We start from the raw sequence: 57671 nt of genomic DNA on the forward strand, positions 1-57671 counted from the left end.
TTTGGAATTACGATATCGAAAGAAATCCATTGACCAATTATACCATCGGAATCGACAGTATCGAAAAAATGGTCGCTAAAATGAAGGAACTACCCTGGCCTATCTATAAAATAAAATTAGGTACCAGCGAAGACATTGCCATTGTAAAAGCACTTCGGGAACATACCGATGCTATTTTCAGAATTGATGCCAATTGTGGTTGGGAAATCGAAGAAACACTCAATAATGCCATCGAATTAAAAAAACTGGGCGTAGAATTCCTTGAACAACCGCTAAAAGCAGACGATTGGAAAGGTCATGAAATTGTTTTTAAACATTCGGTTTTACCTATCATTGCTGACGAAAGCTGTATTATTGAACAGGATGTTGCCAAATGTTACAATCATTTTCATGGTGTGAACATCAAATTAGTAAAATGTGGTGGTTTGACTCCCGCCCGAAGAATGATTCAACAAGCCAAAAAACTGGGACTAAAAACCATGGTCGGTTGTATGACGGAATCTTCTGTTGGGATTTCAGCAATCGCACATCTTTTACCACAATTGGATTATGTAGATATGGATGGTGCCTTGCTTTTATCAGAAGACATTGCCAGCGGAGTTCTAATTGAAAAAGGAAAAATTGGCTATTCTAATTTGAATGGCACGGGAGTCGTTTTAAAATAATAATTAATGAAAGTAACCGAATTCCCAGACAGGGTCTTAAAAATCGATGGAGACAACTATTTATATTTTGGCGGGACAGCATATTTAGGCTTACCGCCAAATAAAAAATTTCAAAAAATACTCTTTAAAAACATTGCCCGTTGGGGAACGGCTTATGGAAGTTCCAGAAATGCGAATATCAAATTAACAGCTTACGAAAAAGGAGAAACTTTTTTAGCCAATTTTATCAAAGCCGAAGCTGCCGTCAGCGTTTCCTCAGGAATGTTGGCTGGTCAAATTACACTTGATACCTTAGCATCGGAAACCGATACTTTTTTCCATTTCCCGGACACTCATATTGCTATTTCAAAAACAGAAAGTCTTCCGTTTTTTATAGATAACCAGTTAAATCCTCGTTTACTGGATAAAAAACCGGAAAAAATCACCATCCTGACCGATGCCGTTGCCACTAATACCGTGACAGCAGTTGAACTTTCTTTGCTAGAACAAATTCCAAAACATAAAGAAATTACCTTAGTCATCGACGAATCACACTCGTTGGGAATATTAGGAACTAATGGCTGTGGTATATTTTCGAATATAAATTATCCCAATATCAAACGTAAAATTATGGTTTCTTCGCTGGGAAAAGCCATGGGGTTATCTGGCGGAATCATTGCTGCTGATAGTCATTTTATTCAGAAAATTAGAGAAAACAACACTTTTACAGCCAGCGCCGGAATGAATCCAGCTTTTGTTAAGACCCTGGCTGATTCAGAATCTTTATACCTGAAGCAACACAAAAAATTAAAGAAAAACTTAGCCTATATCCATTTGAAATTAGTTCCAAATAACAATATTCTTTTCGACTCGAATTATCCTGTCATTTATCCAAAAATAGAGAACATCAACGCTGTTTTAGCTTTGCATAAAATAATCATCACCATTTTCAAATACACTTCAGAAAACGATTATTTGAACCGGATTATTATTACTGCCAATCATAAAAAAAAGGATTTGGATAAAATAATTGAAATCCTCAATCAATACCAAAGCAAAGTTGAGTAGCCAATGCTATAATAATGTACCTTTGTAAAAAATATTATAATGACAAACAACGATATCTTTAAAAAACTACGCGTGGCTTTAATGCTGCGTGATGACCAAATTGTAGAAATATTAGAATTGGTCGATTTTAGAATTTCTAAATCAGAGTTAGGTGCTTTTTTCCGTGACGAAAAACACCCAAATTATGTAGAATGTGGTGACCAGGTGTTGCGTAATTTCTTAAATGGATTAGTCATTCATTTACGCGGAACAAAAGAAAACCCTAAAAACCCTAAAGATGTCTTAGCGAAGCATAAAGCTGAAATCCCTGCAAAAGCAAAGGAAGCTCCAAAAACAGATGCAAAAGCAACGAAAACAGGTTTCAAGAAAAAACCTAATTTTAAAAAAGCTGCTCCAAAAATTCAGGTTGTAGAGAAAGTGAAATTCAACAACGGGAAAAACAAAAAATCTTAGATTGTATTTTCTTTTCACAAAATCCAATAAAAAATCCCATCTTGTTTATAAAAACCGGATGGGATTTTACATTTCTGCCCATTGGATTACTTAGTAAACTTAACTAAAAAAATAAGTCCTTTTCCTTCGCCTAATTCTACCGCTGACAACTTTTGATAATTCAAAGTATTTTTGATATAATAATTCAGATTTTCATCAGTAGTATTGGTGCTCATTACCACAATTTCATTATTCTCATTAATTGCAATTCGTACTTTTACCACTACATCCTGATCTAAACCACTAAATGAAGGGGAACTATTAAGTAATTTAGCAATCTCTTTGTAGGTTGCCTCCAGAGTTCCGGTTTCACTATTAGGCGTTTTCTTTGCAGCAAATGCTGTTGTTAAAAATAAAGTAACAACAACTGATAACATTAATTTTCTCATGATTTCTTCGTTTTTAATTAGAATTAAATTGTATCCGATTTCATTGTAAAAGTAAAAAAAGCAAACGTTCAAAAAACAAATAATCCACTGACAACGTGCGATTTACGATTTAAGAAAATTATAACAACAAAAAATAGTCGCACTGTAAAAAAAACACACTATATTTTCACTATTCACACAAAAAACAGGAATTCGAAGAAAAAAAATCAGCAAAACAGACCAAATTAACAGAATAACTAAACATAATTCAATACAAAATACAACTAAAAACAAAAAATCCCAGGCAATAACCCGGGATTTTATCTCTTTTTTAATTTTAAACCTACTTAGCAAACTTGATTAAAAAAACAAGTCCTCTTCCTGCCTGCAACTCTTCACTGAACAACTTTTGATAGTTTAAAGTATTTTTAATATAGTAGTTCAAATCATCATTAGTAGTATCAGTACTCATAACTACAATTTCATGTTTTTCATTAATTGCAATTCTTACCTTTACCACAACGTCATGGTCTAATCCTCCAAAATTAGGATAGGTATTTAACATTTTAGTCAATTCCTTATAAGTCTCATCAAAATTTTCTGCTGTATTTGGAGACTTATCCGCAGCAAACACTGTACTCATAAATAAAGTAACAATAACAGATAAAAATAATTTTTTCATGATTTCTTTGTTTTTAATTACAGTTCAAAATTACTACAGAACCCCAACATAAAAACCACAAAAACAATTACTTAACCCAATAATAAAGAAGCACATTTTTTAATTATTATCAGCTATAAAAACTATCCGGATAAAAAACAACAGCTTCACAAAAAACATTCTTCAAAATTACATTAATCGCATAAAAAGAGATAAATCACTAAAAAAAGATGATAATCGACTCGGTAATACTAAGTTAATATTAATGATTAATACCTAAAAAACCAGCTTTTCAATAATCATAATATTAAGTACAAAACAAATCTAAACTGTAGAAAGCAAAAAAAATCCTGTTCATAACGAACAGGATTTTAAATATATAACCAGCTTCTTAATTAAGAAAGAGCAGCTTGTACTTGGTCAGCAGCTTCCTGAAATTGTACTGCTGATAAAATTGGCATTCCAGAATTATCGATTAATTCTTTTGCAATTTCAGCATTTGTACCTTGCAAACGAACAATAATCGGCACTTTAATAGCGTCACCCATGTTTTTGTAAGCGTCAACAACACCCTGAGCAACACGGTCACAACGAACGATTCCTCCAAAAATGTTAATCAGAATAGCTTTTACGTTTGGATCTTTAAGGATAATACGGAAAGCTGTTTCAACACGTTTTGCATCAGCAGTCCCTCCTACATCAAGGAAGTTAGCCGGTTCAAAACCTGCATATTTAATTAAATCCATAGTTGCCATTGCAAGACCTGCACCGTTTACCATACAACCTACAGTACCGTCAAGATCTACATAGTTCAAACCAACTTCTTTCGCTTCAACTTCAATTGGATTTTCTTCACGAACATCACGCATATCAGCATACACTTTTTGTCTGTACAATGCGTTATCGTCAATATTTACTTTAGCATCTACCGCTAAAATTTTATTATCAGATGTTTTCAAAACAGGATTGATTTCAAACATAGAAGCATCTGAACCAATATAAGCTTTGTATAAAGCATCGATGAATTTCACCATTTCTTTGAATGCGTTTCCTGTAACACCTAAGTTAAAAGCAATTCTTCTTGCCTGGAAACCTTGCAATCCAACAGCCGGATCAATTTCTTCTGTAAAAATTAAATGTGGAGTATGCTCAGCTACTTCTTCGATATCCATTCCACCTTCAGTAGAATACATAATCATATTACGTCCTGTAGCTCTGTTCAATAAAACAGAAACATAAAACTCTGAAGTTTCAGATTCTCCAGGATAATAAACATCCTCAGCAATTAAAACTTTGTGAACTGTTTTCCCCTCAGCAGAAGTTTGAGGAGTAACTAATTGCATTCCGATAATTTCGCTTGCAACTCCTTCTACTTTGTCAATTCCTTTGGCAAGTTTCACACCACCACCTTTTCCACGTCCACCAGCGTGAATTTGGGCTTTTACAACATACCAACTCGTTCCCGTTTCGGTAGTTAATTGTTTTGCAGCAGCAACTGCTTCAACTGGGCTATTAGCAACGATTCCGCGTTGAACGCGAACTCCATAGCTAGCTAAAATCTCTTTTCCTTGATATTCGTGTATGTTCATAATATAGAATTTGTCTGAATCTGATTTTATTTCAGAAAATAAGTGTGACAAAAGTATTAAAAACGAACTTAAAACTGAAATCTTTTTAGTGATTTAAAATATCTTATAAATAAAGTTAAAAAAAGACGTTTTCACAACTTTTTTTCTATCAAAAAAAAGATTTTACAGCAAAAAAATGACTGAGCAGACGTTTTTGCCTTTAATTTTATAATATTGAATTTAAAAAAATCAGAAATAATTGTCAAAATAACTCCCTAAAAACGAAGTTCTATTAACGATTTATTAATACTTAGCTCAAATAATGCAATTATTATTATTATTAACACATTTTTCTATTATTCCTGTAAAAGTAACCCCTAATGCTCTCAATCGATGGATTATATTTAATGAAATATCTATTTTTGTAAAAAAAATTATCAAGCATGAAAGTTAAAGAACAAGGCCTTTATTTGCCAGAATTCGAGCATGAAAACTGTGGAGCTGGTTTTATCTGCAACCTTAAAGGTGAGAAAACAAATCAAATTATCCATGACGCACTAGAAATTCTAGTAAAACTAGAGCACCGTGGAGGTGTAAGTGCTGACGGAAAAACGGGAGATGGAGCTGGACTTTTGATTGACATTCCTCACGAATACTTCAATAGAGTTTGTGATTTCAAATTACCTGCACCACGCGAATATGCTGTTGGAATGGTATTTTTACCTAAAATCCAAAATCAATACGTTTTTTGTAAAGACATATTTGAAAAAGAAATTAAAGCACAAGGACTTACTGTTCTTGGATGGAGAGAAGTTCCTGTTGACTCTACACAATTAGGAGAAATCGCTGCTGCTTCTGAACCTACTATTGAACAAATCTTTGTGGGCAAAAATGAAGCAATTGACGAAACTACTTTCAAAGCGAAATTATATGCTGCACGTAAAATTACAGAACATGCAATTGCTAACTCTAAGGTATCGCAAAGTTCTTATTTTTATGTTCCTAGTTTATCTACTACTACCTTAATATATAAAGGTATCATCATGCCTGAAGATATCGGGCCATATTATACTGACTTACAACAAACAGACTTAGTGACTCGTTTGGCATTAGTTCACCAACGTTTCTCTACTAATACAATGCCTACATGGGAATTGTCTCAACCTTTTAGATACATGTGTCAAAATGGTGAGATTAACACTTTAAGAGGTAACGTAAGTAGAATGCGTGTTCGTGAAGAAATCATGAAAAGTGATGTCTTTGGACCACAAATCGAAAAATTATTCCCAATCATTCTTCCAGGAAAATCAGATTCTGCTTCTATGGATATGGTTGTTGAATTATTAACACACACAGGTCGTTCATTACCGGAAGTAATGATGATGATGATTCCTGAGGCTTGGGAAAAACACAAAACCATGTCTGAGGAAAGAAAAGCATTCTACGAATACAATGCTTGCATCATGGAACCATGGGATGGTCCTGCTTCTGTACCTTTCTCTGACGGTGATTACGTAGGAGCTTTATTAGACCGTAACGGTTTAAGACCTTCTCGTTATACTGTAACTAAGAGTGGTAAATTAATTATGGCATCAGAAATTGGTGTTGTAACTGTTGATCCGGAAGATGTAGAAAGTCACGGTAGATTAGAGCCAGGAAAAATGTTCTTAGTTGACATGAACGAAGGACGTATCATCAATGACGAGGAAATCAAAAGCAAAATTGTTTCTGAAAGACCTTATCAGGAGTGGTTGAAACAATACCGTTTGAACTTAAAAGACGTTCCTACTACAACTAAGGCTTGTCCTATCGAAACTATCGATTTAAAAACAAGAGAGCGTTTATTCAACTATACATTAGAGGACATTCAGGATATGATTACTCCTATGGCTCAGGCTGGAAAAGAAGCTTTGGGTTCTATGGGTATCGATACTCCTCTTGCTGTATTGTCTGACAGACCACAATTAATCCCTAACTATTTCAAACAATTATTTGCACAGGTTACTAACCCACCTTTGGATGGTATCCGTGAAGAAATTGTAACTGATATCAGTTTAGCATTAGGTCAGGACAGAAATATTTTTGATATTTCTAGCAAACAATGTAGAAAATTAAGAATTCAAAATCCGGTTATTTCTAACGACGACTTAGAAAAAATCAGAAACATCGATATCGATCATTTCAAAGCTGAAACTATTGAAATCTTATACAAAAAAGAAAAAGGTTTAAATGGTTTAGAAAATGCTTTAGAAGATATTATCACTCAAATCAGCAAAGCGGTTGACAGAGGAACTAATATCATTATCTTATCTGATAGAGGTGTAAATAAAGAATTCGCTCCAATTCCTGCTTTATTAGCTTGTTCTTATGTTCACCACCAAATGAACCGTTTACGCAAGCGTTCTTACTTCGATATTATTATCGAATCAGCTGAACCACGTGAACCACACCATTTTGCAACTTTATTTGGATACGGTGCAAGTGCAATTAACCCTTATATGGTTAACGAAATCATTCGTGTACAAGTACAAGAAGGATTTATCACTGGAATTAGCGAACAAAAAGCGGTTGACAACTTCAACAAAGCAATTGGTTCAGGTTTATTAAAAATCATGAACAAAATTGGAATCTCTACTTTACACTCATACAGAGGTTCTCAAATTTTCGAAATTGTTGGTTTCAATTCTAAATTTGTTGAAAAATACTTCCCTTACACTGCTTCAAGAATTGAAGGTATCGGATTGTACGAAATTGAAAAAGAAATCAGCGAAAGATATAACTATGCTTACCCGGATGTATTAATTCCTAACCGTTTAGGATTAAACATTGGAGGTGAATACAGATGGAGACGTAACGGGGAAAGACACATGTTCAACCCTACTACTATTGCTAAATTGCAACAGGCAGTACGTTTAAGCGATCAGGCTAGTTATGATGTATATGCTAAAACTGTAAACGATCAGGCTAAGAGTTTAATGACCATCCGTGGTTTATTTGAATTCGACAACTTAGATCCAATTCCATTAGACGAAGTAGAACCATGGACTGATATCGTAAAACGTTTCAAAACCGGAGCGATGTCTTACGGATCTATCTCTAGAGAAGCACACGAGAACTTGGCTATCGCTATGAACCGTATTGGAGGAAAATCTAATTCAGGTGAAGGTGGAGAAGACAGAACCCGTTTCCAACCAGACGTAAATGGTGACAGCCGTAACTCGGCTATCAAGCAAGTAGCTTCCGGACGTTTTGGAGTAACTTCTCACTACTTATCTAGTGCAAAAGAGATTCAAATCAAAATGGCTCAGGGTGCAAAACCAGGAGAAGGTGGACAATTACCAGGTGAAAAAGTATTGCCTTGGATTGCATCGGCTCGTAACTCAACTCCTTTCGTAGGATTGATTTCGCCTCCGCCACACCACGATATTTACTCAATTGAGGATTTAGCACAATTAATCTTCGACTTGAAAAACGCTAACAGAGAAGCTCGTATCAACGTAAAATTAGTTTCTGAAGTTGGTGTGGGAACAATTGCAGCGGGTGTTGCTAAAGCAAAAGCTGACGTTGTATTAATAGCAGGTTATGATGGTGGAACAGGAGCTTCTCCATTAACATCATTGAAACACGCGGGTCTTCCTTGGGAACTTGGATTGGCTGAAGCACAACAAACTTTAGTATTAAACAACTTAAGAAGCCGTATTGTTGTAGAATGTGACGGACAATTAAAAACAGGACGTGACGTAGCTATTGCTGCTTTACTTGGTGCTGAAGAATTTGGTTTCGCTACTGCTCCATTGGTTGCTTCTGGTTGTATCATGATGCGTAAATGTCACTTGAATACTTGCCCTGTAGGTATTGCTACTCAGGATAAAGAATTACGTAAAAACTTCAAAGGAACTCCTGAGCACGTAATTAACTTCTTCTACTATGTTGCAGAAGAGTTAAGAGGTATTATGGCTTCTTTAGGTTTCAGAACTTTAGAAGAAATGATTGGTCAAACACACAAAATCAATTCTAATAAAGCGATAACTCACTATAAAGCAAAAGGTTTAGATCTATCTTCTATCTTACACAGACCGGATTCATACAAATACATGACGGTTCGTAACACTGAGAAACAAGACCACGGATTGGACAACGTAATGGACTTCCAAATCTTAAAAGATTCTCACCGTGCTTTATACAGAAAAGAGAAAATGACTTTAGATTATCCTATTAAAAATACCGACCGTTCAGTGGGAGCTATTGTTAGTAACGAGATTTCTAAAATATATGGTCACTTAGGTCTACCGGAAGACACCTTAAATATCAATTTCACAGGTTCTGCAGGACAAAGTTTAGGAGCATTTAGTGCACACGGATTGACTTTTACTGTTGAAGGAAATACAAATGACTATTTAGGAAAAGGATTATCTGGAGCTAAATTAATCATCAAGAAACCAGCTAAAGCAACTTTTGTTGCCTCTGAAAATATCATTGTAGGTAACGTTTGCTTATTTGGAGCAATCGAAGGAGAAGCATTCATCAACGGTATTGCAGGAGAGCGTTTCGCAGTTCGTAACTCAGGTGCTACAGCAGTAGTTGAAGGTGTAGGAGATCACGGTTGCGAGTACATGACTGGAGGACGAGTAGTTGTTTTGGGTAAAACCGGAAGAAACTTCGCTGCAGGTATGAGTGGTGGTATCGCTTATATCTACGATCCTGAGCACAAATTCAAAAATGGTTTATGTAATACTGAAACCATCGAATTTGAAACAGTTGAAGGAAATGAAGCTGATGAATTGAAAACTTTAATAGAAAGACACGTTCAGTACACTGATAGTACAAAAGGTATCGAATTATTAAATGATTGGAATACAAGCTTAGAAAATTTTGTAAAAGTAATGCCTACAGAATACAAAAAAGCATTAAAGCGTTTGGAAACTGAGGTACAAATGGTAGAAGAATTAACAGCATAACACAATGGGAAAAGTAACAGGTTTTAAAGAATTCGAAAGACAAGATGAATCATACACAGCAGTACAAGAGCGTGTAGGACATTATAAAGAATTTACAGTTCCTTTGAGTGAAGCTGAAATTACTAAACAAGGATCTCGTTGTATGGATTGTGGTATTCCATTTTGCCACAGTGGATGTCCATTAGGGAATTTAATCCCTGATTTCAACCACATGGTACACCAGGGAGAATGGCAAAAAGCCTCTTGGATACTACATTCAACAAATAACTTCCCTGAGTTTACAGGACGTTTATGTCCTGCTCCATGTGAAAAAGCATGCGTACTAGGGATTATTGCTGAGCCAATTTCTATTGAAAACATAGAAAAAAATATCGTGGAGCGTGCCTTCCAGGAAGGATGGATTAAACCACAACCACCAAAAACAAGAACAGGAAAAACTGTTGCTGTTGTTGGTTCAGGACCTGCCGGTTTAGCAGCCGCACAACAATTAAACAGAGCAGGACACACTGTTACTGTTTTTGAAAGAGACAATGCAATTGGTGGATTATTACGTTACGGAATTCCTAATTTCAAATTAGAAAAAGAAATTATCGACCGTCGTGTTGCTATCCTTGAAGCTGAAGGAATTACTTTCAAAGTAAACACTAATGTTGGTGTAAACTATGACATCAACGATTTGAAAGCTTTTGATTCTATCGTGCTTTGTGGTGGTGCTACTCAAAGAAGAAGCTTACCAACTCCTGGTGCTGATGCCGATGGTGTAGTTCAGGCAATGGATTTCTTAACACAACAAACTAAAGTTGTTTTTGGAGAAAAAATCGAAAACCAAGTTATGGCTACCGGAAAAGATGTAATCGTTATTGGTGGTGGAGATACAGGTTCTGACTGTGTAGGTACATCAAACCGTCACGGTGCAAAATCAGTAACTAACTTTGAGATTATGCCAAAACCACCAGTTGGAAGAAGCGAATCTACTCCATGGCCTTACTGGCCGTTACAGTTAAAAACTTCTTCTTCTCACAAAGAAGGTGTTGAAAGAAACTGGTTAATCAATACTAAAGAATTCATCAAAGATGCTAATGGTAAATTAACAGCTCTTAAAACTGTAAACGTAGAGTGGAAAATGGTTCCGGGACAAGCTCCTCAATTGATCGAAATTGAAGGTTCTGAAAAAATCTGGCCATGTGACTTAGCTTTATTAGCTTTAGGATTTACAGGTCCTGAGAAAACTTTGGCAGAGCAATTAGGTCTTGAAACTGATTTCAGAAGCAATTATAAAGCTAACAATTACCAAACTAATGTTCCAAACGTATTTACTGCGGGAGATATGAGAAGAGGACAATCATTAATTGTTTGGGCTATTTCTGAAGGTCGTGAGGCTGCAAGAGAAGTAGATTTATACTTAATGGGAACTACAAACCTTCCTACTAAAGAAGGTGGAGATTTACCTCCATTGTAATCTTAAATAAACTTTTTTTAAAAGACCTTGATTCATTTCAAGGTCTTTTTTTTGGTTTTTATAATCCTATCCATCATATGTTTTAAAAATATAAACTACAACGCTGTATGTTTATTTTAAAACAATTTGTTACAATTTGTTAGAAATATTTTTATCTATTGTAGTATCGATAAAAGAATAATAAATTTGTGTAAAAATAATAGCAATGCAATCAAAAGACTTACTTCAATTAGCTGAACAATTTGGCAGTCCATTATATGTATATGATGCCGAGAAAATAAAATCACAATACCAGAGATTAACTAAAGCTTTTTCTAAAGTAGAAAAATTGCGTATCAATTATGCGATGAAAGCATTGTCTAACGTTGCCATTCTTCAATTATTGAGAGATTTGGGATCTTGTTTGGATGCTGTTTCTATCCAGGAAGTACAATTAGGACTTCATGCAGGATATTCTCCGGATCAGATATTTTTCACTCCAAATGGTGTTTCTCTTGAAGAAATTGAGGAAGTACACTCACTAGGAGTTCAAATCAATATTGATAATTTATCTATTTTGGAGCAATTTGGTGCAAAACACCCACACGTTCCGGTATGTATTCGTATCAACCCTCACGTTATGGCTGGTGGAAACGAAAACATTTCAGTAGGTCATATTGATAGTAAATTTGGTATTTCAGTTCACCAGTTGCCGCATTTAGTACGTATTGTTGAAAATACAAACATGAACATTGCCGGTATTCATATGCACACAGGTTCTGATATTTTAGATATCGAAGTATTCCTGTATGCTGCTGAAATCTTATTTGATGCTGCCAAAAATTTCAAAAACTTAGAATTCCTTGATTTTGGAAGTGGTTTTAAAGTACCTTACAAAAAAGACGATATTGAAACAGATATTGAAGAATTAGGTAAAAAACTATCTAAAAGATTCAATGCTTTCTGCGATGAATACGGAAAAGAATTAACATTGATTTTCGAACCGGGTAAATTTTTAGTAAGTGAAGCAGGTTTCTTCTTAGCAAAAGTAAACGTAGTAAAACAAACTACTTCTACTGTTTTTGCAGGAATTGATTCTGGATTCAATCACTTAATTCGCCCAATGTTTTACGGTTCTTCTCACCATATCGAAAACATCTCTAACCCTAAAGGGAAAGAGCGTTTTTACTCAGTAGTAGGATACATTTGCGAAACGGATACTTTTGCAAGTAACCGCAGAATTCAGGAAATTGCCGAAGGTGACATCCTTTGCTTCAGAAATGCTGGTGCTTATTGCTACTCAATGTCTTCCAACTATAATTCAAGATACAAACCAGCAGAAGTATTATGGATAAATGGTGAAGGGCATTTAATTAGAGCTCACGAGACATTTGAAGATTTATTAAAAAATCAAATTCCATTACCTGCAACTGTAGCAATGGCTAAATAATCAAATCAATAAAAAAGGGACTTTTCAAAGTCCCTTTTTTTTATATCCTTTAGTTTCCTAAAACTTCTGTTAAAACATTTGCTTCAGTTCCATTAGGAAAAGAGACCTTAATTTTTTGAGCTACTGTTGGCGCAATTTGAGTAATCACTTTTTTATCAAACGATTCTCCTTTTTTAATATTCCATCCATAAAACAGCAAAGGTACGTGAGTATCGTAACTATAAGGTGTACCGTGTGAAGTTCCAGTCCCTCCATAGCCACCCGGTTTATCCAGAATTACTAAATCTCCGTTTTGTTTCGGATCAAACCCCTTTGAAATAAAGCTTAGATAGTAATCTGTCCCAGATGCAGCAAGTATTTCTTCTTCAGAATAAACTCTTTTTATATGCGCAAATGTCATTAAATAATCTTTGAACAAAATTTTAACTTTAACTAAATCAACTCCTTTTTCTTTAATTATTTTTTTATCAAAAAATAGATTATCATTCGAATAATTTAACACTACATCAACACCAAAAGTAGTTTTAGAATAATCCCGAAGTTTATCTACTAACTCCTTCTGACCAATACCACCAAAATTATATTTATTATCTTTTAGAAAATTAGCATTCTCCCCTGCAGCATGATCGGAAGTCAAAAACAATAAATAATTCCCCTTACCTACTTTTTTATCCAAATAAGTCAAAAAATCAGCAATAGTTTGGTCTAAACGCAAATAAGTATCCTGAATTTCTCTCGATCGTGGTCCTGTTAAATGTCCCACATAATCCGTTGAAGAAAAACTAACTGCTAAAAAATCGGTATCATTATCTGCTCCTAAATTTTCATTCGCAATAGCTTCTTTTGCAAAATCAGCTAAAAAGTCATTCCCAAAAGGAGTAGATTTAATCACTTTAGCTCCATTTTTAGCATACATTTCTTTTAAAGGATAGGGAAAAACAGGCTTTTTACTGCCGTACAAAAGTCCTTCATACGGATTATCATCTGCCAAACTTTTATCATACACCGATTCTGCTTTAAGCAAAGTCCAATCTTTATTTAAATAAGCTTCGTAATTTTTCTTAGCATTAAATTCGGACACCCAATTTGGTAATTGTTTTCCATAAAAAGTACTCGAAATAAAATTCCCCGAATCACTCATCCAAAATGCCCAATTAGCAAAATGCCCTGCCGGGAGTATAGCTCCACGATCTTTAACACTAATTCCAATCACTTTTCCTTTAAAATTAGTTGACATACGCAACTCATCAGTAATTGTTGTACTTTCCAAATTTGTCGGAGACATCTTTCCCTCTCCTGAATCACCAGTTCCTAAAATAGAAACCGAAGCATCGTCAGTACAATATCTTGATTTACCGATAGACTTATCAAACCAGCTATTCCCCACAATTCCATGAACCGCCGGAGTAGTTCCTGTATAAATGGAAGCGTGTCCCGGACCGGTATAAGTAGGCATATAATTATAGTGAGTGTTATGAAAAACATAACCCTCATTCATTAATCTGCGAAAACCATTAGCCGAAAAATCATCCGAAAAACGATAGAGATATTCAGTCTTCATTTGGTCAACCACAATCCCGACAACCAATTTGGGTCTTTGTTGTGCGTTTCCATTAAAAATTGCAATTGTAGTAAATAGTAAAAATATTTTTTTCATGATATAATTATGTATAAAAACAAAAATACAAATTAAAGTGAGAGCTGCTATTATGAAATAGTTATCTGTAAAAATCCAACTAAAATCCAAACAAGCCTGCCTAAATCAAACTATAAAGTTATTTTTGTAATTCCAAAACATCAAAAAAAATCGTTTTTCGAGACAAAACACAATGAAATCTACAGCTATCTCCTTTAGTACTTTTTTATCTAAAAAAAACTTAGTATGTATTTTACTCGGCTTATTTTTAACTGCAAATTCATGGGCTACAACAGGAAAATGGATCAGTAAAACAACAGGAAGGGCTATTGAATACAATGCTACCGAATCAAAAAAACCTGTTAAAGATTATGCTGGAAATTATCTGACTGTGGTCTATTTAAAAAACTTATCTATTAAAAAAATAGGAAGAAACAGCATTAAAAAAGATGTCAATTGGCTACTATCGCAAGGTTATCGGGTTGTCGAACTCGATTATGCTAAAAACAGCAATGCCAAAGCAATAAAAATAAATGAAGATATCATTGCCATTAACGACTCAATTGCTGCCGGAAGTTTTTGTGGTTACAAAAATTGCTCTCTATACAAATCCTATGTATTGTTTGAAGGCTATCGCATAGCCAGAGATGTCAGCTATTTTATTGATGACCCAAAAGTGTACAACACACCCGAACAATATAAAGTTGGCGATTCTTTGCACATGGATATTATTTATCCGGCGAATCCAAAAGTCAAAGTTCCTGTCATTTTATCTTTTTCATACAGCAATAGTTATGCGTTTTATGACAGCAACAAAGGAATGTTAACCGATGCCTACAAAGACCAAAGACTAAATTTAGCCTATTCATTTGCTGGTTTTAATGATTCTTTTCTCGAAGGAGCACCTGCCAGTGGAATAGCCTGGGCAATTGCCGACCATCCAAAATACTGTCCATGGGGAAAAGGAAAAACTGTTAACGGTCCAAATGACGCCTACAAATCATTTCAAACCAACCCTGATGCCGCTCAAAAAGTAAAATCAGCTATTCGAACATTGCGTTTTTTTAGCAAGCAAAGGGGACTTTCGGATAAAATTGGGATTTTTGGATTCTCCAGAGGTTCCACAGCTGGCTCTATGGCTATTGGTGATAGAAAAGTAGAAGAGCTGGAAAATGCAGGTTTTCATATTGGAATTTCTGATGTTGTTCAGGCTGCAACGCTGGGACCGGGTGTTTTTGATTATACCCTTATATACAACACTCCTGATGATGGCGATAAAAATTTAGAACAAAGATGTCCATGGGTTTGGGGACCATTAGACGAAAACAGAAAATTATGGGAATCTATGGGAGGTTCTTTTTTAGTCGAAAAAACAGCAGCTCCTACCCTATTCTTTTACAATACTGACGACGATCACTATTACGAAGATCAAATTAAACATTTTAAAAACAAATTAGATCTTTTAGGAGTTCCAACATTTTCCCTTATTAATTATGGAAAAGGACATGCTATTCCACAAACTGCTAACGATTTAAATACGCTGTATAATTTTTTTAAAAACTATCTCAATCCTCCAAAAGTAGATAAGTTCAAAAACAATTTAGCAAACAATAAATAACACTCTCACTTTACTACTTATTAGAACAGAAAAGCTACCACAAAACACACAACAATCTAAAAAACAACACATTAAAACAAAAACCCTGTTCTTTTTATATTTTTATCACCTATTATAAAAGAATTAAGCGAATAAATTTCAAACAACTTACAACTATTCTGTTAATATTTGTTTTTATTTATTCTAAATAATACTTTGTAAAACCAAATTCAGATTGTACTTTTGCGGCATTATTTTAAATAAATCCAAATAAGTTCAAAATGAAACGAGTTTTACTGCCCTTAACAGCAATACTATTTTCTCTAAGCACTCAGGCTCAAGAAGTAGCTTCTGCAACAGATCATAACAGTCCAAAAGAATTTCACAATTCCCCATTCGATACTATCAAAAATAAAAAAGGACAAATCTTAAAAGAAATTGTTGTTACTGGAAATAAACCTCAAAAACCGGTTTCAGCTGCAAGATCCGGTATAAAACCGATGGATTTACCACAAAGTATTCAGGTGATTGATGGTCAGGTAATCGAACAACAACAAGCTATCCGTTTAAGCGATGTAATCAAAAACGCCAATGGTGTTTATGTAAGTTCTGCTCGTGGTGGTGCTCAGGAATCATTTTATTCAAGAGGATACGATATTTCTAATTCGACTGCAAGTAACATGTTTAAAAACGGATTCCGTTTCAATGCTGGTTCTATTCCGGAAGTTGCTTCCTTAGAAAAAGTTGAATTTTTAAAAGGAGGTTCTGCCTTATTATATGGAAACGTAGCTCCGGGAGGAATTTTAAATTTGGTTACAAAAACTCCAAAATTTGAAAAAGGAGGCGAAATCTCTATGCAGGCTGGAAGTTATGACTACTACAAGCCAACAGTTGACTTCTATGGTCCTTTAAACAAATCAATCGCTTACAGATTCGTTGGATCTTATGAAAACTCTAAAAGTTTTAGAGATGAAGTAAAAAATGAACGTTTTTATTTTAACCCTTCGTTTTTATTCAATATAACTGAAAAAACAAATATTACAGTACAAGGAGATTATTTAACTGCTGACTGGATACCTGATTTTGGTACCGGGATTATTGGTAAAGAAATTTTAAACTTACCTCGCAATGCTTATTATGGTGCACTTTGGTCTAACGGAAACACTAAATCAGCTAGTGCTTCGGTATTATTCAATCATAACTTTAATGAGAACTGGAAATTAAGCTTTAACTCTTCTTTCCAAAATTATGACAGACGTCAAACTTCAACTTCACAAATGTCTAATTTAGATACTTATGCCACACGTGGAGATTGGAAAAGAGGTTTAACCCGTAACAAAAACCAAGAAAAACTCTTTGGTGATCAATTGAGTTTACAAGGAAACTTTAAAACAGGAAACATCAAACATCAAATTTTTACCGGAGCTGATTGGGAAAACTCATTAGTAAAAAGTTATACTTTCGTGTTTTTTGACAATGCCGGCAACATAAAAACTACTGAAGACAAGACAGTAAATCTTTTCAATTACGATAAAAGTAGCGAAAGTAGAGTAGTACCTTTTGCTTCCAGAAATTCTCAAATTTTAAGTACTGATGCCAAACGTTTTGGAACTTTTTTCCAGGATTTAATCTCAATTAACGATTATGTCAAAGTTTTAGCCGGTATCCGTTGGTCTTGGCAAGAATCACAAGTAACTACTTACAAAGAAACCGTTGTAAACAAAGTTCAAACTGTTGCTCCTGAAAACACCACTCCTACAGTTGCTGCAAAACGTTTAGATAATGCTTTCTCACCTAAAGCCGGATTAATTATTCAACCAACTAAAGAAATTACTTTATTTGGTAGTTATACAAATTCATTTACTCCTAATACAGGAAATACTTACGACAGCAAACCTCTTAAACCTTCTATCATAGACCAATACGAAACGGGAATTAAGACAGAATTATTCAAAGGAGCTTTAACCACTAATCTTACTGTTTACAGAATCAAAAACAACAACTTAGTTCAAACAGCAGCTTTTATGCAAGACGGTGTAACTCCTAACAATAATCCTGATATAAAAGTAATGAGTGGAGAAACAAAAAGTGATGGAATTGAAGTTGACATTACTGCAAGACCTATTGAAGGATTAAGCATTATGGCTGGATACAGCTACAATGACATGAGATACACCAAAACTTCAGGTCTGAACGGAAGTTTTATTGAAGGTGACCGTGTAGCAAGAACACCTCAAAACACAGCTAACTTAAGCTTTTTCTTCACTGTGCCAACAGGAACTTTAAAAGGTCTTTCTATAGGAGCTATCGGCAACTACATCGGTGACAGAATTGGAGGATGGAATGACCAATATAATAACGACCTAACTAAATATCCTGATGGAATATGGCACAGAGAGATTCCTGTAAAAGGTTATACTACAATTGATGCTTCAGTAGGATACGAATGGAAAAAAATCTCTCTTTTATGTAAATTATCTAACATTACAAATGAGTTAAACTACACTGTTCACGAAAACTATAGTGTAAACCCAATTGCACCTCGTCAAATAATGGCAAGTTTAAAATACAAACTATAAACCTTTCCGGTTATTTTTCTAAAAGCTCCTGTTTTTCAGGAGCTTTTTTTGTTTTTAAAACTATCAAAAAAATAATTACATTTAAGCTATTTTGATAACCAACTATTCCCAATATGAAAAAAATAACCAAAGAAGATATCAGTCAGGAAATATTTGACCTCTATGATGATTACGCTCATAATAAAATCAAAAGAAGACAATTTATAGAAAAGCTTTCTGTTTTTGCTGTAGGCACACTAAGCCTGCCCTCTTTACTAAGTTTCATAACTCCCGATTACGCAAATACAACACTCGTAACAGCTGATGATCCAAGAATAGAATCCAATTATATCACTTATGATTCTCCAAAAGGAGGTGGCAAAATAAAAGGCTTACTTTCCAAACCGAGCAAAAGCAACAAAAAACTACCCGGAGTAATCGTTGCACATGAAAACCGTGGTTTAAATCCGTACATAGAAGATGTAGGACGCAGAACTGCCATAGAGGGTTTTATCAGTTTAGCTCCCGATGCTTTAACTCCGTTAGGCGGCTATCCAGGAAATGATGATGAAGGCAGGGAAATGCAGAAAAAAAGAGACCGCTACGAAATACTGGAAGACTTCATAGCTGCTTACTATTATTTAAAAAACCATCCTAATTGCAACGGACACATTGGTGTTGTAGGCTTTTGTTTCGGAGGCTGGATTGCTAATATGATGGCGGTAAAAATTCCAACGCTTAATGCTGCTGTTCCTTTTTACGGAGGACAACCCACAGCTGAAGAAGCAGAACAGATTACAACGCCTTTATTATTACAATATGCAGGTTTAGACACCAGGGTAAACGATGGATGGCCTGCTTTTGAAGCCATTTTAAACAAAAACAAAATCCTCAATACAGCCCATATTTATCCAAATGTCAATCATGGATTTCATAATAACACTACACCTCGATATGATGAAAAAGCCGCTACTTTGGCCTGGACAAGAACAATTGATTTTTTCAAAGAAAAACTAAAATAAATCACTAAAAAATCAAAGTATATAAATTCAGTTTTGTAAACTCAAGGTTGCTACTTTAAAAACTTTGCCACAGATTCCACGGATTTTCACAGATTAAAAGTGATAATCCTTTAAATCTTTAAAATCTGTGGCTGAAAATTTTTGAAGCTTTTTTATATTTATCTGCTAAAATCGGTTTCATCTGTGTGCCAATTTCACAGAATTGAAATTTTAATTAAACTTTCAAATCAATTAATAGTACCTTTGCACTTCAAATAATTAAAATGAGATTACACAGAAACTTAGTATACACTACCATCGATTCTCTAAATGCGATATTTAACGAAGGAGAATATGCAGATAAAGTAGTAGCAAGAGCATTAAAAAAAGACAAGCGTTGGGGAAGTTCCGACAGGAAATTTGTTGCTGAAACCATCTACGAAATTGTTCGTTGGAAACGATTATATGCTGAAATTGGCGAAGTAAAAGAACCTTTTGACAGAGATAATCTTTGGAGAATGTTTGCTGTATGGGCCGTTTTAAGAGGTTACCCAATTCCTGACTGGCGTCAATTAGAGGGAACTCCTGAGCGAAAAATCAAAGGGCGTTTTGACGAACTATCAAAAAACAGAGCCATTAAAGAATCTATTCCTGATTGGATGGACGAATTAGGCGTAAAAGAATTAGGGGAGAAAGTTTGGGCTAAAGAAATTGCAGCTCAAAATCAACAGGCTAAAGTGATTCTTAGAACCAACACTCTAAAAACTACAAGAGAAAAACTAAGAGCCATTTTGATGGATTTAGATATCGAAACCGAATACCTTCAGGATCAGTCTGATGCTCTTGTCTTAAAAGAACGCGCTAATGTTTTCATGACCGATGCTTTCAAACAGGGTTTATTTGAAGTTCAGGATGCCAGTTCACAATTAGTAGCTCCTTTTCTGGATGTAAAACCGGGAATGCGCGTAGTAGATACTTGTGCGGGTGCGGGTGGAAAAACCTTGCATATTGCTTCTTTGATGGAAAATAAGGGGCAATTGATTGCTATGGATTTATACGAAAGCAAACTGAAGCAATTAAAGTTAAGAGCAAAAAGAAACAGCGCTTTCAATATCGAATACCGCATCATTGATACCACTAAAGTAATCAAGAAATTACACGAAAAAGCCGATCGTGTATTGATTGATGCACCTTGTAGCGGTTTAGGAGTTTTGAAAAGAAATCCGGATGCTAAATGGAAACTGAAACCTGAATTCATTGATAATATTCGAAAAGTACAATCGGAAGTTTTAGAAAGCTATTCTAAAATTGTAAAACCGGGCGGAAAGCTGGTTTATGCTACCTGTTCTATTCTTCCATCGGAAAACCAGGAACAAATAGAACGTTTTTTAACTACCGATATTGGAAAACAATTCACTTTTATCCAAGACCATAAAATTCTGGCTTCAGAATCCGGTTTTGACGGATTTTATATGGCGCTTTTAGAGAGAAAAGCTTAGTTTCAGTCGGCAGAAGGCAGAAGGCAGAAGGCAGAAGGCAGACCATAAAAAAAAGCGATTTTCATTTTGAAAATCGCTTTTTTTATGTGTAATCAAGATTGCAGTCTGAAATCTGCAATCTAAATTCTGCCTTCTAAAATTAGTCGTTCATCGAAATCAAAAATTCCTCATTATTTCTGGTTTTCTTAAATCGGTCATTGATGAATTCCATCGCTTCTATTGGATTCATATCCGAAAGGTATTTTCTCATTATCCACATTCTTTGTAATGTATCTTTATCAAGAAGTAAATCATCTCTTCTGGTACTTGACGAAGTCAAATCAATAGCAGGGAAGATTCGTTTATTAGCAATTTTTCTATCCAATTGCAATTCCATATTACCTGTTCCTTTAAATTCTTCGAAAATAACCTCGTCCATTTTCGAACCGGTTTCTGTCAATGCGGTAGCTATAATACTCAACGAACCACCTTTTTCTACATTACGTGCAGCACCAAAGAAACGTTTTGGTTTTTGAAGCGCATTCGCATCTACACCCCCACTCAATACTTTACCTGAAGCCGGTTGAACCGTATTGTAAGCTCTGGCTAAACGTGTAATAGAATCTAACAAAATCACCACATCATGACCACATTCTACCAAACGTTTTGATTTTTCAAGAACAATATTAGCAATTTTAACGTGTTCCTGAGGCTCTCTGTCAAATGTTGATGCAATTACCTCACCACGCACCGAACGTTGCATATCAGTCACCTCTTCCGGGCGCTCATCAATCAATAAAACAATAAGATATACTTCAGGATGATTTGCAGCAATAGCATTGGCTATTTCTTTCAACAACATGGTTTTACCCGTTTTAGGCTGGGCTACAATCATACCTCGTTGTCCTTTTCCTATTGGAGAAAACAAATCGATAATTCGGGTTGAAATACTGCTGTCTCTTTCGGCTAATTTGAATTTTTCTGAAGGGAATATCGGAGTTAAATGCTCGAATGAAATTCGGTCTCTAACCACCTGAGGATCGTGTCCGTTAATTTTAAGAACACGTACTAATGGAAAAAACTTTTCTCCTTCTTTTGGAGGTCTTACCACTCCTTTTACCGTATCTCCGGTTTTTAAACCAAATAATCTGATTTGAGATGTCGATAAATAAATATCATCCGGCGAAGCCAAATAATTATAATCTGAAGAACGTAAAAAACCGTAACCATCCGGCATCATTTCAAGAACACCTTCACTTTCTATGATTCCATCAAATTCAAAATCGGAGTCTCTAAAATTATTATTCTTTTTATTTTTAAAATTAGGATTCTGATTTTGATTCGGGTTCGAATTCTGGTTTTGGTTTGAATTCGAATTTTGGTTAGGATTCTGCTTATTTTGCTGATTGGGGTTTATTTTCTTTGGAGCAGCCGGAGTAATTACTTCAGAAGCTGCTTCCACAGGATTCAATTCTGATGAATTTGCTTCTGTTTGAATTCCTTCAGCAGCAACAGCATTTTCATTAACCGTTTCCTTATTTTCTTTGTTCTTTTTTTGAGCAATTTTCTTTTCGTAAGTGGCTTTGTTAAATTTTACCGCCTTCGTTTTTTCAACAACAACTTCTTGTTCTACCTTTTCTTTTCCTTCCTTTATTTCAGGCTCAGCAATGGCTCCAACCGGAAAATCAAGTTCATTGGTCGTTTTTTCAGATGATTGTACTTGATCTTTTGACGCTGCTTCGGCAACTATCTTAGAAACAGCCTGCTTTTTAGCGGGAGTAATACGCTCTCTCTTCGGTTTATCTTCTGTTTTAGGACTAACTTTTTCCTCAACGTCTTTTGTTTCCAAAGATTTTTGAAAGTCCAAAATACTGCTGATAAGCGCATCTTTTTTTACACCGTTGAATTTTATCGTTTTAGCAGCTTTAGCTATTTGTTGAAGCTCAGAAAGCTTCATTTCTTTTAATGCCGAAATATCAAACATGAATGTTCTATGAATTTAATTAAATTGGGGAATCTTTGGAAAAGATTTAGGTGTATTTTTTTATTTTGAATCAACCGCAGTATGAAGTGCTTACGGTATTATGTTGCAATAATACGAATAAAATTTAATCATACAATAGTATTTTAAAAAAAGAAAATATATTTTTGTGGAGCAATTTTGATAGAAATGATACAACGAATTCAAACCATATATTTACTTTTAGCTTTTGTAATCACAGGAGTTTTGCCTTTTATTTTCCCATTGTGGACTATGAGCAACGGTAAATCTTTCTTTTTTATGCAAAGCCAGATTTATGCCATTCTGTTTGGACTAAGTACCACACTTTCAATATTAAGTATTTTATCCTATAAGAAAAGACAAAATCAATTTGTTATCAACAGATTGAATATGATATTAAATTTGATTTTATTAGGATTGTTTTTATATCGTTCACTAAATTTATCTGGAGAAACTCCTGTAGTTTCTGAGAAAGGTATTGGGATGTTTCTGCCTATTATTGCTATCGTAGCATTAGTTTTAGCTAATAAAGCGATCAAAAAGGACGAAGATCTTGTAAAATCTGTAGATCGATTGAGGTAAACCTATAAATTTTAATTTATTAGTGCGAAGAAAACCCGAATTTTACATTCGGGTTTTTTTGTAGTCCTTTTTTTCAATACATTTGATTTATTAGAAAACACCTATGGAAACTCCAATACGAATTCATTTAGCCGACGATCATCAGGTATTAATCAATGGTATGCGTACTTTATTAAACGCTGTCCCTTTCTTTAATGTCGTTGGTTCTTCCTTAAGAGGAACTGTTCTTTTCGAAGAAGTTACAAACAATTCTACCGATATTTTAGTTCTAGACATCAGTATGCCCGAAAAAGACGGCATCGAAGTTCTTAAGGAATTTGCTAAAAAAGGCTTCCCGTGCAAAGTAATTGTGCTTTCGGCTTACGATGATGTCAAAATCGTTAAGGAAGTTATGAAATTAGGCGCCAGCGGTTACCTAACCAAGCAATGTGCCTGCGAAAACATTGTTGAAGCCATACAAACCGTTAATAAAAACGAAGAATATTTTTGTGATCAGGTGCGGGAAAAAATATTTTCTTCGGCAACAAAAAACAATGAAAAACTAAATAAAACCAAACTTGAACTTGATTTTCAATTAAGCAATCGGGAAATAGAAATCATTACTTTAATAGCCTTAGAATACAGCGGTAAAGAAATCTCAGACCAATTATTCATTAGTACTAATACCGTAGAGACCCACCGAAAAAACATCATGAAAAAACTGAAGGTGAAAAATATGGTTGGTTTGGTTAAATTTGCTTTAAAACACAACCTAATCAATCCTTAAGTTTACTTTTTCAGTCATGCCTCACCAACGCATTTACAGCTTGTTTTTACTACTTTGCTTAAGTACAATGAGCCTGTTTTCCCAAACAGAAAATCTGCAAAAGCAAACTAAATCTTTGACTCAAAAAGCAACAGAATTAATGCGGAACGAGAATTACGAAAAATCGCTAATCCTTTCCAGACAAGCATTGAGCCAAGCCATCGCTTTAAAAAACAATGAACTCATTGCTACATCTTACAACACAATCGCTGCAAACTTTGATCAATTAGCCGAATATGAAAAAGCTTTATTTTATTATAAAAAGGCACTTATTTACGCTGATAAGACCAACAACAATCATCTGAAAAACTGGATTAACAACAATCTGGGAAACATTTATTGTTTTGATAAAAAAGAATACAGTAAAGGAATTTATTATTATAAAAAATCACTGGAATACAGCACAAAAATTGCCGATTCATCCGAAATTCTTTTTACTAAACTGAATATTAGCTGGGCTTATTTTGATATTGGAAAATACAACAAAGTACTCCCTTACCTGGAATACATCAACAAATACCATAAAAAACATGGAGACGAGTCAACTATTGTAGCAATAAATATGCTCAATGGCATGTACCATTCTTATGCTAATAATTCTCAAAAAGCCTATTTTTATTTTGAAAAAGCAATCGAATCAGGAAAAAAAGGCAGGGAAAAATCGGATTTATCATTTGCGCATCAGGAATATTCTAAATTTTTATTCAAGATGAAAAAATTCAAAAAAGCCTATGAAAATCTTAATGCCTACAATGAACTCACTGCCAAACTTAATGATGAAGAAAAATTAAGAAAAATTAATGTTGCCGGTATCAATCTTGAAATTGATGAATACAAAAGAGAAATTGACAACATTAAAACCGAATACAAAACCAACCACCAAATCTTATTAGAAAGACAATCTAAAAACAAATTAATCAGCATCATCATCATTACAGCATTGCTGCTTTTTATTGTTTTTTCCTATATGTATTTTCAAAACAAACAACTCAAACAGACGAACAAACTTAAAGATATTGAAAGTAAAATTCAGGAAAATATTATTACTGCTTCGATTAACGGACAAGAAATGGAGCGCAAAAAAATCGCTTCCTTTTTACATGATAATATTAGTGCCTTACTCTCTTCAGCGGCTATGCACCTGACTATTTTTTCCACAAAAAATCAAAATAATAGCGAAGAAATCACAAAAACCAAAGCCATTCTTATCCAAACTCATTACAAAGTAAGAGATTTATCGCACAGTCTCTTACCTACGCTGTTAGCCCGTTTTGGTTTATTTTATGCGCTAAATGATTTATGCGAAATGAATTCCAATTCAACAATTCATTTTCATTACTCCAGTGATGTTTCGGATGCAACGCGCTATAACGAAGACTACGAAATGAAAATGTATTTCATTATCAGTGAATTACTAAACAACATTACCAACCACAGTAAAGCCAATAAAGCAAAACTGCATTTAAAAGAAATAAACAAAGAACTGCACATTTTAGTAAAAGACAACGGCGTAGGATTTGAAATCAACCAATTCCAAACCATAGAAGGATTTGGGTTAAACCAAATCAAAGCCCGAATTAACACCATGAAAGGTAAGTTTAATATTATTTCCAGACCAAATCAGGGAACTACCATTGAAATTATAGCACCTATTGATTACGAAAGTTAATCAGACTCTTTTTTCAATCTCTATAATTTCCAAATCTTTAATTTTATCGCCTTCAATCACAAATCGCAACATAGTGCGAACCTGATGAAAACCACTTTTACCACAAGCCCCCGGATTCATGTGCAAAAGATTGTGTTTTTTATCAAACATCACTTTTAAAATATGCGAATGTCCGCAAATGAACAATTGCGGCGGATTAGCTGTCATTTCGGCTTTCAGAGCAGGATTGTATTTTCCGGGGTAACCGCCAATGTGGGTTATCCAAACCGAAACTCCCTCACACATAAAACGATTGTGTAAAGGAAATTCCAAACGCGCCTGAGCATCATCGATATTGCCGTAAACAGCCCGCAGCGGCTTGATTTTTTTAATAGTATCTGTCACTACTAAATCACCAATATCGCCTGCGTGCCAAACCTCATCAGCCTGTTTTACATATTTTAAAATTGCATCGTCAATATGACTGTGCGTATCCGAAAGTAAAAGGATTTTTTTCATTGCTGCGAAAAGTAGTTCAAGAATTAGACAACAAAGTTATCATATTACAATGGAGATTAAGCTTCTTAGTTTTAGGATTTTTTAAACAACAACTAAGATAAAACTTTGTAAATTTGTCCATATTAATTTTTCAATGAACATTCGCAGCTTTGCTGACTGAACACTGATTACTGAACACTAGCCTTGAGATATTTTATAAAATTAGCTTACAACGGAACTCCTTATCATGGTTGGCAAATTCAGCCTAATGCACCTTCAGTACAACAAACACTCAACAAGGCTTTTTCGGTTTTATTAAATGCTGAAATCAACTTAATGGGCGCAGGACGCACAGATACCGGTGTTCATGCCAGAGAAATGTATGCTCATTTTGATTTTGAAACTGCTTTTGATATTCCAAAATTAGTTTACAAACTCAATTCCTATCTTCCTAAAGATATTGTTATTTATGGAATTTTTCCCGTTGCCGACGATGCGCACACACGTTTTGATGCCACTAAGCGAACTTATGAATACCATATCAATAGTTACAAAGATGCTTTTTTACAGGAGCAAAGTTGGTATTTCAGTCAAAATCTAGATGTGGATTTAATGGATGAAGCCGCAAAACTATTATTCAACCACACTGATTTTCAATGTTTCTCTAAGGTAAATACTGATGTGAATACATTTGATTGTACTATTTTTGAAGCACATTGGAAAAAAGAAGGAAACAAATTGATTTTTACCATTTCGGCCAATCGTTTTTTGAGAAATATGGTACGCTCCATTGTAGGAACATTGATTAATATTGGTTTACACAAAATAACTTTAGCCGATTTTAATGCTATTATCGAAAGCAAAAGCAGAGAAAAAGCCGGTTTTTCGGTACCAGCTCACGGATTGTATTTAACTAAAATTGAATATCCTTATTTATAAAGGATTGATTTTTGACATTGCAATTGTTATTGACATTTTTTTAAAAAATTGAAATTACAGGATAAAGCTCCTAAAAATATATGAAAGCAAAAGCATTTGACACCCGATTATTCAAACGAATATTACAATATACAAAACCCTATCAATGGCGTTTTAACGGTGTGATAATTTACGCCATTTCCTTGTCGATTTTTGCGGCATTACGTCCCTATTTATTAAAAAGAACCGTGGATGATTATATCCAGACCGAAGATGCTCAGGGACTTTTGTTTTACATCAGTTTAATGGGAATTGTACTTTTGTTAGAGGTTTTTTCCCAATTTTACTTTGTGTATTGGGCCAACTGGCTGGGACAGGATATCGTAAAAGACATTCGAATTAAATTATTCAAACACATTCTAAGCTTCCGAATGAAATATTTCGACCTGGTTCCGGTTGGGCAACTCGTAACCCGTTCGGTTTCTGACATTGAATCTATTGCCCGTATTTTCAGCCAGGGTCTGTTCATGATTATCAGTGACCTGATGAAAATGGTCGTGGTGCTTATCTTTATGTTTTACATGAACTGGAAACTAACCTGGATTGTGATTATTGCGATGCCAATTTTAGTTTTTATTACCCGAATTTTCCAACGCAAAATGCAGATTGCCTTTGAAGAAGTGCGTACGCAAATTGCCAACATGAACACCTTTGTACAGGAACGTGTTACCGGAATGAAAATTGTACAATTGTTTAACCGGGAAGAAATTGAATCGGAAAAATTCAAAGACATTAACGAAAAACATCAAAACGCCTGGATAAAAACCATTCTTTACAACTCCATCTTCTTCCCTATTGCCGATATTATTTCGTCGTTAACACTGGGATTTATTGTGTTGTATGGTGGAATTAAAATTTTAAACGGAGACAATTTCACCACATTTGGAGATTTGTTTTCCTACACTATGTTCATTGGAATGCTGTTCAATCCTTTGCGTCAAATAGCCGATAAATTCAACGAGATGCAACTGGGAATGATTGCCGCCAACCGTGTTTTTGAAATCATTGACACCCAAGATCAAATTCAGGACAATGGAACAATAGAAGCTCCGGTATTTAATGGAAATATCACTTTCAAAGACGTTCGTTTTAGTTATATTGAGAATGAAGAAGTCATCAAAGGTATTGATTTGGATGTCAATTCGGGCGAAACCATAGCCATTGTAGGTTCAACCGGAGCTGGAAAATCTACAATTATCAACTTATTGAATCGTTTTTACGAAATAAAAAGCGGCACCATTTGCATTGACAACGAAAATATCGAAAATTATACTTTGAGTTCGCTTCGAAAACAAATTGCAATTGTTTTACAGGATGTTTTCTTATTTGCTGATACTATTTACAATAATATTACGCTCAATAATCCTGAAATTACCAGAGAGAAAGTTTATGCAGCCGCCAAAGAAATAGGCGTTCACAACTTTATTATGAGTCTTCCTGACAATTATGATTTTGACGTGAAAGAACGCGGTGTGATGTTATCTTCCGGTCAACGCCAACTGATTGCTTTTTTAAGAGCTTATGTGAGTAATCCAAGTATTTTAATTTTGGACGAAGCCACCTCATCTATTGATACCTATTCCGAAGAATTGATTCAGCGCGCTACCGAAACCATTACCAAAGGAAGAACTTCCATTGTTATTGCGCACCGCCTGGCTACTATTGTCAATGCTGATAAAATTGTGGTTATGGACAAAGGTTTAATCGTAGAAGAAGGAACGCATCAGGAACTCATCAATAAAGAATCCGGATACTATAAAAACTTATACGATTCTCAATTTTCATTAGCTGAATAATTCCAAATGAACCATCCTGATATCATATTACAAGCCAACCAAATCAGCATTGGTTATACCCACAAGAAAGAACAAAATATTGTGGCTTCCAATATTGAGCTGCAATTGAAAAAAGGGAAACTCATTGCCTTAATTGGTGCCAACGGTATCGGAAAGTCAACCCTATTGCGCACCATTACCGGAATACAAAAAACAATTTCCGGAACTGTTTTATTAAATGGAAAAAATATCCACGAGATGAATGCTTTGGCTTTAGCCAAAAATTTAAGTGTAGTTTTAACCGAAAAATTACCGCCAAGCAATCTAACCGTTTTCGAATTAGTCGCTCTGGGCAGACAGCCTTATACCAACTGGATTGGTACATTATCTGACGAAGATATTGAAAAAGTAAATCAGGCTTTGGTGCTTACGCAAATTGAACATTTGGCTGACAAAAAGCATTTTGAAATCAGCGACGGACAATTACAAAAAGTATTAGTAGCAAGAGCTTTGGCACAGGACACTTCGTTAATTATTCTGGATGAACCTACCACACACCTTGATTTATTGCATAAAGTGGCTTTGTTTAAACTCCTGAAAAAACTCACTCAGGAAACCCAAAAGTGCATTCTTTTTTCGACTCATGATATTGATATGGCAATCCAATTGAGTGACGAAATGATAATTATGACTCCTGAAATGATAATTCAGGATCAACCTTGTAATTTAATTTCAAAAGGAAGTTTCAATACTTTATTCAAAGACGAACATATTGTTTTTGACGAAACAAAAGGGAAGTTTGTGATTTCTTAGCTCTTAACCACAAAGTACACAAAGACTTTCGCAAAGCTCACTAAATAATTATGAAAAATCAGGTTAGCAATTAGTGCCAATTTCAACCTCAAAGATTGTAAAAAAATAATTCGTGTCCCGATAGCTATCGGGATTGCAGTATTTTTTTTTTACCGCAAAGAGCACAAAGCTTTCGCAAAGTTCACTAAGAAATCTAAATTCGGCCAACTGCTACTGCCTTCTGAAATCTGCTAACTGAATACTGAACACTGCTTTCTAAATTCTGCCAACCGCTAACTGCCTCTTTGCTTCACCCACTACAAAAGCAACTGAATTAGCAATATTAAAACTTCTAATTTTATTTGACATCGGTATTGTCAATTGATTCTTTTTTTCGAACAAAGCCATAAATTCGGGACTCAAACCCACACTTTCTTTACCAAAAACCAACCAGTCTCCATCCTGAAATTCGTTCTCCAAATACGATTTTTCGGCATGAGAACTCATCAAAAAAACTCGTGATGTATCAGGAATCTGTTCCAACCATTCCGCTACATTTTGATATTCGGTAACGTTAAGATGCACCCAATAATCCAAACCGGAACGTTTTAAATTCTTATCATTAATAACAAATCCAAACGGATGAATCAAATGCAAACGGCTTTCGGTTCCAACGCACAAACGGCCAATATTTCCGGTGTTATTAGGGATTTCAGGTTCTACTAAAACGATATTTAACATTCTTATTTTTTATAATTGATTATTGATATTAAAATCTTCGACTTCCTTTACTTCTCCAGCCTGTAAATTATCTAAATGAACATTTCCCACACGAACACGCACCAGACGCAAAGTAGGAAACCCGACAGCTGCAGTCATTTTTCGTACCTGACGAAATTTCCCCTCATTGACTGTTATCGAAGCCCAGGAAGTAGGTCCATGACGTTCATCTCTTATTTTTCTTCCTCTGATTCCAAATTCGGGAATTTCATGAATCAATCGTGCCTCACAAGGTTTCGTTTTATATTTTCCGCCTTTAAAACCTATTGTAACTCCCTTTTTCAGTTCTTCTATGGCTTCCTGCGTAATAATACCATCTACCTGAACATAATATTCTTTGTCCACTTTTTTGGAACGAACAAGTTCACTCATCTTTCCATCAGTAGTAAGCAATAGTAATCCCTCGGAATCTTCATCTAAACGACCGATTGCCATAGTACCTTCAGGAAAATGATACAATTCGCCTAAAAGCCTCTTTTTACGCTTCAATTCGTATATAAACTGACTCAGATAACCATAAGGCTTGTGAAGAATAAAATGCTGATGCGGCATAACTGAAAGTGAAATTTGCGCAAAAATACACAAATAGCAGCAGTCTTACAGCTTTTCGATTCGAATAAAAGTTTAACCACAAAGGGCACAAAGATTTCCGCAAACGTCACTAAGTTTTTTTTATAACACGACGATTATAAAAATAATTTGCGACCCGAGCGATAGCGAACAGGCGAAGCAATTTGCGGTTATTTCTTAATAACAAAGACCTCAAAGATTTAAAAAATAATCGTGTCCCGATAGCTATCGGGATTGTGGCTAAAAAGTCTGCTAATTCGTGGCTAAAAAAACTAAAAAGAAACATTCACCCCAAAATTCAAAATCAGCTGAAACTGATTGAAATTTTGATTTTGAGCAGGCTGAGTGTAATAATTCATTCCGGGTTCTACAAAAACTTTTGTTTTTTTAAACAATTCATATTGCAATGTACTGCTCAGAACTGTTCCAAAAATAACTTCATTAATATCCTGATTTTCCCCTATCGAATTGTTATCTAACAAGACTTTATTCGAAATTGCTCTCCCCACAAAACCTCCGGTATTCATGTTTATACGTGTTTTCCCTTTGTTTAAAACAGCATAGGAAATCTCCATTGGAATTTCCAAATATTCCAGTTGTTGAGATAAATTTCCGGTTTCATAAAAACTGGTACTGCTAAAAACATTTTTAGAATTATCGGCTGTCTTTGGAATAAACAAATAATTGGTATTGTTCACAATTGTACCTTTTGGCTGCGGCGCATTCAAAGGTTCTTTAGCTATACTAACCAAACTTTTAGCCGAATTAACATAAGAAACATTTGCCAGCTGTTGTCCCAATTCACTCACTTTTAAACCGGTGCTTACCGTCCAGCGGCGATTGAGTTTATAATTTGTTTTCACTCCGTAGCTGTGTCCTCTTTGAGATTCAATTGTATTTCCCAAGGATTTTTGATTCTTTATATTTTGCGAATTGTTGATTCCTGCAAAAAGCTGCAACGACCATCTGTCTTTTTCTGACACTGTTTTTTCTTTCTTTTGCAGTTCTTTTTCTATCACTGCCAGTGCATTTTCTTTCTCCTCAATTATCTTTGGTGTTTCTTTTATTTTATCATCAACAACTGATTTTTCAACTGTCACTTTATTTTGTTCCGCAATAGAATTTGACTGATTTCTAACTGCGTTTTCTGTGCTTTTTATTTCTTGCGATGGTGTTAAATGCTCATTTTTATTGACTAAAACAGTTGTGCTTTTGTTAGTAATTACCGCTACAGCCTCTTTGTTTGGATTTGATTTTTTTTGTTTATCCGAATTAAAAAAAATCGGTTCTGTGCTTGTTGTTTGCTCTTGTTTTTCGGTTGTAACAGTTGCATTTGAATTTGAAAAAGACTTATTAAAATTATTCTTTTCTGTTTCTGTTTTATTTTCAACACTTACTTTCTCCTCTGCTTCCATTGTTCCTGATTCATTAACTACCCCTTCTTTTGAGTCGGTAGGTATTCTTGTTGGATTGGTATCCGGAAGAGAATAAAAAGTAGCCAAGAGCCCTAATCCAACTACTAAAGTTGCCGCTACAGACCACCAAAAAGGAAATCTCCTTTTGGTTTTCGAATGATCTAATTTTTCCTCAATCCCCTGCCACAAATCATCCGGAGGAGTTTTAGAAAAATCTTCTAACGAAGAAAATAATTTCTCTATATCATCTTTTTTCATAACTGCTGTTTTTAAGCATCGTTTGAGGCCATTAATGCCAATATTTTCTTTTGTAAATTACTTTTTGCCCTGTTCAAATTAGATTTTGAAGTTCCTTCCGAAATATTCAACAAATCGGCTATTTCTTTATGTTTCATCTTTTCGAAAAAATAAAGGTTAAAAACCAGTCGGTATTGATCGGGTAAATGCTGAATGAATTCTAATAATTTCTCCTGGGGTATTGAGAAAGCATCTATTTCCTGTTCCTCATCTGCAAAATCTTCCTGATGCAGCACATCCAGAAAAGGCATTTCTCTCTTTCTTTTATTTAATGTTTCTATTAATTTATTGATAAAAATGCGCTTCAACCAACCTTCGAAACTCCCTTCAAACCGATACTGACTCATTTTTTGAAAAGCAATTACAAATGCTTCCTGAAAAACATCTTTGGCATCATCTTCATTCTTCATGTATTTAATGCACAAACCATACAATACAGGAGCAAACAACTGATAAATTTTCTGTTGTCCTCCTCTATCATTTTCGATACACTGCCTAATATAATGCTCTATTGGTTCTTCCAAAAATTAACTCTTAAAACAGTTTAACATTCACAAATTTAAACATTCACAACTTAAAATTACTTTGCATAAGTTAAAACATAGCCATCAACAAAATTATCCTGAATGCTCAAATACTGTTTGTCTATATACTGAATTACATAACTCATCTCACTAAAAGTCAGCAAATAATGTTCTTTATCATCTATAAAGCTATTCCCTCTTTTTATTGTATAGGTATAGCTTCCCGTTTCAATACCATTAGTAAAAACAGTCACTTTTTTATTGGCTGCAAAAACTAATTTTTTATGCACTCCGGTAGATTTGGGCGTTATTATTTCGCTTCCGCCTATTCCTCCTTTAGATTCCTTCCAGTACCAGGTTCCTACAACAGCATTAATATCCTGAGTATTCTTTCCGTCATTTGTCAAAGTACAGAAAGAAAACAAGAATATTAAACCAATCCAATACAGCTGTTGAACTTTTCCCATACCGCTACTTTACTTGCTATATACTAGACAAGCTATTCTAAAAATGGTTGCGTAAAAAATTTTAAAAAAAGTAATCCGATTCGAATAAAAAATGCTTAAAATCGGCATTAATCTTTATTTTTGCCTACTTTACTTATAAATCCCAGTTATGTCAAATCTGTTTCCTCTTTTATTATCGTTTATTGTAGCTCTTGCCATTGGTATTTTTATTGGAAAAATTATTTTTTCGGCTCGTTTTCAGTCTGAAAAAACCAGTTTAGAAGAAAAATTAATTGCACTTACTTCGCAAATCAATCAGTTAAAAGAGCAATTTTCGAATGAGAAAATACAATTCGAAAAACAACTTGAAAACAGCCACTTGGAAAAAGAAACCATCCGAACCGAAAAAGACAGTCTGGCAATCCAACTTTCGAAAAAAGAAGCTGATTTTGATAATCTTTGGGAACGAAATAAAGAGCAAAAAGACGAAGTAGAGAAATTACAGGAAAAATTCACCAAAGAATTCGAAAATCTGGCCAATAAAATTTTAGACGAAAAATCGAATAAATTCACCGAACAGAACAAAGAAAACATGAAAAATATCCTGACTCCTTTGCAGGATAAAATTCAATTATTCGAGAAAAAAGTTGAAGATACCCACAAAGAAAGTATCGATTATCATGCGGCTTTACGCCAACAAATTCTGGGCTTACGCGAAATGAATATTCAAATGAGCAAAGAAACCCTGAACCTGACCAAAGCCTTAAAAGGCGACAGTAAAATGCAGGGCAACTGGGGCGAACTGGTTTTAGAACGAGTTTTAGAAAAATCAGGTCTGGAAAAAGGCCGCGAATACGAAGTGCAACAAAGTTTTGCTACCGAAGAAGGCAATCGGGTGATGCCTGATGTGGTAATCAATTTACCCGACGGAAAAAAGATGATTGTGGACTCTAAAGTTTCTTTGACCGCTTATGAAAAATACATTAATGAGGAAGATGAGGAAATCAAAACTTCGTATTTAAAAGAACATACTAATTCCATTAAACGTCACGTAGAGCAATTAGGCAACAAAAATTATCAGGATTTGTATCAAATAGAAAGCCCTGACTTTGTATTGCTTTTTATCCCAATCGAACCGGCATTTGCCATTGCTTTAAACGAAGACACTTCTTTGTATAATAAAGCATTTGAAAAAAACATTGTGATTGTTACTCCTGCAACATTATTAGCTACTTTACGTACTATTGACAGCATGTGGACCAATCAAAAACAGCAGGAAAACGCCTTGGAAATAGCCCGTCAGGCGGGAGCATTGTATGATAAGTTTGAAGGTTTTGTTGCCGATTTAATTAAAATTGGAAAAAAAATAGACGAAACCAAAATTGAGTACAGCGGTGCCATGAACAAGCTGGTAGAAGGAAGCGGAAACCTGATTACAAGAGTTGAAAAACTCAAAAAAATGGGTGCCAAAGCTAAAAAAGCACTTCCGGAAAGCATAATTGTAAGAGCCAAAAAAGACGATCAGCTGATGGAATAAAATTATTAGACAAAAAGCATTAAAAATCGTCATGCAACGCTATCTTAGTCCTTCATTTATTAGGATTTTTTGACTTTTTTCTCTAACTTTAAGTAGAAAAATGAAGCTGCCATGAAAAGTTTTCTACTCGCATTTTTATTTCTTTTCAGTACTTCCATAGATGCTCAAAATAAGAAAACAGCAACTAATGGCGTTATTACTTTTGAAGCATCAGTTCCTTTCTATGAAGCGGTTGAAGCCATAAACAATAAGACTGTTGCGACTTTAAACACTAAAAACAACAGCATTCATTTTGTTGTATTCATCAAAGATTTCCAATTTGAAAGAAGTTTGATGCAGGATCATTTTAATGCTAATTATATGGAAAGCAAAAAATATCCCAAAGCCTTTTTTAAAGGCGGGATTGAGAAATTTTCCAGTAATAAAATCAGTACTACTCCCAGCCGTTATTACATTAAAGGAAAAATCAATATTCACGGAGTAACAAAAAACATTAGAGTATTGGCATTACTACACAAAACAGCTACTAATTCAATTGTAATTCAATCCCATTTCTCATTAAATACAGAGGATTTTAAAATTGAAATTCCTTTTATTGTACGCAGTAAAATTTCTAAAACAGTCAATGTGGCACTGAACACCGAGTTAAAGTAATTTTATAATAACAAACTCGTTTTTATTGCGGTTTCTAAATTTTCATATTGAAATTGAAAACCCAACTGTTTTAGCTTTTCATTCGAAACTCTTCTGCCTGTTAGAATTAATTTAGACATTTCACCGAGCGCTATTTTTATCAGGAACGAAGGAATATTAGGTAACCAAATACTATATCCATAGATTTTTGCCAATATTTTAGAAAATGACTCATTGGTTGTATTATCAGTAATGGCAGCATTGTAAGCTCCGGACATCATCGGATTTTTTATCGCTTCCAGATAAATTTGACATAAATCATCAACATAAATCCATGGCATATATTGTTTTCCGGAACCTAAAACCGAACCTAATCTCAATTTAAAAACAGGAGCTATTTTTTTTAAAAAGCCATCTTCTTTTCCAATTACTAAACCAGTACGGATTTTAACCGTACGAATTCCCAGTTTTTCAAATTGACTGGCTGCTGCTTCCCATTTTTGACAGGTCAGTCCTAAAAAATCATTTGCAGGCTGCATGCCTTCATTGCAAATTGCCCGACCGTTCATGGCACCATAAATCCCTACAGCCGAAGCCGAAACAAACGCTTCTATACTCTTATTCCATTTTAATAATGAATCATAAATTAATTGTGCTGAGCGTTCTCTACTGGATAAAATTGCAGCTTTTCGGCCTTTTGCCCAGCGCTTTTCTCCAATATTAGCTCCAGCCAAATGAATCACAAAATCTGCCTTTCGAATGGCTTCTTCTTCAATAAACTGTTTTTCTACATCCCAGGTGTAATAAAAAACATTTGCCGTATTGGTTCTTTTGTTCCTGCTCAAAACTGAAACTGAAAAACCATCAGCAACTAACAAATTAGTCAAATGCTTGCCCACAAATCCGGTTCCACCCGTTATCAAAACATTTTTTCTCATTACAATCAATTTTTCTTAGTAATCAAATATACAAATATTTTGTTTAACATTAACACAAAATAGTTAAACAATTTACTATCTTTATACAAAATAAAAAGAAAGAACATGGCAACTAAGAAAATTAAAATAACAAAAGAAACTATTGTATCCATGTACATGGAATTTACTTTAGAAAACAATGAAAAACCTAAATCAGTCTATCAATTCGCTAAACTAAATGGTTTTACAGAAACGGAATTCTATAACTTTTTTGGAAATCTGGAAAGTATCGAAAAAGAAATCTACACGCTGTTTTTAGAAAAAACCATTGAGTTAATAAACAAAGACAGCCATTACGAATCGTATGACATGAAAAGTAAATTATTGAGTTTCTACTTTACTTTTTTTGAATTATTGGCTGCCAATCGCAGTTATGTGACTTTAAGCTTAAAAGAAGATAAAAATCAATTAAAAAACCTGATGCAGCTTTCCAGTTTAAGACAGCATTTTAAAAAATTCATTGAAGAAATCACAACTGATGAAGTCCGAATTCAACAAGAAAAAATCCAGAAATATCAAGACAAAGCAATTCAGGAAACTGCGTGGGTTCAATTCTTGTTTACACTGAAATTCTGGCTGGAAGACGGCTCACCAAATTTTGAAAAGACAGATATTTTTATCGAAAAATCAGTCAAACTAAGTTTTGAATTAATGAACACGGCTCCTATCAACAGTTTAATCGATTTTGGGAAATTTATTTTTAAAGAAAAAATGCAAACTAACTCATGAAAACAATCGATTATATTCCAACATCCAAAATTGAACGAGCCACAAAACTGGTGCAAACCGGAGCCAAAGTGGGTGTAAACTACCTGAAATATTATGGCGAAAAAATAGTGAATTCCGACTTAAGTCGTGATAAACTCAATGAAAACAACGCCGAAGATATTTATGACGGACTAAAAAGTTTGAAAGGAAGTGCTCTAAAAGTGGCGCAAATGCTAAGTATGGATAAGAATTTCTTACCACAGGCTTATGTGGAGAAATTTTCATTGTCTCAATTTTCAGTTCCTCCGCTTTCGGCACCATTAGTATTAAAGACTTTCAAAAATAATTTTGGAAAAACGCCTTATGAAATATTTGACGAATTCAACCCAAATTCGGTGAATGCGGCTAGCATTGGTCAGGTGCATTTGGCGGTAAAAAACGGCAAAAAACTGGCGGTAAAAATTCAATATCCGGGTGTTTCTAACAGCATTTCATCTGACTTGGCTTTGGTGAAACCCATTGCCATTCGAATGTTTAATCTTCAAGGCAAAGATTCTGATAAATATTTCAAAGAAGTGGAAGACAAACTGATTGAGGAAACCAATTATTTATTGGAACTCAAACAAAGCCAAGAAGTGGTTAATGCGTGTAAAAAAATTGACAATCTGGTTTTTCCGGAATATTATCCTGAATATTCTTCTGAGAAAATCATTACGATGGATTGGATGACAGGAGTTCATTTATCCGAATTTAAAAATTCAGATAATGAAATAGCTAATAAAATTGGTCAGGCGTTATGGGATTTTTATATGTACCAAATTCATATTTTGAAAAAAGTCCATGCCGATCCGCATCCCGGGAATTTCTTAATCGATGACAAAAACCAATTGGTTGCATTGGATTTTGGTTGTATGAAACAAATCCCGAATGATTTTTACATTCCTTATTTTGAATTAATCAACAAAGAAGTCATTGACAACAAGAAACTTTTTAGAGAAAAATTATTCGAATTGGAAATCCTCAGAACTGACGACAGCAAAGAAGAAATTGCCTATTTCACACAAATGTTCTATGATTTATTATCGCTGTTTACCAAACCGTTTCAAACGGATACTTTCGATTTCTCTGATGAAGTATTCTTTGAGAATATTGCCCAGTTAGGCGAACGCTTTTCAAAAGATACGAATCTGAAAAAAATGAATGGAAACCGTGGTTCCAAACATTTTATTTACATGAACCGAACCTTTTTTGGATTGTACAATTTGATGTTTGACTTGAAAGCCAAAATTGTCGTGAACGCTTTTGAAAAATACAACTAGTGAAAAAAGAAAACCTTCCGTCTAAAATTTGTCCGGTATGTCAGCGGGCTTTTAATTGGCGTAAAAGATGGGAAAAAGTTTGGGATGAAGTCAAATACTGTAGCGAAAAATGCAAAAGAAACAAATAAATGTGGTTTGGTTTAAAAGAGACCTTCGATTACAGGATAACGAAGCGATTTTTAATGCTGTAAAAACAGCTACACCTACTTTGTTGCTTTACGTATTTGAAAAATCTTTAGAAAATGATCCGCATTACAGCCAGAGACACTGGAATTTTATCAAACAATCACTGGTTGATATCAACAAACAACTAAAAAAATTAAATACTCATGTTTTAGCGGTATCTTCAGAAGTTGCTCATGTATTCAACACACTTCAGGAAATTTATAAAATTGATAGTGTTTTTTCACATCAGGAAACTGGTTTAAAAATTACTTATGAAAGAGACAAAACCTTTAAACGCTTTTGTAAAAACAACCAAATCAATTGGGTAGAAAATATCAATAACGGCATTTTCAGAGGATTAAAAAACAGAACGGATTGGATTTCTAAATGGGAAAAATACATGAACGAACCCCAATTTATTTTTGATGCTAAAGCCGAAAATTTTCTTCCTTCAGAAGCAATTGTCGAACTCGAAAAAATAGTAGAAAAAACCGCTTTAGAAACTATTCCCGATGCTGTTTTTCAAAAAGGAGGCAGCACGATGGGTCATAAATATTTGGAAAACTTTCTTGACGAACGCTATCACAATTACAGTTCGCATATTTCAAGTCCTGTATTAGCCCGAAGAAGTTGCAGCAGATTATCGCCTTATATCGCCTGGGGAAATCTGTCTTCAAGACAGGTTTTACAAAAAGCGGCTACATTTAGACTCACTTGCAGCCATAAAAAACAAATCGATTCTTTTGTATCCCGACTCACATGGCAGGCTCATTTCATACAAAAATTTGAAATGGAAGAAATCATGGAATTTGAAAGCATCAATAAAGGTTTTCATTCGTTAAAAAAGAAAATCAACCCGACTTATATTGAAGCGTGGAAAAAGGGACAAACAGGATTTCCATTAATCGACGCCTGCATGCGTTGCCTGAATGAAACCGGTTATCTGAACTTTAGAATGCGCGCCATGTTAGTGTCGTTTTTTACACACAATTTATGGCAGCCCTGGCAGGAAGCTACACAACATTTATCACAAATGTTTTTGGATTTTGAACCCGGAATTCATTTTCCGCAATTGCAAATGCAGGCCGGCGAAACCGAAATCAATATGCTACGCATTTACAACCCGATAAAAAACAGCCATGAGCACGATCCTAATGGTGAATTTATTAAAAAATGGGTTCCTGAATTACGTCATCTGCCCATAGCATTTGTACACGAACCCTATAAAATGACGTATTTAGACCAAAAATTTAACGATTTTGAAATAGGAATTCATTATCCAAAACCCATTGTCAATTTAGAACGAACAAGAAAATTTGCCAGTGATTTTTTGTGGAAAATGAAAAAAAATCCACTGGTAAAAGAAGAAAGTTTCCGCATCCTGAAATTACACACCATGGCCGGTATTGGCGACAGCGAATAAAAATTCAATGTCAATATCAATTTCAATGTCAAAAAAACATCAATTTCAATTTTTAAATAAAATAACGTGACTATAAAAAAAGAACTCACCGATTTAGACAAAGACCGCATCATCGAAATGGCGTGGGAAGACCGAACAACTTTTGAGGCAATTCAGTTGCAATTTGGATTAAAAGAACAAGAAGTCATCGACCTCATGCGTGCTGAGATGAAACCTTCTAGCTTTAGAATGTGGCGCGAAAGAGTACAAGGCAGAAAAACCAAACACGCCAAATTGAGAATTTTTAATGAAGGACGTTTTAAATGCAGCAGACAAAGACAAATTAACAACAACAAAATCTCGAAAAGATAATTCAAACAAAAATAGTTTTCAAACATGAAAAACATCGTCATCATCGGAGGCAGTAAAGGAATTGGAAATGCTATTTTATTGCAACAATTAGAAACTAATTGTGTTTATAACATCAGTAGAAATCCTCCTGAAATTTCTCATCCTAATCTTAAACATTACAGCATAGATGTTTTACAAGATACATTGCCGGAAATTGAATCAATAGATACTTTAATTTATTGCCCTGGCTCGATTAATTTAAAACCTATCACAAATTTAAGCATTGACGATTTTAGAAATGATTTTGAAATCAATGTGATTGGAGCGGTTAAATGTATTCAGCAATACCTGCCTCAGTTGAAAAAAGGAATTCATCCATCGGTACTTTTATTTAGTACGGTGGCGGCCAAATTAGGGATGCCTTTTCATGCCAGCATTGCAGTATCAAAATCAGGAATTGAAGGACTGGTAAAATCCCTGGGGGCCGAATTAGCTTCGTCAGTCAGAATTAACGCTATTGCGCCTACAATTACCGAAACATCGCTTTCGGCAAACATTTTACGAAATGATCGAATGAAAGAAAACATGGTAGAACGCCACCCCATGAAAGGCTATTTAAAAGCGAATGAAGTAGCAGAAATGGCTGATTTTTTAATTTCAGAAAAGGCAAAATCCATCTCAGGACAAATTTTTGAAATGGATTACGGAATAGTAACTTTTAAAATTTAAATACTAAACAACATGATAAAAGAAATGAAAAGTTACGAGAAAATCGAACAATACGATACTGAAATAACAGAATCATTAGCCGACAATTATAGAACCATCATCGATAATTTAGGTGAAGATGTAACCAGAGAAGGTCTTGAAAAAACACCGGAGCGCGTAGCCAAAGCCATGCAATATTTAACGCACGGTTACGGATTAGATCCATTGGAAATACTAAAATCGGCTTTATTTACCGAAGATCACCAACAGATGATTGTGGTAAAAGACATCGAGGTTTATTCGATGTGTGAACACCACATGTTACCCTTTTTTGGAAAAGCTCATGTGGCTTATATCCCTAATGGAAAAATTGTAGGTTTAAGCAAAATCCCCCGAATAGTTGACGCTTATGCACGAAGAATGCAAGTACAGGAACGCTTGACCGATCAAATTAAAAACTGTATTCAGGAAGCCCTGAATCCGCTTGGAGTGGCTGTTGTAATTGAAGCGCAACACATGTGCATGCAAATGCGAGGAATTCAAAAACAAAATTCTGTTACAACGACTTCTTCCTTTACGGGAGCGTTTGAAAAAGACAAAACCAGAAAAGAATTTATCAGTTTAGTTGCTAATAAATTAAGCTAATTTTAAATTAAAAACCATGAAAATTCTCTTAACAGGTGCTACAGGTTATATCGGCAAGCGACTTTTACCTATTTTGGTGGAGAAAGGTCATGATGTGGTATGCTGTGTGAGAGATAAAAACAGGTTTTACTGTCCGGATGAATTACAACACAAAGTAGAAATAATCGAAGTCGATTTTCTAAAAAAAGAAAGTTTATTACAAATTCCGGACAACATTGATGCAGCCTATTATCTAATACATTCTATGTCGAGTTCTTCGGATAATTATGATGAATTGGAACAAATTTCGGCTCATCATTTTGTAGAAAGAATCAATCAAACCAATGCCAAACAAGTGATTTACCTCACCGGAATTGTAAACGACAACAGTCTTTCTAAACATCTGTCTTCCCGAAAAAATGTAGAAACTATTTTAGGCACAGGAACTTTTGCTTTAACAGCCTTAAGAGCCGGAATTATTGTAGGTTCCGGCAGTGCCTCTTTTGAAATCATCCGGGATTTAGTTATCAAACTTCCTGTTATGATTACACCCAAATGGCTCAATACCAAATGCCAGCCTATTGCCATAACAGATGTCTTGGAATTCCTAATCAAATCTCTTTTAAATCCGCTTACTTATAATCAGAGTTTTGATATTGGCGGACCGGACATTTTAACATATAAAGAAATGTTACTGGGTTTTGCCAAAGCCAAAAACCTAAAAAGATGGATTTTTACAATTCCGGTGATGACTCCTAAATTATCATCCTATTGGTTGTATTTTGTGACCTCAACTTCCTATAAACTCGCTACTGCATTAGTGAGCAGTATGAAAGTGGAAGTAATTTGCAAAGATTCCGGAATCAATGAATTACTAAATATTCATCCCATGTCTTATGAAGAAGCTTTGTCTCGAGCATTGATAAAAGTCAATGAAGACAAGGTGGCATCGAGCTGGAAAGATTCCTTAGTTAGCGGACGTTTTAAAAATAATATTTCGAAATTTATGAAAGTCCCTAAAAAGGATTGTTTCATCGACAGACGAAAAATGGAAATAATAAACCGTGATTATACCATTGATCGCATTTGGTCCATTGGAGGAGAAACGGGTTGGTACTATGGCGATTGGCTTTGGAATATCCGGGGCTTTATCGATAAATTATTTGGTGGCGTAGGATTAAGAAGAGGCCGAACTAACAAACACAGTATTCACGCTGGAGATGTATTGGATTTTTGGCGGGTTTTGTACGCCAATAAAGAAGAAGGTAAATTAATTTTATTTGCCGAAATGAAACTCCCGGGAGAAGCCTGGCTCGAATTCAAAATCATTGGAAATACATTGTATCAATCTGCGACATTCAGACCAAGAGGAATTTGGGGAAAATTATACTGGTACTCTGTTTTACCGTTTCATGGGTTTATTTTTAATGGAATGTTACGAAGATTGATAAAATAACCCCATTTTTGTCATTCCGACGAAGGAGGACTCGAGGGTTTACCCGAACAGGCGAAGCAATCTCAATTACGGTTTTATTAAAAATAGAACATTCGGTTTTATTAATTTTCTTTTTTGCTTGATCAAAAAAGAAACAAAAAAATCAAGTCTTACGCTTCCTCGTCGATCAAATTAGTTTTCGAATGCTAAAAGAAAAGAACTCGCTACGCTCAAACAGCTTTTCTTTTTGCGCATTCTTCAAACATTTGACACTCGACTGCGAAAGCTAAGGACAATTCAAACTCATAAAAAACAATCATTTCATTTTTAACAATATAAGTCAAAATCTTAATAAACTTAATTTCTTAATGGTTTAAAAAAATATTTATTTCAAAATTCCGGCTTTATAGGTTGCAATCGCTCTGTCTCTTGCCATAGCGTGATCGACCATGGGCTGTCCGTAACCCAAATCAAATTCAGGAATCCATTTGCGAATGTAAATTCCTTTTTCGTCAAATTTTTTCAACTGAATATCCGGATTAAAAACCCTGAAATAGGGTGCGGCATCACAGCCCGTTCCTGCTGCCCATTGCCAGTTACCCACATTGGCAGATAAATCATAATCCAGTAATTTTTCGGCAAAATAAGCTTCTCCCCATTGCCATTGAATCAGTAAATGTTTGCACAAAAAACTAGCCACGACCATTCGTACCCGATTGTGCATATATCCGGTTTCGTTCAGCTGACGCATACCCGCATCGACCATCGGATAACCGGTGTTTCCGGTACACCAGCGTTTAAAATCTTCTTCGTTATTGCGCCACTGAATGCCATCATAATCCGATTTGAAATTTTGGGTCATCACTTTAGGGAAACTAAATAAAATTTGCATAAAGAATTCTCTCCAAATCAGTTCGCTCAAGAAAACTGCGTTTTTACGGGCTGCCCAATTCACTAATTTTCTAATGCTTACAGTTCCAAAACGCAAATGAGGAGACAAATACGAAGTGCTGTCTACAGCCGGAAAATCACGGGTTTCGTGATAATGAGCAATTTGTGTCAGGTTATGAGGTTTGACTTTTATAGCACTTTCTTCAAATCCAATTTGTTTCAAAGTCGGGAAAGAAAAATCGCTTTTATAAAAATTCGAAAACAATTCTGAAGTCTCATATTCCCTAACAGGCTTAAGTTGATTGAATTTTTCGAGCCATTTATTTTTATACGGTGTGTAAACCGTATAAGGCAAACCATCGGCTTTTGTGATTTCTTTTTCTTCAAAAATCACCTGGTCTTTAAAGGAATACGTAATGCTTTCATTGCTTTCTAATAATTGACAAATGGCTTCGTCGCGCTGAATTGCAAAAGGTTCGTAATCTTTATTGAAAAAAACTTCTTTGACATCAAATTCCTGAATTAAGTTTTTCCAAACTTCTGGCGTTTTTCCTTTTTTAACTAATATTGAACTGCCTGTTTCGTTTAATTGAATATTTATTTTCGCTAAAGATTCGTGAATAAAAGCAACTCTTGCATCGTCTTTAGGCAAACTATCCAGAATGGCTTCATCAAAAATAAACAATGGAATTACAGGGTTAGATGATTTTAAAGCATAAAACAATCCAATATTGTCTTCAAGTCTTAAATCACGTCGAAACCAAAAAAAAGAAACTGCATTTTTAGCCATTACTTTGAATTAAAAATTTCATTTACTTTCTGTTCACGGTATTCAAATATCTCCTTGAGTTTGTTTTTAACCACCAAAGTATTCATGATTCGACCAAGAAAACCAAATGGAATAGCATAATGAACTAAATCAGTCATTTTCACGCCGTTTTCTGTTGGCTCAAAAAAATGTTTGTGATGCCACAAAGCATAAGGTCCAAAACGTTGTTCGTCTATAAAATAACTGTGGTCTTTAACAATGGTAATTTCAGTAACCCAGGGTAATTTGATTCCCAAAAGTGGCGAAACTTTGTACTGAATAATTTGACCGGCATACATGTTTTTCCCATCAAAATCAGTAATTTGAAATCCCATCGTTTTGGGAGTTATTTTTTGCAAATTACGCGGACTGGAAAAAAACGCCCAACATTCTTCAATCGAAGCATTGACATGTTGAACGGCTTGTTTGGAATATACTTTCATAAGTTTGCTTTTTAGACAAAGTAGGGTTTGCGATAGGGATAGCAGTGAAAATCCTTTATGTTTTTTCTTTAAAAACATAAAGATTGTAACGAATAGCCCGACCTCTTTAAAAAACATTTTTCTTGTTTTTTAAAGAGGTGACGCCCAAATTATTTTAGATTTTATAATATTTAAAAGGAACAAAAAGCATCCCAAAACATTCACCATCTTCTTTTCCCAGGTGTTTATGATGCACTTTATGTGCTTTTCGTAAACCTATCAGGTATTTATTTTTGGTATTCTTGAACCACTTGAAACGCTGGTGTATCAAGACATCGTGAATCATGAAATAACAAAATCCATAAATGGTGATTCCTAATCCGATGAAAAACAAATAATTGATTCCGCCCTCAACGCCATAATAAAAAAGTACGATGCTGGGAACTGCAAAAATGACAAAAAAGATGTCGTTGCGTTCAAAAACGTGTTCGTATTTGGGTTGGTGATGGTCGGCATGGAAGTACCACATGAGTCCGTGCATCACGTATTTATGAGTGAGCCAGGTGACACCTTCCATCAAAAGAAATACACCCAATGTAATTAAAAATGAAATCATTTTTTAATGTTTAAAATCATTTGTTTATTCAACCAATCGTAATTTATAAGTAACGAAAGATTGTGCTAAAAGCGTGGCTTTGGTATAATTAGAAACTCTAATTCTGGCATTTCCAATTTCTTTGCAAGGTGTGTTTTCGAGTTTTTTTAATAACTTTTTATAATACACATAAGCGGTGTAAACGCCAAATTTAGCTTCGATTGGTAATTTTACAATTCCATCATAAGCCACTTTAAAATCTTCTTTGATTTCGTTAATGATGGCTTTTTTAGCTTTTTCATCAAAAGAATTCAAATCGACTCCCGGGAAATAATTGCGGTTTAAAATCAAGTTATCGTCTTTTAAATCACGAAGGAAATTCACTTTCTGAAATGCAGACCCCAATCGCATGGCCTGATCTTTTAACTCCTCGTATTTGTGTTCTTTTCCGGATACAAAAACTTTCAAACACATCAAACCCACCACATCGGCAGAACCGTAAATGTATTCTTCGTATTCGGCTTTCGAATTGTAATCTAATTTGATTAAATCCATTTTCATACTCTTCAAAAAAGCCTGAATCAAATCGTCTGAAATATTATACTGCTTAACTGTTTGCTGAAACGAATTCAAAATAGGATTCAGACTAATTCCGGAATTATAAGCTTTATAATACTCGTTTTCGAAATCGTTGATTAAATTTTCTTTGTCAAAACCATGAAAAGAATCGACAATTTCGTCTGCAAAACGTACAAATCCGTAAATGCTGTAAATGGCATCCCTGATGCTTGGCGAAAGCATATATACCGCCAATGAAAACGAAGTACTGTAGTTTTTAGTCACTAACCTACTGCATTTAAAAGAAACATCGTCAAATAATTGCTTCATAGTTATTGTTTTAGAAATTGTTTATCTATCAAATCAGACACTAATTTTCCCGAAATTAATGCCGGTGGAACCCCGGGTCCCGGAACGGTTAATTGACCCGTAAAATATAAATTACGAACTTTTTTACTTTTTAGTTTTGGCCTTAAAAAAGCCGTTTGCAATAAGGTATTTGCCATTCCGTAAGCGTTTCCTTTATAGGAATTGTACTGTTCGACAAAGTCGTTTTTGCAAAAGGATTCTTTAAATATAATATTTTCTTTGATGCTTTGCTGCGTTAACTTTTCAAAACGATCAATAATTTTATCAAAATATAGTTCTCTTAATTCTTCTGAATCATTGATTCCCGGCGCTAACGGCACTAAGAAAAAACCCGATTCCATTCCCTCCGGCGCAGCCGTTTTATCAGTCAACGACGGAAAATTGGCGTAAAACAAAGGTTCTGCAGGCCATTTTGGTTCGTCATAAATGTCTTTTGCGTGTTGGTTAAAATCGGTATCAAAAAACAAGGCATGATGCGAAATGTTTTCAATTTTTTTATTAAAACCTACATAAAACAACAAAGACGAAGGCGCAAAAACACGAGATTCCCAATATTGTTCGGAATACATTCTATGTTCTGCATCCAATAAAGTTTCGGTATGATGGTAATCAGCGCCACTTAAAACCAAATCCGATTCTATTCTCTCACCATTAATAACAATTGCTTTGGCAGTTTTATTTTCGACAATTATTTTTTCAATATTTGAATTTACAAAAAACTGCACTCCTAATTCGCGAGCCAAACTTTCCATTGCACGAACCACATCAAACATTCCTGTTTTTGGATGCCAGGTTCCCAGTCCAAAGTCGGCATAATTCATAAAACTATAGAACGAAGGCGTATCAGAAGGTTTGGCTCCAAGGAACAAAACCGGAAATTCTAAAATTTGAATTAATCGTTCATCTTTAAATTTCCTGCGCACATCTCGACTAATGTTGCTAAAAAACTGTCCAATTTTCTTAGTCGTTTCTACTGTCACTAATTCCAAAGGGGAAACTCCAGGGCGATACACTAAATCCTTAATCGCAATATCGTAATTGCTTTGGGCTTCGGACATAAACTCCCTAAGAATTTTACCACTTCCTTTCTCAATAGTTTCAAATGTGGAAACAATTTCATCCAGATTATCAGCAATGGCAATGAATTCGTTCACTCCAAAATACACCCGATAAGCCGGAGACAATTTTATCAACTCATAATAATCGGAAGTTTTCTTTCCAAAATCGGCAAAAAAACGCTCAAACACATCAGGCATCCAATACCAGCTCGGTCCCATATCAAATGTAAAACCGTCTTTTTTTAACTGTCTCGCTCTGCCGCCTATTGTTTTATTTTTTTCAAAAACTAAAACCTCGTGACCACTTTTTGCTAAATAGCAAGCCGCAGATAAGGCAGAGAATCCAGAACCTATTATTGTTATTTTTTTTCTTTTCATTTGTTTAACAAATATACAAAAATATTAAACAAAATTACAATTGCGATGTTAATTCTGCCATACTACTAAAAACAGAAATTTTCTTCAATACTATTTCTGAAGTAATACAGGAAGCCAATCGGCCTGTAAACCATAATTCGGTAGTTTCATCTGATAACACATCTACCATTTCCTGAACATACTCATTTACTTCGTCTCTGTCCGGCTTGACAGTCAAACAGGAAACATAGACAATGGAATCAAAATGTTTTTTCAGATCTTTTAAATTATGAATTGGCATGCTCTCGCCCAGATAAATACTTCTGTAACCACTTAAAAGTATTTCGTAATGCAAATACATCAATCCCAATTCATGAATTTCATTCAACGGTAATGACAACACAAAAACCTTATCTTGTTTAACAGGATCTAAAAACTGTAGTTTTTCGGAATTTAAGATGATTTTCTGCCTTATTAAATAGCTAATAAAATGTTCGTGAGCCGGCGAAATTGTATCGGTTTGCCACAACAAACCAATCTCATCCAAAAGAGGAATAAATACCTGATGAAAAATTTCTTTAAACGACTTTTCTTCTGACAACCAATTGTAAGTATTTAAAAAAAGCTGTTGATCAAAATTCATCATTGCCATTTTAAAAGCGTTAATGGCGTGGTTTTTTGCGTTTTTAGAAGAAACAATTTGCTTAACCAATTCCTGAATTTCACGCTCTGAATAATTGGAAATTTTAGATATTTTATAACCATATTCATGTAAAAAAGTAATATTCAACAGTTTTTGCAAACTGACTAAATCATACAATCTAATATTGGTATCGGTACGCATGGGCTCCAGAACCTGATACCTTTTTTCCCAAATACGAATAGTATGCGCCTTAATCCCCGAAAGATTTTCGAGGTCTTTTATACTAAAAACATTTTTTATATTGTTCATCTATTTACGAATATAGTTAAACAAATATACGCTTTTATTATAATAAAAAAACAATAAAGCAAAAACATATTATATTACATATTCTTCGTAATGATTCAGTTTATCCAAATCCAAAATGGTTTTAGTGTTATCAGCACTTCTTTGATACATCGGCATAAACTTTGCACCGTAAATCACTTCATCAAAAGTATAAGAAGTTCGTGTTGCCACCGTATTACTGAACATATCATCAAATGTTTTAATATATACAAAAATTTCCCCTACTATAGTTTCAAAATCTTCTTTTACAAACTGATACAAAGGGCTATTCTCTGTTATAGGATGCACCAATGTCCAACTCAAGGTGAGAGCATTTATTCTTTCGAGTTCTAAATCCAGAGAATAAAACTTATTTACTTTTACCCCATTTTCCTCAATACTCATCCCCAGAGTCATTTTGGCTTCTGCATCGGTGAAATTGGTATTTTTAAAAGGAGTCATTCTAATCATTAATCCCGTACCTTCTTCATAAGGCGAAATCAATGCGTTATGAGAAAATTTTAAAAAAGCAGTGGGTTTACTGAATCGTCCAAAAAACAATCCCGTGGCAATTGCAAAACTCAACAATCCAATTAAAGCTTCGGCTGCTGCCAATAAACTGGTAAAAAAACCAACGGGACTTATATGACCATACCCCACTGTAGTAAAGGTTTGGGCACTAAAAAAATAAGCCTGACCAAATTTTGCCCAATTACTATCCGTCACCGGAATACCATCGAGATGTTCTATTCCAATTCCGAAATACACCGTCGCAAAAAGCAAATTTATTCCCATATAGAAAATAAGAATGACCAACATGAATTTCCAGGCAGGCATATCAATCATGGTATGATACCAACTAATGCGATGCAAAAAGTGCATTCCTCTTTTTTCAATATTAGCCGTTCCGTCTTTATTTACAAAACGTCCGCCATAACTATTTGCGTTGGTTCCAAATCCCGTATTTCTATCCAATACGGCTTGTAAATTGATTTTATTTAAAAAAGCCATCTAATACCCCGATTAATTTTCTACGTAAATTTAGTTAAAAACACAGAAGCGATTTAAACTTTTTACTAAACATATTCTATACAAATCTAAACGCCCCATAGGGACGAACTGTTTATAGAAAAACAAATTTTTACAAAAAAAGCTCCGTTAGGAGCGAACTGTAAAATTAACAGACCGCTCCTAACGGAGCTACATTCAATAAACACATAAATTTCTATGAACAGGATACTCCTCTGAAGCATTATCATAAAAGATCAAATGAGTTCATAATCAAAAAAGACTCAAAAAATCTCTGGCTTAAAAAATTTACAATCTAACAGACATTACATATTCCGTCTGTACTGACCTCCTACCTCAAACAAAGCCGAGGTAATTTGTCCTAAAGAACATATTTTAGTCGCCTCCATCAAATAGCCAAATAAATTTTCATTGTTGACAGCCGCTTGTTTTATGGCTTGCAATTGCTCTTTTACTTTATCCTGATTTCGTTGCTGTGAATTATTCAACACCTTGATCTGGTACTGCTTTTCTTCCTCAGTTGCCCGAATGACTTCGGCGGGAATTATCGTTGGTGAGCCTTTTGAATTTAAAAAAGTATTTACCCCAATTATTGGTAAGTTTCCGGTATGTTTTAAATTTTCATAATACAAACTTTCTTCCTGAATTTTAGATCGCTGATACATGGTTTCCATTGCTCCCAAAACTCCTCCCCGCTCAGAAATTTTATCAAATTCCTCTAAAACGGCTGCCTCAACTAAATCAGTCAGTTCTTCGATAAGAAAAGAGCCTTGCATCGGATTTTCGTTTTTTGTCAAACCCAATTCTTTATTGATAATAAGTTGGATTGCCATTGCCCTGCGCACCGATTCTTCGGTAGGCGTAGTTATTGCTTCGTCATAAGCATTGGTATGCAACGAATTACAATTATCATAAATAGCATACAAAGCCTGTAAAGTGGTTCGAATATCATTAAAATCAACTTCCTGAGCATGAAGGGAACGACCTGAAGTTTGAATATGGTATTTCAACATTTGCACCCGTTCATTCGCATGGTATTTATTTTTCATGGCTTTCGCCCAAATTCTACGTGCCACCCTGCCAATTACGGCATATTCAGAATCTAATCCATTCGAAAAGAAAAAAGATAGATTAGCACCAAAATTGTTAATATCCATTCCGCGATTCAGGAAATATTCTACATAGGTAAATCCATTAGCCAGTGTAAAAGCCAGTTGCGTAATTGGATTAGCTCCTGCCTCAGCAATATGATAACCCGAAATAGAAACCGAATAAAAGTTTCTGACATTATTCGAAATAAAAAATTCCTGCACATCGCCCATCAATCGTAAAGCAAATTCGGTTGAAAAAATACAGGTGTTTTGCGCCTGGTCTTCTTTCAAAATATCAGCCTGAACGGTTCCACGCACTTGCGACAAAGTTCTTGTTTTTATCTCATTATAAACTTCCAGAGACAGAACTTCATCCCCGCTCACTCCTAAAAGCATCAATCCCAATCCGTTATTTCCTTCGGGCAAATCTCCCTGATAACGAGGTCTTTCAATTCCTTTTTGTTCAAAAATGTGATTGATTTTTTCTTCTACCTCTTTCTCTAATTGATTGGCTTTGATATAAATTTCGCATTGCTGATCGATTGCAGCATTCATAAAAAAACCTAATACAATCGGAGCCGGACCATTAATAGTCATGCTTACCGAAGTCATGGGATGGAGCAAATCAAAACCGGAATATAACTTTTTAGCATCGTCCAAACAGCAAACAGCCACTCCTGCATTGCCTATTTTCCCGTAAATATCAGGACGTATATCGGGATCATTACCATACAAAGTCACGCTATCAAAAGCAGTAGATAAACGTTTTGCCGAAAATCCTGAACTCAGATAATGAAAACGCCTGTTGGTTCGCTCCGGTCCTCCTTCTCCGGCAAACATTCGGGATAGATCTTCACCTTCTCTTTTAAAAGGATATATTCCTGCCGTGAACGGAAATTCACCGGGAACATTTTCCTGTAAAGACCAATGAAGAATGGAGCCCCAATCCTCATATTTAGGCAAAGCAATTTTGGGAATTTGAGCATGAGAAAGCGAATCAGTATGGGTTGTTCGGTTTATTTCTTTATCCCTAACCTTAAATGTATAAAACGGATTTTTGTATTTATTTACTTTTTCATTCCAACCGAGAATAATTTCCCAATTATGCTGCTCTAAATCTTTTTTTAACTTATCAAATTGATTTAGTAAAAGATTGATAAAAATACGCTGGTCATTGTGCTCCACAAGCGCACTTGGAAAAACAGAATCATCATCGATTCCCGTTTCATTAATAAGTGGTATTTTACCGCAAACGCTTTCCAAAGTTTTAAATATGCCGTATAATTTTTGAGCAATTTCCTGTTGACTTTTTGCATTTTCATCATAATTACGAATCGTTTCGACAATTTCGGAAAGATAACGTGTTCTTTGTGGAGGAATCACGTAAACCTTCTCATTGGTTTCTGATTTCGCTTTGAAAGTGGAAAACAAATCAGCATTTGTTTTTTCAACTATAGCATTCATTACCGCCTGATACAATCGATCCATTCCTGAATCGTTAAACTGGGATGCCATTGTACCAAAAACAGGAAGATCGTCTAAATTAGTATCCCAAAGATTATGATTGCGTTGAAATTGTTTTTTCACATCCCGCAAGGCATCGGGAGCGCCTCGTTTGTCAAATTTATTGATAGCCACGACATTAGCAAAATCAAGCATATCAATTTTTTCCAATTGGGTAGCAGCACCAAATTCCGGCGTCATCACATACAAAGCTACATCGGCATAATCCACAATCTCGGTATCTGACTGACCAATCCCCGAAGTTTCAACAATAATAATATCATATTGAGCTGCCTTTAAAACCTGAATAGCATCCTGAATCGATTTTGACAAAGCCTTATTGGATTCTCTGGTAGCCAATGAACGCATATACACCTGGGAATTATTAATAGCATTCATTCGAATTCGGTCACCCAATAAAGCACCTCCTGTTTTACGTTTTGAGGGATCAACCGAAATTATTCCCACGGTTTTCTCCGGAAAATCAATAAGGAACCGTCTAACAAATTCGTCCATCAAAGAAGATTTCCCTGCTCCTCCGGTACCTGTAATTCCCAGAACGGGAACTTTACTATTGGCAGTCATTTGAACAATCGAACCTAAAACAGTTTTCGCTGCATCAGGAAAATTTTCGGCTGCCGAAATAATTCTTGCAATCGCTGATGTATTTTTTGTTTTTAGAAGACTTATTTCATCATGTAACTCATTACCAATAGGAAAATCAGAACGTTGCAATAAATCATTAATCATTCCTTGCAATCCCAATCTTCTGCCATCATCAGGGGAATAAATTGCGGTAATTCCGTAAGCCTGCAATTCTGCAATTTCCGAAGGCAAAATAACGCCACCGCCACCACCAAATATTTTGATATGCCCTGCTCTTTTTTGCTGCAGCAAATCATAGATATATTTAAAAAACTCATTGTGCCCGCCCTGATAAGAAGTAATCGCAATGGCGTTAACATCTTCCTGAATGGCTGTATTGACTATTTCGGCTGCGCTTCTATCGTGTCCCAAATGAATAACTTCCACACCACTGGCCTGCATAATTCTGCGCATAATGTTAATTGCCGCATCGTGACCGTCAAACAAAGCAGCTGCGGTTACAATTCTTATTTTATTTTTAGGATGATACACTTTCATTTGAATCAGAATTTGAATTTCAATTAATTATGCCTAAAAAACACTTTTATCCGGAACGAATTAAGCCACTTTTTCAAAACAAAACGATGTTTGTGTATCTTTGACCAAAATCTAATACACATAAAGTTATGAAAAAAATCGCTCTGTTTTTTATATGTTTCACTCTAATTAGTTGTGCCGAAATGCAACAGGTTTTAAGTCAATTACCACAAACCGGAACTACCGGAATGATTGATATTTCAGGCGGATTAAAAGAAGCCCTGAATAATGGTATTACAAAACAAGTAAGTAAATTGACAGCCACAGACGGTTTTTATAAAAACGAAGCGGTTAAAATTTTACTCCCTGAAGAGTTGAGAAAAGTTGATTCCGGATTAAGAAGAATTGGATTAAGTTCGTTAGCTGATGAAGGATTAAAAGTAATGAATCGTGCGGCCGAAGGCGCGGTAAAAGAAGCTACTCCTATTTTTGTAGATGCGGTAAGAAATATGTCCTTTACTGATGCTAAAGGAATTTTGATGGGAAATGAAAGTTCAGCGACCACTTACTTACAAAACAGCACTTCGACAGCTTTATACGGAAAATTCAACCCAGTTATCAAAAGTTCGTTTTCAAAAGTGGGTGCTGATAAAGTTTGGCAAAATATCATCACTAAATACAATAGCATTCCATTAGTGAGCAAGGTAAATCCTGACCTGACTGACTACGTGACGAATCAGGCCATGAAAGGAGTTTTTAAAATGGTCGCGGTTGAAGAAAAAAACATCCGTACGAATATTAGCGCCAGAACATCGCCATTGTTACAAAGAGTTTTTGCGTTACAAGACAAAAAATAAAAGTGTTAAGCACTTAAACAAACAGGTGAAACAGCATTTGTTTTGTAAAAAAATAAGTTTAGTTTTGAATCCTTTAGAACTTCAATAAAAATTGATTTCAACAGACTTTCTTGAAATCATGAAATAATTATAAAATGCAAAAAATAACGATACTTATCCATTGTGAGGATCAAAAAGGAATTATCGCTTCTGTAACCAATTATATTGCAGGAATCGAGGGAAATATCATTTATCTGGATCAGCATGTTGATGCAAATGAAAATGTATTTTTCATGCGCTTAGAATGTGAATTCAGCACCCAAAACTGGGATTTAGAATTAATCAAAAAAGATTTTCAAGCCAATCTGGCCGATAAATTCAATATGTCCTGGGAAATCTATACTCAGGAATACAAACCCCGAATGGCGCTTTTTATTTCTAAATACGACCATTGTTTGTACGACCTTTTAGGACGTTACAGTGCCGGGGAATTACCGCTGGAAATTCCGTTAATTATTAGCAACCATGAGGATTTAAAAGGAGTAGCCCAACGTTTCGATATTCCGTTTCACCATGTTCCTTTTACTAAAAACATCAAGGAAGAAGGCGAAAAACAACAAATAGCCTTATTGAAAGAATACGACATCAATTTTATTGTTTTGGCCCGATACATGCAAATTATCACGCCAAAACTAATTGAGTTGTATAAAAACAGAATCATCAATATCCACCACTCTTTCTTACCTGCATTCCCGGGAGCAAAACCGTATCATTCGGCTTTTGCCCGAGGCGTAAAAATTATTGGCGCAACCAGTCATTATGTAACTGAAGAGTTAGATGAAGGACCAATTATTGAACAAGACATCACCAGAGTTTCTCATAGTCATTCCATCGAAGATTTCATTGTTAAAGGACGTGACCTGGAGCGCAGCGTATTGGCAAGAGCTGTAAAACTGCATGCTGAACGTAAAACTATGGTTTACAACAACAAAACAGTTATTTTCTCTTAAAGGGCTTTCGATTTTGTTAAACAACCGTTTAAATCTTAACGTATAACCAACAAAGTAATAACATATCCTTAACAGCTTTTCCCGCCGTTATGTGGCATCTTTGCAATGTAATGAACTGGTTATTTATTATATTTGGTTTTGGTTAGTTAAAACAAGTGCTAGTATTTTTAAATACTGGCACTTCTTTTTTTTAAGAACATAAGATTGGTTCTTTTTCGTAAAAAACAACATTTTACGGCAATATCTTTAGCTTAGCAAGTTTAGTATTATTCTTAATTTTTGGCCCAAAACTCCTTTAAATTGCTAAACTTAACATAAAAAACTAGGTTTTAAATGTTATGTTAATGTAAATTTGCGAAAAATTTACTGTTATGAATGGACTTTTGAAAGAGACGAGTGAAATTGAAAAACTACAGGAAGAATTTAAAATCCTGACTCAAATAAAACAAAAAAAAGCTGCTACAACTAAAAATGAGCAGGAAGAATTAATTCTGGAAGAATGCGAATTATAACTTTTGATGTAATTCTTTAAAATAATCAAACGCTTTTAACAACCGGCTTCCATGCCAGGAAAACATTTCACCATCTACAAAAATACATTTTGTGGGATTAGTGATTTTTTCCATATCTAAAGCATCTTTTTCCTTAAAAGGATAAGGTTCTGAGGACAAAAAAACATAGTCCAAATCTCCATTGGTATTTAGTTTTTGAAGTTCTATTTCAGGATATCTCTGTTGTTTTGCAAACGCATTTTCAAAATGATTCAATTGCAATAATTCGTTAATAAAATTACCGGAACCCGCTACCATATATGGATTTTTCCAAATAAAATAAGCTACTTTTTTTACAGGTTTGCCTTGAATAAAATCTTTAAAATCACTGAAAGCTAACGCCAGTTTTTTGTTCCAATTTTCAGTTTCTGTAACACAATCAAAGAGTTTCCCAAAATCACTTATCATTTTAAAATTATCTTCAACTGTAACAATATCAGTTACCCAAACAGGACATATTGTTCGAAGAGTTTCTACTATTTCTAAGGTGTTTTCTTCTTTATTGCAAATAATAACATCAGGTTCTAAGGCGCGAATCTTATCATAATCCACTTTTTTTGTTCCACCCACAATTGCTTTTTTGAATTTTAAATCCTTTGGATGCACGCAGAAT

50 protein-coding genes (2 of these 50 cut by a window edge) are annotated in these 57671 nt (G+C 34.8%); 29 read left to right on the forward strand and 21 right to left on the reverse strand.

What is annotated here, in order from left to right; all coding sequences use genetic code 11:
* The 3 genes in view from IEV84_RS08760 to IEV84_RS08770 are tightly spaced (at most 39 nt apart) and all read left to right on the forward strand, a layout consistent with a single transcriptional unit that may run on beyond the window.
* On the forward strand, positions 1-665 hold the 3' portion of the coding sequence (locus IEV84_RS08760; RefSeq protein WP_188493899.1) for a dipeptide epimerase. Its footprint begins 346 nt before the window's first position; 665 of the gene's 1011 nt are visible here — the last part of the coding sequence; the start codon falls outside the window, past its left edge; the stop codon is at positions 663-665.
* Positions 666-671: 6 nt separating this feature from the next.
* Positions 672-1712 carry an aminotransferase class I/II-fold pyridoxal phosphate-dependent enzyme gene (locus IEV84_RS08765; RefSeq protein WP_188493900.1) on the forward strand — a complete coding sequence of 347 codons (1041 nt, stop codon included), beginning with the start codon at positions 672-674 and terminating at the stop codon, positions 1710-1712.
* Positions 1713-1751: 39 nt separating this feature from the next.
* Positions 1752-2165 (forward strand): DUF1456 family protein, encoded by a 414-nt coding sequence (locus tag IEV84_RS08770; protein ID WP_188493901.1) that lies wholly within the window; start codon positions 1752-1754, stop codon positions 2163-2165.
* An 86-nt stretch (positions 2166-2251) separates the two neighbouring features.
* Here the strand turns inward: IEV84_RS08770 and IEV84_RS08775 are convergent, their stop codons facing one another.
* The 3 genes from IEV84_RS08775 to sucC all read right to left on the reverse strand — a co-directional run bounded on the left by IEV84_RS08775 (position 2252) and on the right by sucC (position 4822).
* On the reverse strand, positions 2252-2593 hold the full coding sequence (locus tag IEV84_RS08775) for a hypothetical protein (RefSeq protein ID WP_188493902.1): 342 nt from the start codon (positions 2591-2593) through the stop codon (positions 2252-2254).
* 322 nt (positions 2594-2915) lie between these two features.
* Positions 2916-3254 carry a hypothetical protein gene (locus tag IEV84_RS08780; protein WP_188493903.1) on the reverse strand — a complete coding sequence of 113 codons (339 nt, stop codon included), beginning with the start codon at positions 3252-3254 and terminating at the stop codon, positions 2916-2918.
* Between the two features lie 374 nt (positions 3255-3628).
* Positions 3629-4822, reverse strand: a complete 1194-nt coding sequence (sucC, locus tag IEV84_RS08785; protein WP_188493904.1) for an ADP-forming succinate--CoA ligase subunit beta — start codon at positions 4820-4822, stop codon at positions 3629-3631.
* A gap of 422 nt (positions 4823-5244) precedes the next feature.
* Here sucC and gltB point away from each other — a divergent pair, with 422 nt between their 5' ends.
* The 3 genes from gltB to lysA all read left to right on the forward strand — a co-directional run bounded on the left by gltB (position 5245) and on the right by lysA (position 12647).
* On the forward strand, positions 5245-9759 hold the full coding sequence (gene gltB / locus IEV84_RS08790) for a glutamate synthase large subunit (RefSeq protein ID WP_188493905.1): 4515 nt from the start codon (positions 5245-5247) through the stop codon (positions 9757-9759).
* Positions 9760-9763: 4 nt separating this feature from the next.
* Positions 9764-11218 carry a glutamate synthase subunit beta gene (locus IEV84_RS08795; RefSeq protein ID WP_188493906.1) on the forward strand — a complete coding sequence of 485 codons (1455 nt, stop codon included), beginning with the start codon at positions 9764-9766 and terminating at the stop codon, positions 11216-11218.
* 205 nt (positions 11219-11423) lie between these two features.
* Positions 11424-12647, forward strand: coding sequence for a diaminopimelate decarboxylase (lysA, locus tag IEV84_RS08800; RefSeq protein ID WP_188493907.1), 1224 nt, complete (start codon positions 11424-11426; stop codon positions 12645-12647).
* A gap of 49 nt (positions 12648-12696) precedes the next feature.
* Here lysA and pafA read toward each other — a convergent pair whose 3' ends face one another.
* The gene (gene pafA / locus IEV84_RS08805; protein ID WP_188493908.1) at positions 12697-14304 is read right to left on the reverse strand and encodes an alkaline phosphatase PafA; all 1608 of its coding nucleotides are present in this window, start codon (positions 14302-14304) and stop codon (positions 12697-12699) included.
* Between the two features lie 172 nt (positions 14305-14476).
* Between pafA and IEV84_RS08810 the strand changes: the two genes are divergently transcribed.
* The 4 genes from IEV84_RS08810 (at position 14477) to IEV84_RS08825 (ending at position 20938) form a co-directional block, all read left to right on the forward strand.
* On the forward strand, positions 14477-15901 hold the full coding sequence (locus IEV84_RS08810; protein WP_188493909.1) for an alpha/beta hydrolase family protein: 1425 nt from the start codon (positions 14477-14479) through the stop codon (positions 15899-15901).
* A 260-nt stretch (positions 15902-16161) separates the two neighbouring features.
* Positions 16162-18459: a TonB-dependent siderophore receptor gene (locus IEV84_RS08815; RefSeq protein ID WP_188493910.1), complete on the forward strand. Its 2298-nt coding sequence runs from the start codon at positions 16162-16164 to the stop codon at positions 18457-18459.
* Positions 18460-18572: 113 nt separating this feature from the next.
* On the forward strand, positions 18573-19460 hold the full coding sequence (locus tag IEV84_RS08820; protein WP_188493911.1) for a dienelactone hydrolase family protein: 888 nt from the start codon (positions 18573-18575) through the stop codon (positions 19458-19460).
* Positions 19461-19723: 263 nt separating this feature from the next.
* Positions 19724-20938 (forward strand): RsmB/NOP family class I SAM-dependent RNA methyltransferase, encoded by a 1215-nt coding sequence (locus IEV84_RS08825; RefSeq protein ID WP_188493912.1) that lies wholly within the window; start codon positions 19724-19726, stop codon positions 20936-20938.
* Between the two features lie 139 nt (positions 20939-21077).
* Here IEV84_RS08825 and rho read toward each other — a convergent pair whose 3' ends face one another.
* Entirely contained in the window at positions 21078-22901 is a 1824-nt protein-coding gene (gene rho, locus IEV84_RS08830; RefSeq protein WP_188493913.1) for a transcription termination factor Rho, read from the reverse strand.
* A gap of 186 nt (positions 22902-23087) precedes the next feature.
* Here rho and IEV84_RS08835 point away from each other — a divergent pair, with 186 nt between their 5' ends.
* The 3 genes from IEV84_RS08835 (at position 23088) to IEV84_RS08845 (ending at position 25975) form a co-directional block, all read left to right on the forward strand.
* The gene (locus IEV84_RS08835; RefSeq protein ID WP_188493914.1) at positions 23088-23501 is read left to right on the forward strand and encodes a DUF4293 domain-containing protein; all 414 of its coding nucleotides are present in this window, start codon (positions 23088-23090) and stop codon (positions 23499-23501) included.
* 103 nt (positions 23502-23604) lie between these two features.
* Entirely contained in the window at positions 23605-24267 is a 663-nt protein-coding gene (locus IEV84_RS08840) for a response regulator (RefSeq protein WP_188493915.1), read from the forward strand.
* Positions 24268-24406: 139 nt separating this feature from the next.
* Positions 24407-25975 (forward strand): tetratricopeptide repeat-containing sensor histidine kinase, encoded by a 1569-nt coding sequence (locus IEV84_RS08845; protein WP_229732642.1) that lies wholly within the window; start codon positions 24407-24409, stop codon positions 25973-25975.
* Here the strand turns inward: IEV84_RS08845 and IEV84_RS08850 are convergent, their stop codons facing one another.
* Positions 25976-26473 (reverse strand): metallophosphoesterase family protein, encoded by a 498-nt coding sequence (locus IEV84_RS08850; RefSeq protein ID WP_188493917.1) that lies wholly within the window; start codon positions 26471-26473, stop codon positions 25976-25978.
* Positions 26474-26656: 183 nt separating this feature from the next.
* Here IEV84_RS08850 and truA point away from each other — a divergent pair, with 183 nt between their 5' ends.
* The 3 genes from truA (at position 26657) to IEV84_RS08865 (ending at position 30018) form a co-directional block, all read left to right on the forward strand.
* Positions 26657-27391, forward strand: a complete 735-nt coding sequence (gene truA / locus IEV84_RS08855; protein WP_188493918.1) for a tRNA pseudouridine(38-40) synthase TruA — start codon at positions 26657-26659, stop codon at positions 27389-27391.
* 80 nt (positions 27392-27471) lie between these two features.
* Entirely contained in the window at positions 27472-29226 is a 1755-nt protein-coding gene (locus IEV84_RS08860) for an ABC transporter ATP-binding protein (protein ID WP_188493919.1), read from the forward strand.
* 6 nt (positions 29227-29232) lie between these two features.
* Positions 29233-30018, forward strand: a complete 786-nt coding sequence (locus tag IEV84_RS08865; protein ID WP_188493920.1) for an ABC transporter ATP-binding protein — start codon at positions 29233-29235, stop codon at positions 30016-30018.
* 255 nt (positions 30019-30273) lie between these two features.
* Here IEV84_RS08865 and IEV84_RS08870 read toward each other — a convergent pair whose 3' ends face one another.
* From IEV84_RS08870 to IEV84_RS08890, 5 genes are all read right to left on the reverse strand, one after another.
* Positions 30274-30738 carry a tRNA (cytidine(34)-2'-O)-methyltransferase gene (locus IEV84_RS08870; RefSeq protein ID WP_188493921.1) on the reverse strand — a complete coding sequence of 155 codons (465 nt, stop codon included), beginning with the start codon at positions 30736-30738 and terminating at the stop codon, positions 30274-30276.
* 9 nt (positions 30739-30747) lie between these two features.
* Positions 30748-31329, reverse strand: coding sequence for a pseudouridine synthase (locus IEV84_RS08875; RefSeq protein WP_188493922.1), 582 nt, complete (start codon positions 31327-31329; stop codon positions 30748-30750).
* A gap of 290 nt (positions 31330-31619) precedes the next feature.
* Positions 31620-33020, reverse strand: coding sequence for a hypothetical protein (locus IEV84_RS08880; RefSeq protein WP_188493923.1), 1401 nt, complete (start codon positions 33018-33020; stop codon positions 31620-31622).
* 11 nt (positions 33021-33031) lie between these two features.
* A complete protein-coding gene (locus tag IEV84_RS08885) occupies positions 33032-33583 on the reverse strand; it encodes an RNA polymerase sigma factor (RefSeq protein WP_188493924.1) in 552 nt (183 codons plus the stop codon).
* Between the two features lie 56 nt (positions 33584-33639).
* Positions 33640-34050: a hypothetical protein gene (locus IEV84_RS08890; protein WP_188493925.1), complete on the reverse strand. Its 411-nt coding sequence runs from the start codon at positions 34048-34050 to the stop codon at positions 33640-33642.
* Between the two features lie 148 nt (positions 34051-34198).
* Here IEV84_RS08890 and IEV84_RS08895 point away from each other — a divergent pair, with 148 nt between their 5' ends.
* Positions 34199-35566: a DNA recombination protein RmuC gene (locus IEV84_RS08895; RefSeq protein WP_188493926.1), complete on the forward strand. Its 1368-nt coding sequence runs from the start codon at positions 34199-34201 to the stop codon at positions 35564-35566.
* Positions 35567-35677: 111 nt separating this feature from the next.
* Complete coding sequence (locus IEV84_RS08900) at positions 35678-36220, forward strand: YceI family protein (RefSeq protein WP_188493927.1); 543 nt, start codon at positions 35678-35680, stop codon at positions 36218-36220.
* A gap of 2 nt (positions 36221-36222) precedes the next feature.
* Here IEV84_RS08900 and IEV84_RS08905 read toward each other — a convergent pair whose 3' ends face one another.
* The gene (locus IEV84_RS08905; protein WP_188493928.1) at positions 36223-37137 is read right to left on the reverse strand and encodes a TIGR01777 family oxidoreductase; all 915 of its coding nucleotides are present in this window, start codon (positions 37135-37137) and stop codon (positions 36223-36225) included.
* A 105-nt stretch (positions 37138-37242) separates the two neighbouring features.
* Here IEV84_RS08905 and IEV84_RS08910 point away from each other — a divergent pair, with 105 nt between their 5' ends.
* From IEV84_RS08910 to IEV84_RS08945, 8 genes are all read left to right on the forward strand, one after another.
* On the forward strand, positions 37243-37905 hold the full coding sequence (locus IEV84_RS08910) for a TetR family transcriptional regulator C-terminal domain-containing protein (RefSeq protein WP_188493929.1): 663 nt from the start codon (positions 37243-37245) through the stop codon (positions 37903-37905).
* Entirely contained in the window at positions 37902-39203 is a 1302-nt protein-coding gene (locus tag IEV84_RS08915) for an ABC1 kinase family protein (RefSeq protein ID WP_188493930.1), read from the forward strand. Before IEV84_RS08910 ends, IEV84_RS08915 begins: the two co-directional genes overlap by 4 nt.
* Positions 39203-39331 (forward strand): DUF2256 domain-containing protein, encoded by a 129-nt coding sequence (locus IEV84_RS08920; RefSeq protein WP_188493931.1) that lies wholly within the window; start codon positions 39203-39205, stop codon positions 39329-39331. The genes IEV84_RS08915 and IEV84_RS08920 overlap by 1 nt, the downstream gene beginning before the upstream one ends.
* On the forward strand, positions 39313-40791 hold the full coding sequence (locus IEV84_RS08925; protein ID WP_188493932.1) for a cryptochrome/deoxyribodipyrimidine photo-lyase family protein: 1479 nt from the start codon (positions 39313-39315) through the stop codon (positions 40789-40791). The genes IEV84_RS08920 and IEV84_RS08925 overlap by 19 nt, the downstream gene beginning before the upstream one ends.
* Before the next feature lie 66 nt (positions 40792-40857).
* Positions 40858-41142 (forward strand): TIGR03643 family protein, encoded by a 285-nt coding sequence (locus tag IEV84_RS08930; RefSeq protein WP_139068316.1) that lies wholly within the window; start codon positions 40858-40860, stop codon positions 41140-41142.
* Positions 41143-41166: 24 nt separating this feature from the next.
* Positions 41167-41850 (forward strand): SDR family NAD(P)-dependent oxidoreductase, encoded by a 684-nt coding sequence (locus IEV84_RS08935; protein ID WP_188493933.1) that lies wholly within the window; start codon positions 41167-41169, stop codon positions 41848-41850.
* Positions 41851-41862: 12 nt separating this feature from the next.
* Entirely contained in the window at positions 41863-42474 is a 612-nt protein-coding gene (gene folE / locus IEV84_RS08940) for a GTP cyclohydrolase I FolE (RefSeq protein WP_229732643.1), read from the forward strand.
* A 16-nt stretch (positions 42475-42490) separates the two neighbouring features.
* On the forward strand, positions 42491-43909 hold the full coding sequence (locus IEV84_RS08945; protein WP_188493934.1) for an SDR family oxidoreductase: 1419 nt from the start codon (positions 42491-42493) through the stop codon (positions 43907-43909).
* A 364-nt stretch (positions 43910-44273) separates the two neighbouring features.
* Here the strand turns inward: IEV84_RS08945 and IEV84_RS08950 are convergent, their stop codons facing one another.
* From IEV84_RS08950 to IEV84_RS08985, 8 genes are all read right to left on the reverse strand, one after another.
* Positions 44274-45569: a cryptochrome/photolyase family protein gene (locus tag IEV84_RS08950; RefSeq protein WP_188493935.1), complete on the reverse strand. Its 1296-nt coding sequence runs from the start codon at positions 45567-45569 to the stop codon at positions 44274-44276.
* Positions 45569-46030, reverse strand: coding sequence for an SRPBCC family protein (locus IEV84_RS08955; protein ID WP_188493936.1), 462 nt, complete (start codon positions 46028-46030; stop codon positions 45569-45571). Before IEV84_RS08955 ends, IEV84_RS08950 begins: the two co-directional genes overlap by 1 nt.
* 154 nt (positions 46031-46184) lie before the next feature.
* Positions 46185-46625, reverse strand: coding sequence for a sterol desaturase family protein (locus tag IEV84_RS08960; protein ID WP_188493937.1), 441 nt, complete (start codon positions 46623-46625; stop codon positions 46185-46187).
* Positions 46626-46649: 24 nt separating this feature from the next.
* A complete protein-coding gene (locus IEV84_RS08965; protein WP_188493938.1) occupies positions 46650-47492 on the reverse strand; it encodes a phytoene/squalene synthase family protein in 843 nt (280 codons plus the stop codon).
* 2 nt (positions 47493-47494) lie between these two features.
* Positions 47495-48967, reverse strand: a complete 1473-nt coding sequence (gene crtID / locus IEV84_RS08970) for a bifunctional phytoene desaturase/3,4-desaturase (RefSeq protein WP_188493939.1) — start codon at positions 48965-48967, stop codon at positions 47495-47497.
* Positions 48968-49001: 34 nt separating this feature from the next.
* Positions 49002-49898, reverse strand: coding sequence for a MerR family transcriptional regulator (locus IEV84_RS08975; protein WP_188493940.1), 897 nt, complete (start codon positions 49896-49898; stop codon positions 49002-49004).
* Positions 49899-49967: 69 nt separating this feature from the next.
* On the reverse strand, positions 49968-50927 hold the full coding sequence (locus tag IEV84_RS08980) for an ion channel (protein ID WP_188493941.1): 960 nt from the start codon (positions 50925-50927) through the stop codon (positions 49968-49970).
* 323 nt (positions 50928-51250) lie between these two features.
* Positions 51251-54691, reverse strand: a complete 3441-nt coding sequence (locus tag IEV84_RS08985; RefSeq protein ID WP_188493978.1) for a methylmalonyl-CoA mutase family protein — start codon at positions 54689-54691, stop codon at positions 51251-51253.
* 119 nt (positions 54692-54810) lie between these two features.
* Between IEV84_RS08985 and IEV84_RS08990 the strand changes: the two genes are divergently transcribed.
* The 3 genes from IEV84_RS08990 (at position 54811) to IEV84_RS09000 (ending at position 57019) form a co-directional block, all read left to right on the forward strand.
* A complete protein-coding gene (locus IEV84_RS08990; protein ID WP_188493942.1) occupies positions 54811-55518 on the forward strand; it encodes a DUF4197 domain-containing protein in 708 nt (235 codons plus the stop codon).
* Positions 55519-55652: 134 nt separating this feature from the next.
* Entirely contained in the window at positions 55653-56507 is an 855-nt protein-coding gene (purU, locus tag IEV84_RS08995; protein WP_188493943.1) for a formyltetrahydrofolate deformylase, read from the forward strand.
* Positions 56508-56878: 371 nt separating this feature from the next.
* Entirely contained in the window at positions 56879-57019 is a 141-nt protein-coding gene (locus IEV84_RS09000) for a hypothetical protein (protein WP_188493944.1), read from the forward strand.
* On the opposite strand, the gene IEV84_RS09005 is transcribed toward IEV84_RS09000, so the two are convergent.
* On the reverse strand, positions 57014-57671 hold the 3' portion of the coding sequence (locus IEV84_RS09005) for an ABC transporter substrate-binding protein (RefSeq protein ID WP_373282904.1). Its footprint extends 152 nt past the window's final position; only the last 658 of its 810 coding nucleotides appear in the window; the start codon falls outside the window, past its right edge; it ends in the stop codon at positions 57014-57016. The two genes, IEV84_RS09000 and IEV84_RS09005, sit on opposite strands and share 6 nt — an antisense overlap.

The organism is Flavobacterium palustre, assembly GCF_014639535.1.
Taxonomy (GTDB): domain Bacteria; phylum Bacteroidota; class Bacteroidia; order Flavobacteriales; family Flavobacteriaceae; genus Flavobacterium; species Flavobacterium palustre.

Coding starts and splice junctions, on each gene's coding strand:
- IEV84_RS08765 (WP_188493900.1), top strand. CDS start 672: ATGAAAGTAACCGAATTCCCAGACAGGGTCTTAAAAATCGATGGAGAC.
- IEV84_RS08770 (WP_188493901.1), top strand. CDS start 1,752: ATGACAAACAACGATATCTTTAAAAAACTACGCGTGGCTTTAATGCTG.
- IEV84_RS08775 (WP_188493902.1), bottom strand. CDS start 2,593: ATGAGAAAATTAATGTTATCAGTTGTTGTTACTTTATTTTTAACAACA.
- IEV84_RS08780 (WP_188493903.1), bottom strand. CDS start 3,254: ATGAAAAAATTATTTTTATCTGTTATTGTTACTTTATTTATGAGTACA.
- sucC (WP_188493904.1), bottom strand. CDS start 4,822: ATGAACATACACGAATATCAAGGAAAAGAGATTTTAGCTAGCTATGGA.
- gltB (WP_188493905.1), top strand. CDS start 5,245: ATGAAAGTTAAAGAACAAGGCCTTTATTTGCCAGAATTCGAGCATGAA.
- IEV84_RS08795 (WP_188493906.1), top strand. CDS start 9,764: ATGGGAAAAGTAACAGGTTTTAAAGAATTCGAAAGACAAGATGAATCA.
- lysA (WP_188493907.1), top strand. CDS start 11,424: ATGCAATCAAAAGACTTACTTCAATTAGCTGAACAATTTGGCAGTCCA.
- pafA (WP_188493908.1), bottom strand. CDS start 14,304: ATGAAAAAAATATTTTTACTATTTACTACAATTGCAATTTTTAATGGA.
- IEV84_RS08810 (WP_188493909.1), top strand. CDS start 14,477: ATGAAATCTACAGCTATCTCCTTTAGTACTTTTTTATCTAAAAAAAAC.
- IEV84_RS08815 (WP_188493910.1), top strand. CDS start 16,162: ATGAAACGAGTTTTACTGCCCTTAACAGCAATACTATTTTCTCTAAGC.
- IEV84_RS08820 (WP_188493911.1), top strand. CDS start 18,573: ATGAAAAAAATAACCAAAGAAGATATCAGTCAGGAAATATTTGACCTC.
- IEV84_RS08825 (WP_188493912.1), top strand. CDS start 19,724: ATGAGATTACACAGAAACTTAGTATACACTACCATCGATTCTCTAAAT.
- rho (WP_188493913.1), bottom strand. CDS start 22,901: ATGTTTGATATTTCGGCATTAAAAGAAATGAAGCTTTCTGAGCTTCAA.
- IEV84_RS08835 (WP_188493914.1), top strand. CDS start 23,088: ATGATACAACGAATTCAAACCATATATTTACTTTTAGCTTTTGTAATC.
- IEV84_RS08840 (WP_188493915.1), top strand. CDS start 23,605: ATGGAAACTCCAATACGAATTCATTTAGCCGACGATCATCAGGTATTA.
- IEV84_RS08845 (WP_229732642.1), top strand. CDS start 24,407: ATGCGGAACGAGAATTACGAAAAATCGCTAATCCTTTCCAGACAAGCA.
- IEV84_RS08850 (WP_188493917.1), bottom strand. CDS start 26,473: ATGAAAAAAATCCTTTTACTTTCGGATACGCACAGTCATATTGACGAT.
- IEV84_RS08860 (WP_188493919.1), top strand. CDS start 27,472: ATGAAAGCAAAAGCATTTGACACCCGATTATTCAAACGAATATTACAA.
- IEV84_RS08865 (WP_188493920.1), top strand. CDS start 29,233: ATGAACCATCCTGATATCATATTACAAGCCAACCAAATCAGCATTGGT.
- IEV84_RS08870 (WP_188493921.1), bottom strand. CDS start 30,738: ATGTTAAATATCGTTTTAGTAGAACCTGAAATCCCTAATAACACCGGA.
- IEV84_RS08875 (WP_188493922.1), bottom strand. CDS start 31,329: ATGCCGCATCAGCATTTTATTCTTCACAAGCCTTATGGTTATCTGAGT.
- IEV84_RS08880 (WP_188493923.1), bottom strand. CDS start 33,020: ATGAAAAAAGATGATATAGAGAAATTATTTTCTTCGTTAGAAGATTTT.
- IEV84_RS08890 (WP_188493925.1), bottom strand. CDS start 34,050: ATGGGAAAAGTTCAACAGCTGTATTGGATTGGTTTAATATTCTTGTTT.
- IEV84_RS08895 (WP_188493926.1), top strand. CDS start 34,199: ATGTCAAATCTGTTTCCTCTTTTATTATCGTTTATTGTAGCTCTTGCC.
- IEV84_RS08900 (WP_188493927.1), top strand. CDS start 35,678: ATGAAAAGTTTTCTACTCGCATTTTTATTTCTTTTCAGTACTTCCATA.
- IEV84_RS08905 (WP_188493928.1), bottom strand. CDS start 37,137: ATGAGAAAAAATGTTTTGATAACGGGTGGAACCGGATTTGTGGGCAAG.
- IEV84_RS08910 (WP_188493929.1), top strand. CDS start 37,243: ATGGCAACTAAGAAAATTAAAATAACAAAAGAAACTATTGTATCCATG.
- IEV84_RS08915 (WP_188493930.1), top strand. CDS start 37,902: ATGAAAACAATCGATTATATTCCAACATCCAAAATTGAACGAGCCACA.
- IEV84_RS08925 (WP_188493932.1), top strand. CDS start 39,313: ATGCAAAAGAAACAAATAAATGTGGTTTGGTTTAAAAGAGACCTTCGA.
- IEV84_RS08935 (WP_188493933.1), top strand. CDS start 41,167: ATGAAAAACATCGTCATCATCGGAGGCAGTAAAGGAATTGGAAATGCT.
- folE (WP_229732643.1), top strand. CDS start 41,863: ATGATAAAAGAAATGAAAAGTTACGAGAAAATCGAACAATACGATACT.
- IEV84_RS08945 (WP_188493934.1), top strand. CDS start 42,491: ATGAAAATTCTCTTAACAGGTGCTACAGGTTATATCGGCAAGCGACTT.
- IEV84_RS08950 (WP_188493935.1), bottom strand. CDS start 45,569: ATGGCTAAAAATGCAGTTTCTTTTTTTTGGTTTCGACGTGATTTAAGA.
- IEV84_RS08955 (WP_188493936.1), bottom strand. CDS start 46,030: ATGAAAGTATATTCCAAACAAGCCGTTCAACATGTCAATGCTTCGATT.
- IEV84_RS08960 (WP_188493937.1), bottom strand. CDS start 46,625: ATGATTTCATTTTTAATTACATTGGGTGTATTTCTTTTGATGGAAGGT.
- IEV84_RS08965 (WP_188493938.1), bottom strand. CDS start 47,492: ATGAAGCAATTATTTGACGATGTTTCTTTTAAATGCAGTAGGTTAGTG.
- crtID (WP_188493939.1), bottom strand. CDS start 48,967: ATGAAAAGAAAAAAAATAACAATAATAGGTTCTGGATTCTCTGCCTTA.
- IEV84_RS08975 (WP_188493940.1), bottom strand. CDS start 49,898: ATGAACAATATAAAAAATGTTTTTAGTATAAAAGACCTCGAAAATCTT.
- IEV84_RS08980 (WP_188493941.1), bottom strand. CDS start 50,927: ATGGCTTTTTTAAATAAAATCAATTTACAAGCCGTATTGGATAGAAAT.
- IEV84_RS08990 (WP_188493942.1), top strand. CDS start 54,811: ATGAAAAAAATCGCTCTGTTTTTTATATGTTTCACTCTAATTAGTTGT.
- purU (WP_188493943.1), top strand. CDS start 55,653: ATGCAAAAAATAACGATACTTATCCATTGTGAGGATCAAAAAGGAATT.
- IEV84_RS09000 (WP_188493944.1), top strand. CDS start 56,879: ATGAATGGACTTTTGAAAGAGACGAGTGAAATTGAAAAACTACAGGAA.